A 57,418-nucleotide genomic window follows, 5' to 3' on the forward strand; every position below is an offset into this window, starting at 1 on the left:
TAAAATTATTAAATACGGGTTAGTTGGAATAATTAGTGACTATGAAGGCAAAATGGGTGGTTTTGGAGATAAATTAAATGACAAAGATATAGATTCAGTTTTAGCCTACATTAAAAGTTTTTGGCCTGATGATTATTACAAACATCAAATAAATTTAAGTAAATAAATTAAATGGCAACTGATACATTTCATTGGTCGTGTAAACACACGTGGCGAAAAAGTGCTAAGAATACGATGTGGTGTGTTATCGGCTGTGCAATTGGTGACTTTGGAACCATACTATTTTTTCAATTAAGTAAAATTCCTTTTCCAGTATTAGGTATTATGACTTTAGCAATCATAAATGGTTTATTAACCAGCATTATGCTTGAAACTTTTATTTTAATGAGACAAAATTTTAAATTAATTAATGCTTTAAAGACCGCCTGTGGAATGAGTTTCATCTCAATGGTTAGTATGGAAATTTCTATGAACGCTACAGATTATTTTTTAACCGGTGGAGCGATGCTAACTTGGTGGGTGGTACCTATTATGTTAACTGCGGGATTTTTAACACCATGGCCTTATAATTATTGGAGACTTAAAAAATTCAATCAAGCCTGTCATTAAATATTAAATGGTTACAACATCTGAAATCATATTAGCAATTATTATCGTTGCCTTATCTGTTGTTATGCCTATCTATTATTATTACCAAAGGAAGAAAAACCCCAAACAAGATAATAAAGCTCAAGATAACCCCGAGATAAAAAATTATATTGATAGAATTAATGAAATAACTAGAGTTAAACGTAAATGAAAAAACTTTTAGGAATCATAATTCTGAGTTTGCTCGTTAGCAATATAACTTTTGCAAATAAAAATAAGAGAACCTGGGATTATCCTTTTTTAGATTATAAAGAGTGGGAAGTAAAAGGTTCAGAAAATCATTACAAATTTCAATCAAACTTAAGAGAAGATAAAGACGTTTTAAAAGAATTTAAAAATAATAAAAAAACTGGGATAATTAGTTATTTGTTATTTGAGGACGATAAAATTGTTATCGATGTGTCTGATATTCCTAAAAAAGTTAGCAGCGGAGATACAATAATTAATGGTTTATTACCATCTCATTCAATGGGTAAAAGTTTAGTTTCTTACGTAACAGGGCACGCTATTTGTGAAGGTTATATTGATAACGTAAATGTAAAATTAGATGACTGGCCATTAATAAAAAGTACATTGTATGATAACTCGGTATTACTTGATCTTCTAAATATGAAAGGTGGTGACCAAAAATGGGTTGGTGAGAGAATGAAGAATGGTTCAGATAATAGAATTAAAGGTCCAAAGAAAGAAAATGTAAATGTTATTGGCTTAATGAAAGTTATGAACGTCTATTTAAGAGGTTCTGAAAAAAGCAAACTGATTTATAATTATAGTGCCTTGACCACTAATGTGATTATGAATTATGTGAAACATAAGACTGGCGCTGATTGGGACAAATTATTGCATAAAGTTTTTAATGAACACGTTGGAGTTAAAAATAGTGTTTATTTTTCAAAATCTAGAAAGTATTTAAAATATGATGATTTTGTTTCTGCAAGATACTCTTTTTATGCAGATAGATATGATTACCTAAGAATTGCTAAAACCATGATGGATGATTGGCATAACGATACTTGTGCTGGTAAATATTTAAAAACTATTTACGAAAATAGAGTTCAAAAAAAAGATAATACAAAAAAAGCAACTGATGTGGGTCTATATACAAAATCATATGGTGGTCAAATCCATTTTGATATTTTTGGAATTGATAAGACAAGAAAAATTTTAGGATTGAGTGGATTTGCAGGTCAGCAAATATTAATCGATCTAGATAATAAAAGAATAATAGTAGTCAGCTCACTGTATAGAAATTATAATTGGAAAAAAATTGTTCACTCAGTAATTAAAGGCTAAATGAAAAAAGTAATTTTATTATTAATAATTTTTTTAATCCCTAATTTAAGTTTAGCTTCAGAATTTAAGAAAATTAAAAAAGAAGCTGTTGTTACAAATTCAAAAATAATTTTTCCAATTAAATCAAATGAAGATACCTGTGTTGGTTCTCAATCATACCAGCCTAATTTTATACTTGATCCAATACCAACTCTAGACGCTCCAAAAGGTTATGGTTTAGATGATCGCTTTGATCGAGTGAGACAACAATTTGAAAAGTTTAGCATGCCATGTGGATTAGGTGATGTTAAATCATGTGAAAAAGTTAAAGAAATAATTTTGAATTGGGCAAAAGCAGATGCACCCAAAAGAAAAGGTTCTGATAATGGAGAAAGTAAATTTTGGAATGACACATTAACAATAAATCTTCATATTAATAACCCGATGATGTCAGGGTATTCATTTGCAAGGCAGGTGATTGATTTTTCTGCAGAGGAAGAAAAAATAATTAAAGAATGGTTTAGGAGATCTGTAAAAAGAGGAGCTCATTTAATGTATGGAAAAAAATATAAAGATAATACAGGAGCAAGAGGTGTTCCTAAAAGTGCCCACAACCATGCATTGACTTCTGCAATATCTCATATGCAACTTGGTATTATTTTAAATGATCATAAACTTTTTAGAAAAGCATTTAAAAATTACGAACATGCAATTAGATATCAGAGAAAAAATGGAAGTTTACCTATAGAAGTGAGAAGAGGTGGAAGAGCAATGTTTTATCAAGGAAGGGCGATGAATGCTCTTTCGGTAATAGCAATTATTGCTGAAAACCAAGGATATAATATTTGGAAATACGATCACAAAGGTAAGGGTAAAAATTTTCATAATGTGGTAAAATTTTTTTTAGATTTTTCTGAAAATAACGAAATTGTATTTAAGTATGCTAAAGAAATGAAAGCACCTGGACCTGCTAAAGATTATAAAAATCAAGATTTAAAAATGATAAATAGTTCTAACTGGGGTTGGTTTTATGCTTATGCAACAAGGTTTCCAAATCATGAAAATATAAAAAGAATTGAAGAGTGGGCTAATGAAGATAATTTAAACAAATATCAGAAGGGTTTTTTGTATCATTATAAAAATATTGGAAAAACTAAGTTTAATGATGCTTCATGGACTGTCGTTGAAGCTAATTGTCATTTTCTTAAATAAACTAAAATGAAAAAGATTTTAGAGATCATAATTCTGAGTTTGTTGTTGAGTGGTAATGTATATGCAAAAATTGATCCAAAAATAAAAAAAATAGTTTCAGTTATAACTAACAATTCAGATTTCAAAATTAAATCATTACCAACTAAAGATTTAAAAGTTCCTGGAATAGGGAAATTTAAAAGATCCGGAAGCAAAACTAAAGATGGAACATATGCCATTATTACAGATAGTAACTCTGCCTTTAAAGGGAATAATTTTTATCTTTTTACTCCTAGCTTTAGTCAATGCAAAAGAATGCAGGGACACAATGACTGCAAACATACTGACGGAACAACAAGAACTGAATTTACCGATACAAAAAAAACTACTTTCAAAAAGGGAGATGAGGTTTTTATTCACGTTGCTGTAAAACCAGTAAACAATATACTTTTTGGAAATAATAATAATATCAAAAAACCTACTAGAAATATCTTTATGCAATGTTTTGGTAAAGATGGTTGGAATATTTTTATGATGGGTTTTTATCCAATTTCAAAATTTAAAGATGTGCCATCATTATCAATAAATCTACAACAACCTGGATTATATAAAGAAAGCCCTGACTCTTGGGCATACGGTGGTGGAAAAAATGATAAATGGAAAAACTTTACTTTAAAAGAATATCAACCAAACCAAAACTATGGATCATCTGAATGGACATCTGTTTTATTGCATATTAAGCACGAGGATAATGACGATGGTTTTTTTAAAGTTTATATAGATGGAGAACTTAAAGCAGATCATAAAGGTCCAACATTTAATCCAAATTTAAGAAAAAGTGGAAGTTGTTATTTAAAATTTGGTCATGTTACAACTAGATCAAAACCTAGAATTGAAAAATATGGGAAAGATTCTGTGGAACTTATGTCTATTGCTCTTGATGCAATTGCATTTGGAAATTCAAAAGAAGAGGTAATGAGTTTAATAGAAAACGATAAATAGTGAAAAAACGTTTATCAGGGTGCAGTGAATGCGGAGATGATACAGCCATCTTAACACAAGTAAGCTCAGGACCAGAGGTGATCTTACTTTGCACAGATTGTTATAATCTGAAACATTCAAGCGAAACACAAAACCATATTGGTTATGAAGAAGAAAAAAGCTAAAAAATTAAAGACTAAAAAAACTGCACCTAATTTTTATGGTCTTGGTAAATTTAACTATTTGATCTTTAAATTTCTCTGTTCACGGTTTAAGCTTAAATAGCTAATACTTGAATTGCTCAGCTTAGATTAAATTATTAAGCCCTAAGCAATAAATTAAATGCTTAGAGCTAATAATTACAATGTTATGTCTTACTTCCTTAAAACCAATTGTTAGGAATAATGATGTAGTGAATTGCAAGTACAATTGCAACTGACACCGTCAATCCTATAGTCATTTTAAGAAAGTCTTTACCAATTAGTGGAAACACATATTTGAATTTATAATCACTATTCATTGATGCGATTGCTAATTCTCTTCCACACAATAGTCCAACAAACACCCAAGTTGTTGACATTGGTAAGTCATTAAGTTCTTTAAAATAATAAAGAACCGCAGCATAAATAATATTGATTATGGTTGCTGATCTTGCGTACCTTGTGCCAGTTTTCTCTAAGACAACCTTTTGAATAGTTCCACCATGAATGTAGAAGATATAAAAAAGTAGTGCTGTAAAGTAAGCTAGTACAATTAATAATAAGTTAACATCAATTTGTCTTGGAAGATAAACTGCAATGTTAGCTACATCATGAGATAACCAAACCCACCATAACCAAGCAGAAGTTACCCAAACAGAGTTACGCCAAAAGCCAATCCATTTGTCTTCAACTTCATCTAGTTTTTCATTAATAAATTTTGAAATAACGACCCAGCAAATATAAGCAGCCGTTGCAGCTAAACCATAGCCGACAACACTTTTCATAAGCATCTTCTCAAGCACCACCGTTGATGCAAAAGCTGATAAAACTAAGAAGGTTGTTGAAACCGGTATTCCTATTCTTGTTAATATTAGAAGTATTCCTGGTGCCACAGCGTGATACCATTGTATTTCTTGGAAAGGTATTCTTGTTAATCTACCGTAAGAGATATCTCCATTATTACTGTACCAACCCCAAGTAATAGCAAGTATCATTACAAATGATGCTGCACTAGCAAGAGTGTACCATTTAAACCATTTTTGTTTTGACGCGATAAAAGTTCCCAATGTTTGAATTGAGTCATTTGCAATAACACTGTACCCCGCTAAAGCAAAGCCTACTATCGTATATATTAAGGTCATTTCCATTTTTCTATTTTCCTATTTTATGTTTTTTTTATTGTTTTTCATTTCGAACGATTCTTAGTCTTAAGGTCGATTTAATAGGTTGGTAAAAATATATCTATAGTTAAGTTTATTAGTTTACTTTGGGGAGAGTTGATTCATCAATCTTTATATTATTCGAAGTTAAAATCTAGCTAGAGAATTTAATAATAAGTTTTAAGAGGAGTTGATTCATCGTGATGTATATTAATTAATGATTTTGTCTAGCTGAATAATGACTTAAATTTCATTTAATATAGGCTTATAATTAACACAACTATAACGCTTAATGAGTTATATGAATTTACTGATAAAAGTATTTAAAAGATTCTCTATTACAAAAATTCTTAACTAATCTTACTATTTCATTAAGTAATAATCGTCCTAGATATAGACACCCGATTTAGGACTTGTTAGGGTCTGATTATGAAAGGTTATAGATTTATTACAAGTGACGACACTTCAGAATTTTGCCATCGTGTAACGGAGGCCATATCCAATGGATGGAAATTGTATGGTGAACCCAAAATGACTTTTGATAAAAAAAGAGGGGTCATGCGTTGTGCTCAAGCAGTTATAAAAAATTCACCTCAGAAAAAGTATTCCAAAAAGATGAAGTTATCATCGATATAAATGGCAGATCAGATAATACCCTTTGTTTATATGCTAGGGATACTCTTATTAGTACTCCCAGCTTTTCTACAATCTAATTCTAAATTAAAGCAGTTTTTAACTAATCTTAGTATTTGGATTGTCATTATTCTCATAATTTTAACTATTATTTATTTTTTCAATTGACAGTTTGAGAGAAAGTTGATTATATTTAGTTGCGCTGATTTAAGTTAAATTGCAGAGCGCGTTATAAATCCTGCTAAAGCGACGCTTCAACCACCGCTTTAGACAGGTGGTTTTTTTTTATCTTTCATAAAATTAAGCCGGGCAGTTGAACCATATTGTGCGCCCTGCATTTGCTTAAGCACTAAAAAGGAGAAAAGAGGCCTATGAATATAACCTCTTATTATTTTGTGACCTTTTTTCTCCAAAACAAGAGGAAAAAAAATGAGCACAAATAAATTAAAAGAAAGATTAGATAAAGGACCTGTTATATGCGCAGAAGGTTTTTTATTTGAGATAGAAAGACGTGGCTACATGTCATCAGGGGAATTTGTTCCAATGGTGTCATTAGATCATCCTGAAGTTTTAGAGAACTTACATAGAGAATTTCAACACGCAGGATCTGATGTAGTTGAGGCCTTTACTTATAATGGACACAGAGAAAAAATGCGTGTTATTGGTAAAGAAGAACTTCTTGAACCACTAAATCGTTCAGCATTAAAAATTGCTAAAAAAGTAGCACTAGATACTCCTAAAGGATCAAAACCAAATTTGATGGCAGGTAATATTTCAAATTCAAATATCTGGAAACATAATGATCCACAATCTCAAAAAGAAGTTGAAGGAATGTTTACAGAAATGATTGGTTGGGCCGTTGAAGAAGGTGCTGATATGTTAATTGGTGAAACTTTTTATTATGCTGAAGAAGCTTTTAAAGCTTTAGAGATAATGAAAAAAACAGGTTTACCAACTGTATTAACTATATCTCCAATGGGTGAAAATAAAATGAGAGATGGAAAATCTGTTGTTGATACCTGTAAAGAGCTAGAGCAATTAGGGGCTGATGTTGTTGGTTTAAATTGTTTTAGAGGACCTGCTACCATGTTTCCTTTTTTAAAAGAAATTAGAAAAGCAGTTAAATGTCATGTTGGAGCTTTACCTATTCCTTATAGAACCAGTGAAGATTACCCAACATTTTTTAATCTACCAGATCGAAGCAATTGTCAGTGTCCATCACCTCATGGAAGAACGTTTCCAACAGCATTGGACCCACACTTTTGTAATAGATATGAAATAGGTAAATTTGCAAAAGATGCTTATGAGCTAGGTATTAATTACCTTGGAGTATGTTGTGGAGCAAACCCAATGTTGATTAGGGAAGTTGCTGAGTCAATTGGTTTAACTGTTCCAGCAAGTAAATATCGAGAGAACATGGAAAATCATTTTATGTATGGAAAAAATAAAAGAATTCCAAAACATATGACTGAATATGGAGACAAAGCGTAAATAAATTAAGAAGGGCATTTAACTAAATTGTGCGCCTGACATATGTCGAAGCACTAAAACAGGAGAAAAAAAATGAGTAACAATCTAAAAGAAACAATAAGTAATCTACAGAAGGATTTTACAGCCAACCCAAAAAATGCTGTGGTCCAATATGAAAGCAATTCAATTCTTAAAGAAGGACTTCAATCTGTAGTCACTCTTAGAGAGCATAAATTAGTTGTTGATGAACCCAAAAGTTTTGGTGGAAAAGATGAGGGACCCAGCCCAGTAGAGTTAATATTAGCAGCGTTAGCAACGTGTCAGGAGATAACCTATAAAGCATTTGCTACAGCAGCGGGTATTAATATTGAGAGTGTTAGTGTTAAATTAAAAGGTGAATTAGATCTTCAGGGTTTTTTAGCTTTAAATAAAAACACTAGACCTGGCTTTCAATCCATCTCTGGTACTGTTGATATTAAATCTTCATCACCTAAAGCAGAAATAGATAAATTGATTGATACGGTAAATACACATTGCCCGGTATTAGATATTTTATCAAAAGGAGTTCCTATTAAATTGTTTCAAAAGGTTTCTTCAAGTTCTAATAATAAAGAGCACATAGAGCAAAGAGCAAGTGCTGCTTAACTAATCTAATTTAAGCCCTATGAAAATAGGGCTTAAGTCTTTTAAGTTCATTTCAAATCCTAAAAAATTAGAAGTTTGACTAGAATTAAGTATTAATTGCGTGCTAGGGTCTTGTTAATGAAAAATATTTATCATTCTGATATTTATCAATTTAACACCCCAGTTAGTAGTTATTGGGAAGATCATTCAAGCGAAAATTTAAATCTAGATAAACTTAATAAAGATGTCAGCTCAGAAATTGTTGTAATAGGTGGAGGGTACACCGGTTTATCCTGTGCAATTAATTTAATAGAAAATCATAATTTAGAGGTCATTTTAGTTGAAGCTGGAAAAATAGGTTGGGGGGCTTCATCTCGTAATGCAGGTTTCTGTTCTCTACCGCCAAGTAAGATGTCTTTTAAAAAGATGCAATCTATTTACGGCAATGATGAAACTAAAAAGTTCTTTAAAAACTCTGTTGAAGGCTCAAATTATACAAAAGATATTATACAAGAATATAATATTGATTGTGATGTAACGGGGGATAGTAATTACGTTGTAGCCCATCATCCAAATAAGTTTAAAGATATTAAAGAACAAGCTACAGCTTACAGAGAAGAGTTTGGCATTGAAACTGAGATTTATTCAAAAGAAGACTTTGATAAAATTGGCCATGGTGGCACAGAGCAATTTGGAGCTTTTTCTTATAAACCTGGTTTTGCAATCAATCCTCTTAAATTTGTTAATGGCATTGCAAAATATGCTTTATCTAAACAATTAAAAATCTTCGAGCACACTAAAGTGGATAAAATTGATAAAGAGAATGGTGCTTATATTTTAAGGACGAAAGAAGGATCTATTCGATCAAAAAAAATAGTTGTTGCAACAAACGGGTTCTATCAAGAAGGCTTAATCCCAGAGATGAATTCAAGAATTTTACCAGTAATTTCAAATATTATTGTCACCCAACCCTTAACCGAGCAAGAAATTGACCAACATAATTTTAAAACATTTTCTCCAATAGCTAATACTAAAAATCTTTTATATTATTATCGAAAGTTACCTGACAACCGAATTTTATTTGGCACTAGAGGGGATTTAAGTGGCAGTGATCAATCTAATTTAAATATGTCTAAGAAAATGGAAAAATTTTTAAAAGATATTTTTCCTAAATGGAAAGATATTAATATTGATTATAATTGGCGGGGATTAATTGCTTTATCTCAAAAATTAACTCCCTCCATTGGTAAAATTGATAATGAAGAGATTTATTATGGATTTGGCTATAATGGGGTTGGAGTGAGTGCTGCTCCTTGGACTGGAAAACAATTATCTAAGTTAGTATTATCAAACAGTAAAGAGTTAGATATTTCAAAAATTTATAAAGGATTACCTAAGAAATTTATCTTTCCTCAATTAAGAACATTTTATTTTAGATTAGCGGTGTGGTTTTATGCAATTAAAGACAGATTTAATGTTTGAGAAAGAGTATGATCAAAATTAATTTATGAATGTATTTATAATTTTATCAGTATTGGTAATTGTTGTTGGGGTTATTTTACTAGTTGCATCACCTGCTGCGTTATTTACTTTGAATTGGAAAGAAAAGTCAGGAAAAGACAAATTTCTAATGTTCTTATTTTATGGTATTTTGGTTTATATAATAAATATTATTTTTTGGATTATTAAATAACAATATTACTCAATCCTGAGATCTCTTTAATGCTATTTTCACCATGTTATCTCCTTTGTTAATTGTTAAGTTTATTCACTAAAAATGACTCTAATTTCATCTTCTATAGTTCCTTCAACTGCAACTTTCTTTAATTGTTTTTGAAGATTTTGATATTTTTTATCAGTTGACATTTTTGCATCAGCTTCATTTTCTCCTTCAAACATTGTACCAATTAAAGTTTCTCGTATTGTTCTAGGATCACCACCTACTTGAAAAGAAAAATAGATTTGGTGTTTAGGAAAATATTTTTTTCTTAGCTTAGCTAAGCCTTGGCAAATCTCCATAGCTTTACCTAAACCATCATCCGTTACTCTCATTGTTCTGGTATATATTGCTTGCATTATATAAATCTCCCTTGTTAATTATTATTATTAGAAATTAATAAATTTTGATTAATTTTAAAATACTATATTTTGTCACTAGGTATGCAAAAATTTTATACAACTATTTCTTGTATAAATTTGCTGTGAGCTCGAAACCTATGATTATTTAATAAAAATATTACTAACGTCTGAGATCTCTTTATTCCTATCTAGTATTAGCTAATTCCATCACCTAGACACCTGATTTGAATATTGGTAGGGTTTGTTGGTGAGTGATATTTTTCCAAAAGGATCGGCATGGATGAACGGTGAATTCATTCAACTTTCTGAAGCTAAAATTCCTATTTTAGATTGGGGTTTTCTAAGATCTGATGCCACATATGATGTTGTCCATGTTTGGAAGGATAGATTTTTTCAATTAGATAAACATATTGATCGTTTTTTTAAATCAACAGAAAAACTGAGAATGCCATGCAGACTTAGTCGTGAAGAAATAAAAAAAATATTAGCAGGCTGTGTTAAAAAAGCTGATCTTGAAGACTCTTATGTTGAAATGATACAAACAAGAGGAATGTCTCCAAACTTTGTTAGAGATCCTCGTAAAGCGACACCACGTTTTATGGCTTTTGCAGTACCCTTTGGTTGGATACTTAAGCCAGAAGATTTTGAAAAAGGATTAGATGTATATTTAACCGATATAACAAGAATTCCTCCAAGTTCAGTTGATCCAACTATTAAAAATTATCATTGGATGGATTTAGTCACCGGTATGCTTGATGCTTATGAGAGAGGACATCATACTGCTTTACTAGTAGATGAGGATAATAATATCTCTGAAGGCCCAGGCTTTAATATTTTCTCCGTTGATGAAAATGGAATTAATACCCCAGACCATGGAGTACTAGAAGGAATTACAAGACAAACCGTTATTGATTTAGCTAAAGAACTAAATATCAAAGTTAATAAAAAATCTATAACGATTGAAATGTTAAAATCATCTAAAGAATTATTTGCAACTTCAACAGCAGGAGGGGTAATGCCAATAACAAAAGTAAGTGGGGAAAATATTAAACAAGGAATGGTAGGGGATATTACAAGAAAAATTCACAAACTCTATTGGGATAAGCACTCAGATCCTATGTGGAGCACATCTATAAATGACATATTGTAAAAAATGAACATTAAACAAACAGTTATCTTTGTCTTCATTCCATCAACTGGACACCTGATTTAAGGTTTGGTAGATTTAAATTATGTCTGGACTTGAAATACTATTAACCATTGAACTTACTTATTTAGCTTACACAATAATTATGGACTTATGATCAAATATATTCTGCCAGCTATAATCATCTTCTTAATCGTATTATTCTGGGAAAAGATTACTGAAATAGTCTTTAAAAAATTTAATATTAGATTGAATTATATTATTGTCAGTGCTGTGTTAATAACTGTCACTATAATAATTTTATTAATTAATTATGGATAAATTTAATTAATATAAAAAGCTTCTATCGATCGTTGTTCTAGGTTTGTTGTTGTGTTGGTATGTTTAAGAGAAAGCTTTTTTAGCAGTTTCCATTAGTTCATTCATTTTATTTTTGATTTCTTCATCAATATTTTCAAAACCAGCCTGCAATAGATCATTTTTAATCTTTCTAAAAACATCCTCATCTCCAGGCTCAACCATATCAGATTTTATAACTTCAAGAATATAGTCCTCTTTATCTTTATCAGTTTTTTTTAATTTATCTGCTACCCACTCACCTAAAAGTTTATTTCTTTTTGCATTAATTTTGAATATAGCTTCTTCATCGTGGGCAAACTTACCTTCAAATCCTTTTTTTCTATCATCGAATGAGCTCATATCTCTAACCCTTTTAACAAACGTATTATTAAATTTTTTAATTAATTATTTTTTTTCACCTAAATTAACAAGCGCTCCACCAATTAAACCTATCACGATCGGCGAAAATCTTGATGCTTCTCCTAGAAAACTAGTTAGATTATAACCGGCGTAAGAAGAACCAAAGTCAGCTACAGCAAAAATAATTAAAATGTATCCAAGTATTTGCATTCATTAATGTTATCAAATGAGTTAAGATAAGCTATCGAAATGATGGATCAGTTACTACCTGTAGTATATATGATAGGAGTTCTTTTATTGGTTCTTCCTGCTTTTCTACAATCTAATTCTAAATTAAAACAATTCTTAAATAATCTTACTATTTGGATTGTCATAATCCTTATAATTTTAACAATTGTTTATATATTTAAAAACAAATGATAAAATCTATTATATTGCTAATAAAATTTGGGTTTATTGGTTTTTTTAATGAATTAAGACTTTTATTTAAAAGCTTATCAGAAATGATGACAAGTGGATTTGATAATTTAAATTATCATATTTTCCAACCGATACGGCTATTAAGATTTCAAGATATAAGAGATTTTATTTTTTCTACAGAAGGAATTATAGTTATGATTATATCTTTTCTTGTAATTATTTTTTTAATTTCAAGAAAAAAGCAATAACATTTTATTGCAAATAAATTTTGTTGTTTAAAAAATAATCAAAGTATTTAGTAGAGATTAACAATCTTTGTATTAAACCTGAGAGTGAATTTATTTTATAAAAGCTAGATAAAATTAGTTATTAAAAGCTTTAATTTTATTAATTAGTTTGAGAAGGTTAATTTTTATAAATTAATAAATGTTTATATTATTTGGATCAAAAGACCGAGCAGTAGAAACTGATAGTGGACAGTTTCATTGTCCAAATTGCAATCTAAAAGAAGAATATGGAAAGAAGTATGTTCAAGACTGGTTCACATTATTTTTTATTCCAATTTTTCCAATAAGTGGAAAAAAAAACGACCATATAGAGTGTAAAAAATGTGAAAGTATTTATCATCTAGATGTAATAAATTATAAACCAGCTCTTAATGATGAGGAGATGGAGTCCGAATATCAAAAAGCTCTTAAAAATGTTTTATGCTTAATGATTTTAGCTGACAATAAAGTTGAGGATGAAGAATTAAATATAGTCTCGGATATTTATAATAAGCTCACAAACAATAAAAAATTTACAAAAAATCAAATAGAAAAAAACCTTGCTCTTGTTAAAAAAAGTACAAAAAATGTGCAAGAATATTTAAAAAAAATAAAACCTTATTTAAATGCAAGACACAGAGAATTAGTTGTTAAGGCAATGTATTATGTAGCTTCATCTGATGGTCATTTAGATGCTAAAGAAAGCAAATTGCTAATGAAAACAGCATCTGTATTAGATATGACAGCAGCACATGTTAAAGGTGTTTTGTCGGAACTTGATCAAGCAAAAATTAATTAAACATTATGAAGAAACTATTACTTTCCCTTTTTTTTTTAATATTAATTTTTTCTAATTCAAATGCCATCGAGATCGATTTAAATGATCCATATTATAAAATAGGATGGAAAAATCTTGAAAACCCCGAAAATACATCAATTATAATTCCAGATGCCAATGCTTCTATAGAAATTATTGAAACAGAGATTTATTTAGACTCAAAAGAAAATATTAAAAAACGTTTAGATTTAATTAATGAACAAGAAACTAATATTGAAGATGTTTATGAAAAATTAATTATATTTGATAGAGAAGAATATTATAAAGTTAACGTAGAATATAATGATGCAGGCTATATAACAGCGGATAGATTTAAGAATTTTACTTCATCTAACTTACTTGAAACGATGAATAAAAGGATGTCAGATTCAATATCGAAAGTAAGTTGGCTCATAGAACCAAGTTTTTCAGAAAATAATTTATCCACATTTGCCTATAAAGTAGAATGGTTAGATGGAGATATTACTTATGAATATAAAAGTTTAATTTTAGGTAGAGAAGGGTATATCGAATTAACAATATTTTTATATGGAGATGGAAATGAATCAGAAGATTTTTTTGATTATTATTCTGGTGTTATTGAAGGTATTGCTTCAGGAGTAAAATTTAACAAAGAATATAGTTATTCTGATTTTCAAAAAGATGATTATATTTCATCAAATACGTTAACAAATTTAATCGATAAAAGTTATGGAATGGGTATAGCAACTGACCCAACTAATCACATAGCCTACTGCTTGATTACAACATCAGATTTAAAAGTTTCAAAAATAACCGAAGCTGACTATCCAAGATTTGCAGGTAAAGTTATAAATTTTCTTGTATCTGAAATTAAACAAGAAATAATAGATATATCTGAAGATGGCGAGGTAAATGTTTTATCTGGAATGTACGGCCCTGAAGATAGACAAACTTTCAAAAAAACTGAGATTTATACAAATGCCTATAGTGCAGCTTATACAAATATTATTGAGTTAAATGGCGATAAAGAAGGGGATAAAGTTAAATACGAGTACAAAAATAAATTACAATTTGAAAATGGAAAACCTGTTCGTTTATATGCTTATATAGATCAAACTGGTTTTTCTATAAGCAAATGGACTTTGAAATTAAATTGTAGAGATTATGATTATACAGCTGAAGAAAAACTAGTGGCTAAAAAATTTATCCCTAATTCAAATTTACTAAAAGGTACAAAAAATGACTCTAAATATCCTCCTTATTTTCAAGAGTTAATTGAAAAGATTGAGAAACTAGAAAATACTGAAAATAAAAAAACAATAGAACGAACAATTGAGAGTATGAAGAAAAAAACTAATTAAAATATTCAAAAATGAACACTCTTTTAATAACAATTGTTCCATCAATTCTAATCTTATTATATTTTTTTTTATCAGATAGATTTAAAGAGCCCAAAGGCTCAATAGCTTTAGTTTTTTTTCTAGGTATTTTAATTTGTTTACCAGCAGGAATTATCAATAGTTTTATGCATGATAATTTTAATGATGGGTCTGATTTATCTGAAGCACTTTACTCAAGTTTTCTAGGACCTGCTTGGGGTGAGGAATTATTAAAATTTATTATTTTATATTTTGTTGTCTTAAGAAGAAACGAGTTTAACGAACCTATGGATGGAATTGTCTATGGTGTTACAGTATCCCTAGGTTTTGCAACATATGAAAATTATGATTATGTGTTTAGATTAGCAGAGCTTTGGGAAATAGATCCTTACCAAATGGCTATATGGAGATCTTATTCTGCCATCCCTCTTCATGGTTTAAATGGTTGTATAATGGGATTTTATTTTGGAATGTATTCATTCACTGCTAATAAGAAATACTTAATATTGTGCTTATTAATCCCCTATCTAATTCATGGATTGTACAATTTTATTAGCCACCCTTATCATTTAACAATTGTTGGAATGATTACAATTTATGCTGTAGCTCTACATTCACACTTCAAGAAACTACAAAGAGAAAAATCAAGCGAAGTAGAAATTAAAAAAATTTAGAATATTTTTTTTTTAATTAAAGACCTAAACAATAAAAGTAAAAAAAACAAAGTAAGTATTTGAGAAATGATTCCTGTTAGAATAAAATAATTTTTAATTGTATTATTTTTTTTTATTTTTAATAAAATATTATTTAAATCTTCTTCATTATTAATAATTTTTTCATCAATGTATTCTTCTAATAAATACATTTTTTCAGTTTCTTTATAGAAATTTTCTATTATCAAAAGTTTAAAATTTCTAAAACTAAGCCAATCTTTTATTTCATAATCTTTTGAAATACCGTTAGTGAAAAGTTTTTTATCAAAATCTTTGTAATCTTTATTCCAAAAAATATCTAAATTATTATTATATAATTTTTCAGGGTTGATAATTCTTTTTAAATTATCAATAAATTTTTCTTTTGAAAAATTATCTACTTGATCAAAAAATTCATTTTCTAGAACTATGGTGTAATCAAGACTAATAGACCCTATATCATACATTAAATTTCTAGTTGAATTTATAGCTCTAACTTTTATATTATTAATTGCCTTACCTCCTTCTCGTAACATTGATATATCTCTCTCTTCTTCTAGGTTGAATAAAGATAAACTTTTTAAAAAAAAATTTCTTTTTTTTAGTTCTGTTGAAATTAAGGAGTCTTTTTTAAATCCTATATTTGAAATAGTTGAAGAAAATCTTTCTAAAGAACTTATATTTGTGATCAATCCGTTATACTCTAAATCTAAAATTCGTGATTTATTTTGTTTGTTAATAACAACTTGATCTGAAACATAAGCTAAAATAGTGAAAATAGCAGATGCTAATAAAATTAAATACGAAGTTTTATTTAATTTACCTCTTCGCATATTTTCTTATTTCATTTTGGATTGATGCAACTTCAAAAAACTGAATAATCAAAAATATTAATAATTGAAATATAAATGCAATAATTATTATTTGATTTTCTCTTTTTGATAACTTTATAATTTCATCATTTAAAAAATCTATTATTCCCTGAACTGTTGATGCTTGATCAGTTGCTAAGACTTCAAAACTAAAAAATAAATCATCAAAAACATCCATTGCTTTAAAAAAATTTTTATAATCAAGATAAATCGGATTATTCGTATCAATAAACTCTTCTCCATAGTACATATCGTTAACCATGGTTGAGTAATTATAATTAAAGATTTCATCATATGATTTTGAATAATCTTTTTTAAAAATATAAGCATATTTTTTAAGTTCTTTAGCATCCTCTGTTATATTTTTAACAGTACTTGAATCTTTCCCGTAGTATTCTTCTGCACCCAGTATGAATTCATTTAAAAAATTTCCATCTAAAAAAAAATCAAAATACTTAGCATCATATGACTCAAGATTTAGATATAATTCAGATAAATAAATATCGTTTATACTTATTAATTTTTCCCCAAGTTTAGTTGAGGCATTATATTGGTATAAACTTATTAAATCTTTTTCATGTTTTTGCCATGTATATAAGACATTTCTAATTTGAGAGAACTCATCTAAAGTATCGTTATAATATTTTTTATCATTATGCTGCTTTATTAATTCAAATTCTATATTGGAAATTTTTTTTTCAGTGTAAAAAGTAATTAGAGCAGATGTAATTGCAAATAAAGATAAAAAAATTCCTACATTTATAAAAAATAATAATTTATTTGTATTTTTTTTATTAACAATGGATTTTAAAAAAAAAGAAATATTTATAATTTTCATTGTCTTTTCAAACTGATTTAGTTAAGTTAAATATATGACATTAAGTGAGTCAATATCAACTTGTTTTAAAAAATACTTTGTAATGGAAGGTAGGGCTAGTAAATCTGAGTTTTGGTGGTTTCAATTAATTTGGTCATCTTGCTTTATAATATCTCTTATTTTCGAATCTGAGACGGTTAGCTACTTTCTTTTTGGGATTATTATTATGATCTTTATTCCCTTATTTACAGTGGGTGTTAGAAGATTGCATGACACGGGAAGATCTGGTGTTCATTACTTCTGGAGTTTAGTTCCTTTTATAGGAAGTGTGATTGTATTAGCTCTTATGTTAGGAGATGGCACTAAAGGTAAAAACCAATATGGGAATAATCCTTTAACAAAAAAAATAAAAAAGAAAAAAAAGTAAGAATATTTTATTTTAGAATGATTGTTTGGTTTTTATGCAATTAAAGACAGATTTAATTTTTGAGAAATAGTGTAAATTATGGTTAAAAAAAAGAAATCACCAAAAACTCTAAGTTTGTATGGATTAAAATTTGATTATGAAGATTACGAACAAAGAATGATGCCTGAAGGTGCTTATCAAATTGATAAGATTAATAAAAAAATAGGTCTGGAGGGAAGCTTAAAGCCAACAATTAAAACAAAAACAAAGTATTGGAATTGTAATAAAATTTATCCAACTACAGAAGAAGATTTCATAGCCACGTATTTTAGTAAAAAAAAGCCCAAAGATTTAGAGGGTGTTTGGTCTCAAGGTAACCAATTTGGAACAATTTTGTATGGATTGGTTAAAGAGAATGAAAATTATCATGCTTATGTTATTCAAAATAAAATGAAGATGGTGCAGGCTTCAGGGTCTTTTTTTAAAGACATATTTAATCCACCAGAAGCTGATTATGGAATAATTGATGGCACTAAATTTGGAATTTTTACCTATAATAAAAAAAAACTAGGAAGTGTAAATGGTAACAAATTTTTAAAATTTAAAGGTGTAGGAGCTGTTATTAATACTATGTCAGGAGATAATTCTTACCCTGTTAATTTTGAAGTTGAATATGATGTGACTCAAGTAGGAGACAGAGAACTTAGAGGTGAGTCAAATGATCAAAAAATGATGGAAGAAAAATACGGTGTATCAAGAAGTTCCTATAAATATTGGCCTCCAGTCCCAAAATATGTAGATCCAAAACGATTAAGAAAAATTATGTATCCTGATCAAGATAAATCTGAAAGTCCCAAAAAAATGGAAAAAAATGATAACAAAACAGGATCTGTTGGTTCAGGTTTTTTTGTAAGTGCTAAAGGACATATAGTTACTAATTTTCATGTAATTAAAAATTCAAATAGCATTAAATTTATTTATAATGATGATGAAGTTGATGCAAAATTAATAGCATCAGATCAACAGTTAGATTTAGCTTTGCTAAAAGGCAAAATTGAAAATAAAAGCTATATTAAGTTTTCAAATAAATCTCCTCAGAAAGCTCAAAGTATTTTGGTCGCTGGATTTCCATTTGGTAAAGCAATTAGCGATGATTTAAAAATCACTGGAGGAATTATAAACTCTCTTAAAGGTGGTGGAAATGACAGTACAAGGTTTCAGTTAGATGCTACTATTAACCCTGGAAATAGTGGTGGACCGATAGTTGATAAAGTAAATGGAAGTTTGGTTGGTGTTGCTGTAACAAAGTTAAATAAGGATGTTATGAAAGCAGCCTTTGGAGCTGAAAGTGAAAATACGAACTATGGAATAAAAGCAAGTCAAGTAAGAGATTTCCTAGAAGCAAATAATCTTAAAGTAAATGTTAAAAAAGGTAAGTTTAAAGTTTCTGAACTGGAAAGTTCTACAGTTTTTATTCATTGTAAATAATAATTTTAATTACTATTGGATCATTAAAATAAGAAAGTTATAATTAAGCAATTAATGGAAAAAAAAATAGATAAAAAAAAATACAAAAAAGCATTAGATTTTACTTATAAAATACACTTTAAACAAAACCGTAAAGGAACAGGAATTCCTTACTTCACTCACTTAGTATCAGTTAGTAACAATATCATTGAAGGTGGTGGCACTACTGATGAAGCTATAGGAGGTTTATTACATGATGCTGTTGAAGATCAAGGTGGATTAAGAGTTTTAAAAGAAATTAAAAAGCGGTTTGGTAGTAAAGTTGCTAAAATAGTTGATGAATGTAGTGATACCGTAGTAGTTCCAAAACCACCCTGGCAAGAAAGAAAAAAGAAATACATCTCTGATATTAAGAAAAAAGGTCAATCTTCTATGTTTGTATCCCTTTGTGATAAATTACATAACGGTACCTGTATTGTTAATGATTATAAAAGAGTAGGTAAGAAGATATGGAGCAGGTTTACAGCATCTCCTAAGCAAGTGGCCTGGTATTATGAGAGTTTATGCAGAGAATTTTCAAAACATCTAAAAGGTCATAAAGTCCTTAAAGATAATTACTTAATGGTAGTTAAAGAAATTAAGAGAGCAGCATCAAAATGACAATACTTGAAGCATACATAGTTTTTGAGTTAGTTTATTTGACTTACAAACTTTTAATAGATTAGTGAAAAAAGAAGTTATTTATTTCAGCTGTTTTTCAATGATAGAGCCTGATAGTGTTGAATTGTTAGATGCAAATAAAGGTAAAGTTCGTAATCATACGGATGAAAATATAATTAATTTACCTGAATACAAAATTCTAACATTTTGGGATAAAATTGATGAAATTGGTGTTTGGAACTGGAGTAAAAAATATCCTGTGAAAGAACCTGAATTAGAACAAGTTACAGATGGTTATAATTGGGAACTAAAATTAAGAAATAGAAACGGAAAAGCAAAATATTGCACAGGCTATATGAGTTTTCCTAGAAAATTTAAGGATTTGATCAAAGAATTAAATAGTTTATTTGGATCTAGTATTAAATTTTAATTGGTGAAAATAATAAAAAAAAGTCTCTTCTAGTCATATCTTTATTGTTGAATGGGTTTTCTTCTTTTTCTATAACCTCAACCTCATCATCAATGCCTTCTAATAATGTTTTTCCAATTGCTTTTGAAATTAAGAAAAAAGCATACAGTGGTCCAATTAAACTTAACAAAGTAATTCTATGAATTGTCTTAGCTGCAATTTCTGGAATGAATCTTTTAAGTACTATTGCAAATTGATCATTATCTATTTGTTTTTTTTGTCTAGCGTACACGAAGGGCATAATATTAATTGCCAGTATTAGAGAGCCTGCTTCTAGACCACCTTTTGATAAAAATTCACCGTGTTGTACATCTAAAATTTTATCAAAGTTATTTTCATTAATTTCATTAATTTTATCCATAGTGTAGTTACCATCCATCACGAGAGGGTGATTAACTTTTTCAGCAACTCCCTTAGGTACAATAATTGGAGTGTCAGGATATTTTCTTAATGTTTCTTCTATATAATTAATATTCTCAGATGCCTTAAGTTGTATGCCATAACTTTTTCCAGATAAAGCATCTGTTATTTTAATATCTACCATTGGGTGATTAGCTGTTTCAAATATTTCAGAATTGTATTGATCGCCATCATTATTTTCATGAGCATTCTCTAATATTTCAAACAGCTTTCCTTTAACAGGTTTCTGTAGTCCATCTAATTGATCAGTTGAATAAGATTGCGCAAATTTAGAAATATCATCAAAGGTAGAATCAGATCCAAGCTGTTTAGTGTAAGACATTCTCCATGCATCTAAGTATTTAGATCCAAAGTAATCTTTAAAAGCTTCTTCCTTATTTTCTAATAGCTTTGCAAGGCAAAGTGCAAATAACAGGTCTCCTTTAATTAATTGTTCATGATTATTTTTAAAATTAATAACAGCCCAAACATTCTTAGATAATTTTTTAATTTTACCCCCAAGATCTCCGATAACATTCAATTGCGATTTAGCTAAATTATACGTGTGTCCAACAGCTTTGTAAGAAATAGATAATGATTTTATGATGGATAAATTCTTAATATGTTTAAATTTACTAATTTCCTCAAAAGATAAAAAGAAGAATATTCCAAGAAAATTTGTAGCAATAATCTCTGCAGGAACAAACATGCCTCCCGTAAATGAAAATGAGAAACTAAGGAAAATTTTCATTACCCAAAATACTGAAATCGTTACAATTCCTGTAGCAACTATTAGCTTAACAAAATTTTTTTTTTCAAACTTTATACCTACAGTTTTGGCAATTTCGTAAGCCATATAAGCTTCTAATGCCCTGCAGACAATGATTCCAATACCCATTTGCCCTGGAACAAATGCTATTGATCCATTAATTAAAGCTATTGATGTGATTATTTTGTAAACCTGCTCCTCTTTTCTTGTTTTAGATACAAACTTAGCAATTTTATCTAAATCAATATCATCTACGATTAATGTTTTTAAATGTGGAAAATATTCTTTAGAAAGTTCATAACTTTTAATCCATTCAGAAGGGCTAGTTAAATATTTAATTGATGATTGAAGGTAGTCTCTAACTTTTTTAAAAGTTTTGTTCATAATTACTTAATTATAATTATTACCTAACGCTTTAATAAGTTCTTTAATTTCATCTTTAGTGGTTTCTCTTCCAAAACTTATTCTAAATGATCCATCAATTCTATGATCAGGTAATTTCATTGCAGTTAATACATGGGATCTTTCAATTGTACCTGATGAACAAGCAGATCCACTTGATAAAGCAATATGAGGAATAAAATTAAATAATTGTTCAGCCACCTTACCTACAATTTGAATATTAAGATTATTAGGAACTCTTTTTTCAACACTCCCATTAATATTAAATTCAAATTTGGCGTTAACAAGCTCTGTTAACAAACATGATTTAAGTTTTTTAAAATGAAGAACAAAGTCATCTATATTATCAATGATTTCTTTACAAGCCTCACCAAGGCCAACGCATAAAGCAGGGGATAATGTTCCACTTCTTAAGTTCAGTTCTTGACCACCACCGCTAATTAAAGGTCTTAAAGTATTTTTAATACTGTTTGAGATAAATAAAGCACCAATTCCTTTTGGGCCATAAATTTTATGTGCCGATATTGATAAAGCGTGAATGTTCATTTCTTCTACATCAATTTTCTGCGTACCAATGGATTGTGCTACATCACTATGAAAAATAGAATTATACTTTTTACAAAGTTCCCCAATTTCTTTAATAGGATGTAATACTCCTATTTCATTGTTAGCATGCATAATTGAGACTAAGGATTTTTTTTGTTTTAGTAATTTTTCTAATTCATTAAGATCAATTAAACCATCTTCATCAACCTCTAAATAGTGAACGCTAAGACCTTCTTGTTCTAACTCATGACAGCTTTCAAGAACACATTTATGTTCTGTCTTAACAGTTATAACCTGACAATCTTTTTCAAAATAGTTTCGAGCTATACTTTTGATGGCTAGGTTATTACTTTCAGTAGCGCCTGAGGTAAAAATTACTTCAGTTTTATTTGCATTAATTAAATCTGCAATATTCTCTCTTGCTTCTTCAACGGCTTCATTAGCGTTACGACCGAATTCATGATTATTTGAATGAGGATTACCGAAGTTCTCTGAGAAAAAAGGTAACATTTTATCTAAGATCTTTTTAGATACAGGGGTTGTTGCTTGATAGTCTAAATAGATTTTATTACTCATTTTGCTTGCGATTCTGTTTTGTTTTTGTTCTAATACTAACTATAATCAAAAGAGGTTGTTAATAAACACGTTTTTGACGTTAAAATTCTAGTTATTCTGTATATATTACAAATTGGTGATTCAATCAATGAATTCTCCAATTTATATATGCTTAGAGGACCTTTAGGACACAACAAATATAAACCGAAATTTTCAGGGCATGACACGTTCCCTTTTCGTTATGCGTGGCTGACTAAGTTTGTCCACTATGTTGAAGACGGCAATATAAAAAAGATCAAAGAATTTGAACAAAACAAATTAACAACCATTGCAGATTTTGGTGTTGGTTTAAATATGGTTAAATCTATTAGACATTGGAGCATTGTCACAAAAGTATGTGATAAAGAATTTAAGTTAACAGACTTTGGTAAGATGATCTTTTCTAAAAAAGATTCATTTGATCCGTATTTAGAAAAATCAGAAACTTTATGGTTACTTCACTGGATGTTAGCGAGTGATCCGACATTAACTACTTGGTATTACATATTTAATTATCATCAATCTATTGTCATTAATAAAGATAAATTATTAAGTGATATTGTTTCAGTTGGAAAATTTTCTAAATGGCGTGGAATGAGTGCTAACACTATTAAAAGAGATATAGATTGCTTTATGAGAACTTATACGTTTTCAAATAAAAAAGGGGAAGTAACTGAGGATAGTATTGAGTGTCCTTTAGCTGAACTTGGTTTAATTTTTTCAACTTATTCTAAGGGAGAATATGAAGTTCAAAGGGGTCCAAAACTTACCTTAAGTGATAAAATATTTGAATATGCATTAAATGATTATTGGTCAAAACAAACTAATCAAATTATTACTTTTGAAAAATTAATGTATGACTATGGGTCTCCTGGAAAAGTTTTCCAACTTGATGAAAAGTCTATGGAAGAATATTTAGAAAAACTTGAAAATGAAGGTAAAAACTTTGTCTTTAATAGAGGAGCAGGTGGATTGAGACAAATCACTAAAATTAAAAAAATATCAGAAGTTCAATTATTAAAGAACTGTTATAAGAGGGTTGCTTAATGGATCAATTATCTTTTAGCAATATTAGTATTAACTCTAGTTTTCAACGTTCAGCAAGAATTGATAATAAAATTTCAAAAGAATTTTTAGAACATTTCATTTTTCATGACACTAGTAAGAAAGTTTTAAACCAAATAGCAAGTTCGTTAATTAATTCTAATCAATCTGGTTTTACTTTAACAGGACCTTATGGAACGGGTAAATCTTCACTTGCTTTATTTCTAAAAGCTTTAATTTCAAAAGATGTAGCTATTAAGAAGCAAGCTGAGAAGATCTCTGAATTTAATAGTAAACATTTATTCTCTAGAGTTTTTCTTAATAAGAAGAGTTGGTTTACGCTAAATGTAATTGGTTCAAAAAATGATCCAATTGAAAGTATTTCAGAGCAAATTGATCAATCAGTTAAAGAGCACTGGGTATCAAAAGGAATTCCTCCATCTCTTAAAACAAAGACTAAAAAAACTGTAGCAGGTGTTATTAAAAGCTTAAAAAATCTATCTATTGAGCTTCATAAGAAAGACCATGGTTTGATCTTAATGGTAGATGAAATGGGTAAGTTTTTAGATTTTGCATCAAGTGTAGGCTCTGATTTGAACCTATTTCAGGAGATTGCTGAGAATTTTTCTAACTTAAGACTTAATAAAGAAGCAGATCCTGTATTTATTGGTATTTTACACCAACCCTTTGAAGAGTATGCATCAAGTCTTGGTCGATCAGTACAAGAAGACTGGCAGAAAATTCAAGGTAGATTTGAAGATATTCCTTTTTCAATTAATTCAGAAGAAACAGCTCACTTAATTTCAAAAGCAATTAAACAGAAAAAAGAAGATAAGCAATTCACAGTCCTTGCTAACAATATTATTAAAACAATTAATAACAAACCAAACAAAAGCTATGCAGATATTTTAGCAAAGTGCAATCCAATCCATCCATTAGTAACTCTTTTGTTAAATCCAATTTCAAGACAACGATTTGGTCAAAATGAAAGAAGCATTTTTAGCTTTTTAAGCTCAGGTGAACCGAATGGCTTTTTATACTTTTTACAAAATTCAGATATTAAAAATGAACTATATACTCTCGATAAATTATTTGATTATTTACAAGTAAATTTAGAACCAAGTATTTTAGTATCAAATATTTCTCAAGCATGGTCAGAAGCATCAGATTCAATTAGAAGAGCAGAGTCGTTAGATGATAATGAGATAATAAGAATTACTAAAGTAATAGCTTTAATAGATTTATTTGGAAAAAACATTTCTTTATTTGCGTCAAAAACTATTCTTAGCAATTGTCTTGATATTAGTGATAGTAAATTAACAAAAATATTAAAAAACTTAGAAGATAAAAAAATAATTGTCTTTAGAAAGTTTAAAGATGCTTATGCATTATTTTCTGGTTCAGACATAAATCTTGAAGAAGTAACAGAACTTAATAAATCTAAAATCATGGATGATTATGATATTATTTTATCACAGCTTCCAAATTTACAACCCGTTGTTGCTAAAAAACACTTTCATGAAACAGGAACACAAAGAATATTTCAAAGATTTTGTTTAGTATTAACTAGTGTTAAAAAAGTAGTTGAAGAAATTGTAAGACTAGATATTTCAAATGTAAGTGCTGGTGCTTTTGTTTTTTTATGTAAAACTAAAGGGGATAGCCAAAAAGATTTTGACAATAAAGTATTAGCCTTATCCAAGATTAAGTTTCCAAAACCAGTTATTATTGGTAGCTCTATAACGTACTTAGAGTTCTTTAATCATGCATTAGAGATTGCAGCATTAAAGCGTGTTAAATCTACAGTTCTTGCAATTGAAGGTGATGCAATCGCTAAGAAAGAATTAAATGGAAGACTATCAGCTTTCCAAAATTTGTTATTCAACTCATTATATTTAAATTTTGAAAATGCTAATTGGGTATTTAATAATAAGAAAATAGAGATGAGTAATCTATCCTCTATAGCTTCAGTAGTTAGTGACAAAGTTTTTCATGCAACGCCAATTATTCAAAATGAACTTGTTGTTAGAGATAAATTGTCAGCAATGTCTATGGGTGGAGCAACAAACCTTATTCAAAAAATATTTAATTCAAGTCATCTTAAAAACCTTGGTATGGAAGGTCACCCATCAGAATTTGGAATTTATTTATCATTAATTAAAACTAATAATCTGCATGTTAAAAAAGGTGAGGAATACGAGTTTTCAATTAAAGGGTCAAAAAATGCTAGTTTAAAAACTCTATATGATGAATTTTTAAAATTAATTAAGAACTCTAAAGAACCTGTTAATCTAATCGATATCTATACTCATTTTAGCAAACAACCCTTTGGTGTTAAAATAGGTGTATTACCATTACTAACTACTATTTTCTTCAAAATATCAGAAGGAACATGTGCGCTTTATAATAAAGATGAACAAGGACGTGAGAGCTTAGTAACCGAGTTTGATCAAAAAATCGCAGAAAGACTTTACCATTTACCTGAAACTTTGAAGATTATGTTTGTTAAAATTGAGGGTGAAAAACAAAAAATCCTTGATGAATTTAAAACATACGTTGAAACTAAATTTTTAGACAAAAAACCAATTGAAAATGCAACCCCTTTGTATGTTTTAAAGCCAATTGTTGTTAATGCATATAAGCTTCCAGATTATGCTAGAAAAACTAGAAACTTTAAAGACAAGAGAGTTTTAGTATTAAGAGATGAGTTGTTATCAACACAAAATCCTTATGAGCTTTTATATAAAAAAATACCACAAATTTGTGGCACAGAAGACCCTAAAAAATTAATTAATGAATTTGATAAAATCTATTCTCAATTAAATAAAGTTTTTGACGAACTCCTTAAAAACTTTAAAACACGAATTCTTAAAGTGTTTAGATCTGATCCTAATATCTCAGATATAGACTTTGATACTATAAAGCTTTGGGCTAACAAAATTGGAGACTTAGATCCTTTTTCTGCAAAAATTAAAGGTCTTTCAGATGATAAATGGTTGGAGCAAATTATATCCTATGCTGCAAACAAGCCTGCTAACGAATGGAGTGACCAGGATTATGAAAACGCAATGTTAGCAATTGAAGAAATGGTTAGACACTTTATTGTTTCTTATAGACTTCATACATTACGTGAAAATCATTCTGATACTAAAATTATCGATATAGCAATCTTTGATGGAAAAAATCCTGAACGCTCATCAAAGTTTTATGAATTTAAAAATGACAAAAGCAACACGGTTGATAAAATTTCTCAAGATGTCTTAAAACTATTAGAAACTCAAAGTCTAAGCGAATCTCAGAAGGGTGAAGTTGTTTTAAAAGTATTAAGAAAGATTATGAATTTCTCTAACAAAAAAAATAAAGAATTAGCATGAAGAAAACTAAACATATTCTAGGTCTTTCAGGTGGAAAAGACAGTGCTGCTCTTGCAGTACATATGAATAACAAACATCCTGATATAGATGTTGAATATTTTTTTACTGATACAGGTTATGAACTTAAAGAAACTTATACGTTCTTAGATAAATTAAAAACACGTTTAGACAAACCTATTCATTATATTCATCCAACAAATAGTTTTGATTACTATATGAAAAAATATAATAACTTTCTACCAAGTCAAATGGCTAGATGGTGCACGATCGAGATGAAATTAAAATCAATGGAGAAATGGTTAAAGCCAGCTCTTGATGAAGGACAAGAAATTATAACGTATGTAGGTATTCGTTATGATGAACGGGGTCGTGTTGGATACAAACCTACCAACCCATTAATCAAAGCAAGATTTCCTTTCATTGAAGACACTATTGATAAAGAAGCTGTGATGGAAATTTTAGAGACAAGTGGGTTAGGGTTGCCTGATTATTATAAGTGGAGATCAAGATCAGGATGTACGTTTTGTTTTTTTCAAAAAAAATCAGAGTGGGTTGGTTTAAAAGAAAATCATCCTGAAGCATTTGAGCACGCAAAATCACTCGAGAAAACTTCTGACAAACATGACAGTCCTTTTACCTGGATTAAAGGATTACCTTTAAAGGAACTTGAGAAACCAGAAAATATTGCAAAAATTAAAGCACATCATGAAAAGCAATTAGAGAAATTAAAAATAAAAAAGAGAAAAAAACACGAATCGAACCCTTTCCTGAAGGGTGAAAACCTAAATATCGAAGAAAATCTAGCTCTAGACGATGTCTCCAGCAGCTGTTTAATCTGCCATAAATAACCAATTTACGTACTTTTTAACCATTATTTATCTAATTTTTAGATTATTTTTGTTTTATTTAAAATATTTAATTATTATTTGAATAATAGTTGACTTGATTTAAATAATAATATAGTTATTTAAATAATTTAAATATTATTTAAAACATATTTTAAATAAAAAAATTAAACAAATTGAGACAAAATAAAAATGATAAAAATATATAATAAAAACACAGGAACACGAAAAGAGCTTTTAGGTGATTATAGAGGTTATGTTGTGAGTTCTTTATCAAGTGCAAAGAAAGAGGATTATCCAAAGTTTGATGGATCAATTGGTTTTAGTATTTTTGAAAAAATATACTCACCTAAAACTTCAGGTGTTTACTTCGTGCACGATTTGCGTGGAATTCTTTACATAGGTAAAGCAAAAAATATTTATAGCAGATTTACTCAACATGCCTGGATTAGAAAGAATAAAGCTTTGTTTAAACTTTCACAAAATCCTTTTGGTAAATTAAAATTCAGTTGGGTAAATACTAAGAATGAGGAAGTTGCAGATAAATTTGAAAAAAAATGGATAAGAATATTTAAACCTATCTGCAACGATATATTTTATTTTAAACAATAACAAAAAGGAGAAAACATGTCAGTAGTAATACCAGCAATTAGTGGAAAAATGGGAAACACAAGTTATTTTCAGTGTATGATGAAAGTTGATGAGCTTGTTAGGTCTGTTAGAGCTGCAGCAGAAATCGACGATTGGGCAAATATGTCAATTGGAGACAAAATGCAAAGACAACCTAATATGAAAAGAATAAAAAATCAAATCGCTCCATATTTCAAACAACATAAAGATAGATTTTTTGGATCGATAATGGTCTTGGTTTATAAAGGGAAAGTATCATTTGAAAAATTAAGTGAGTTTAATGCAAAGGTACCTAATGCCTATCAAAGCCAAGGTGATAAAATGGGATTTTTAACAATAGATGGTGGAACTTTAATTGCATTGGATGGTCAACATAGACTGTTAGCACTAAAGGAAGTAATTGATAATCCAACAGAAGGTGATTATTCTGCAGATGTAAGAAACGATGAAGTTTCAGTAATATTTTTAAATCATGAAAGTAGTACTAAAACTAGAAGCATCTTTAATACAGTAAACAAGTATGCAAAACCAACTTCTGCAGGTGATAACATTATAACTAGTGAAGAAGATGGATATGCAATTTTAACCAGACGTTTAATAGAAGTAGACGATGGTGTATTAGCTGAGTCAGTTGTAAACTGGAAGAATAACACCTTAACAGATAAGTCAACGCACTTTACAACAATTAAAATTGTGTATGAAACGGTCAAATTAATGCTTAAGGGATCTAAAGTTCCTGAATATGATTTTGAGCCAACGACTCGACCAAGAGCAGAGGATCTTGATCATGCTTACAATTATGTTTCAGAAATTTGGAAATTAATGATGACTGAAGTTAAGCCTTATAATTTTGTGCTTGAAAACGGAATTGATTTTAGTGAAAAAGTTCAGGAGGCCAGAAGTCCTGAATCAAATAATTCACTTTTATTTAAACCAGCAGCACAAGAAGCTTTTGTAAAAGGAGTATTGGCCGCATGCCAACCACAGGCAGATGATGATGAGCCAGAGCTTACAATTCAAGAAGCTTTTAAAAGAAGTAATAAAATTAGATGGTCTATGAGTGACGACATTTGGCAAAATGTCATTATCAAATCTAGTGGAGCTATTGATGGTGGAGCAGAAGGAAAAAATAGAATGTCATTATTAATATCATGGATGTTATTAGGCAATAAAATGTCAGATGACAAAAAGTTAAAAGTCAGAAAAGCTTTTAACGAAGCTCATGGCATCGATATTGAGCAAAATCCTAATAAGGAAAAATCATTACCTGAGGCTATTAAATAATATTTATGAATAGGAAAAGAGTTGTATTTCGAGGGAAAGTTGATCTCTTAAAAGTTGGTACATTGACTCTTATTCCTGTTGTCTTTCAATGTACCAACACACAACAAATGAATTCCCTAGTAGCTTACGCTTTCTCTACTAGGGAATTAATAAGTTTAAAATATTAAGATTAAATAAAATGAAATATTTCTCTAATAGTTTGATAACATTAAATACAGAAAATATAAAAAATTTTATAAGTACTGCTGGAATGAATACGATAAATAATTTATTAATAAAAATTAGTGAATTAGAATTAACTACACGTACTTCAAATTCATTAGAAATTTTAGGTATAAAAACAATTGCGGATCTAGTTTCGTATACAGAAAACTCTTTACTTAGAACTCCAAATTTTGGTCAAAAATCCCTAAATGAGTTAAAAAATATTTTAGATACATTATCTACCCCTCCAAATGAAACTCTTTATTTAGGTATGGAAATTGACTTTACAGAAATTGAAAATCCTAAAATTAATCAAGAGTTAATTAAATTACATTTAAATAAAGCAGATGATTTTTTAAAAGATAACTTAAAAAAACTACTTCTTCCAATAGATCAAATTGATTTCACTGTTAGGACTGTAAATGTATTAAAAAATGAAAATATAATTTGTATAGGTGATTTGGTTAATATTTCAAAAAAGAATTTGATATCATCACCTAATTTTGGAAGAAAATCATACGATGAAATTGTTTCAGTATTAAAAACTATGTCGTTATCCTTAGAAATGAATATACCTCAATGGCCTGTTGAAAATTATGAAGAGCTAGTAAATAATTATAAACCTTCTTTAGATTTAAAATTTGATTTTGATAGTTTAAAAATATTTCTAAATGAAAAATTTGATAGTAAAGAAAAAATTATTTATGAAAATAGATTTTTAAAAGGTGATACTTTAGATAAACTTGGAAAAAAATTTAATTTAACAAGAGAAAGAATTCGTCAAATTGAATCACGTATGTTTAGAAAAACCTCTAAATATAAAGAAGTTTTCTCTAAATTTTTAAATAGTGAAAGAGAATACATTTTTAAGATCTTATCTAATAATGGAAATTTAATTTCTTATAAATCATTAAAAAACTTTAAAAATAGAAATCCATTATTTATTAAAGAAAAAGATGCTTTAATAAAATTTTGTATTATTGCTAGTTATGAAAATACCACTAACTTTTGCAACATTGAGTACCATGAAGCTATTAAGACTGAATTTAATAAGCATTCAAGATCTGGCAAAATTAACCAATTAAATGCTTGGAGAAAAGAACCAAAGGTTAAAAAAGATACAAAAATTAATAGTGGTATCTTTATATTAAAATAAAAGATTATGAATATTTTTAGCGATATTGGAATTTAAATGTACTTTACAGAAGTTTTAGAATTAGAAGATCAAACGAGCCAAAGCAATTTATCTGATACGATTATTCATAGATACATAGATGTTTCAACTCATCTAATTAATATGGAAGATGTAGTAGCTGCTAGAAAGCTTTTAAGATCAGTTGGCTTTACCAAAAAAAGTGTAGAAAAATTTATTAAGATGGCAAAAGACAATGCTGAACTTAACGTTTCAGAAGATTTTAAATTAATGCTGAAAGGCAAAATTTCTAAGAAATATTTAAACTAATGATTTATTTAAATAGAGATAGAAAAACTAAAGAGTTTAAACCTACTGATGGATTAAAATCAAGAGTTCCAAATCAAAAGTGGAGAATTTACGAACTAAATGAAAAGATCAAACCATTTAGACTAAGTAGAAGTAAATTTTCTGATTTTCTAAATTGTAAAAGATGTTTTTATCTTGAACAAGTAAAGGGACTAAAACCTTTAGATACCATTCCTTTTACTCTTAATAATGCTGTAGATACTTTGTGTAAAAAAGAATTTGATTTTCATAGAGATAACCAAACCCCCCACCCAATAATGGTAAAGAACAATATTAATGCAGTACCTTTTAAACATGAAGATGTTGAGAAATGGCAAGATGCTCTAAGTAGAGGAATTGATTATGTTCACCCAAAATTAAATCTTAAATTGGCTGGTGGTATCGATGATGTTTGGATCAATAAAGATACTAACAAACTAATTATGGCTGATTATAAAGCACAATCAAAAGCTTCGAATAAAAAAATTGAAGGATATTTAGAAGATGTTTATCACGAAGGATATAAACTTCAGCTAGATTTTTATAGATATTTATTTGAAAAGAATGGTTTTGAAGTTCAAACAACAGGATATTTTGTGGTTTATAATGCTACTTTAGAACGAGAAGCTTTTGAAAATAAGTTAGATTTTACAGCTGATCTTGTAGCTTACGAAACAGACACATCTCATATTGAAGATAAGGTAATTGAGATGAAAAAATTAATGGATGGAGGTAAAATTCCAGAAGTAACACCTCATTGTCAAAATTGTAATTACATCATTGCTGGTTCTCAATTTATTAATGGTTAGTAAAAATCTTTTTAAAAACATATTTCAGACTTAGTAGAGCCAAAGATTAATGATTTAAGTAGAATCATGCATTGGATTTCATTCCTTTTCGCCCGTTTACGTTTCTTTTCATTGTTCTCCTCTTTACGTAGACCTCTCGATAAGAGAAGGGGTGAAACCATTACTAACTTTAAACTACTCACCTTAAAAAAAACAACCAACATTAGGAGTTATGATATATGGAAATAAACGGTATTAATAAATACTGTCATGTAAGCGCTTACATTGCTTATGATAACTGCAGCCCAGTTTACAAACAAACCTTCAAGTTTGAACTCAGTCCAAGTACCCATAACAGCATCATTTGGGAGAAAATAATCAAAATACTCAAGAAAAACGGAATAAATGTGGAGCTTAAATCATGAAGCGGTTCTTAATTTTTGTATCAGCTCATTTATTTTTGTTTCTATTAGTAATTGCTTACCAGGCTCAAGCAGATGATGAAGAATGGAATATTAATAGGTATGAAAAGTTAGTTTATGCAAGAGTTTCAGGAGAAGTAACCCACGGAGACTCGCTTAATTTTTTTATACACGTTAATGATGATTGTGATCGTGTGTGGAACAATTTTACATTTTACACTTATGAAAAACCAGGTGATATCAAGCAATTAATAGGTAAACACATCCCAATAAGAATTAATAACCAAGAAGAAACTGCTGAAGTTGAGGCAGTAACACCATTTTTAATGGGTTATCGTGTTTTGTTTTCTATAGGTACTTTTGATCTACAAAAATACATCTACAAATTAAATGATTTTTATAAGGAAGAAAAAAGATTTGAAATTGAAATAATTGATGGTGTTGGTTTTAAAGCTGCTAAATACTTTGACATCCCAAATAATAATTGGAAATTAGATAAACTTGTTCCCTCTGTTTTAGAAGCTCGTAAACTTTGTAAAACAATTGATCAGGTGGGCAGTTAGATAATGTTAAGAATTATCTTACTTATCTTACTGTTATTACCCACAACCTCTAACGCTGATCAAGGTTTAAAAATCTCATGTCTTAATATGAAAGATGTAATCATTGGAAGAAAGCATGATCCTTTAAATTTTACAATGCAAGCTGTAGGGCTTGAATACTTTGATAAAGAAAAGGGTGAATTTGTCATGATTGAAGCTAATAAATTAGATATTGGTGAAAACCAGGTAACTGCAAGATTTGCAGATTATGAATTAGGGTTTCAAATGATTGTGTTTGATGGAGATACAAAACCTAGCATGACCATGTCAAAATACGACTTTAAAAATAATAGGTTCTTAGAGCATTATCAGTGCGATTTTAAAAGTGCAAATATTGAATAAAATTTATGGTAGATCAGTTCTTTCTATGGTGTGTATTAGTCCTTGAAGTAATAGGGGAGGTTACAGGTATGGGTTATGAACTTGCTAACATTGTTATCTTTGTAATTTTACAACCTGGACTAATACTTCTATTTTTTATTCTGTGGAGAAATCAAATAAATAAAAACAATAAATATAAAAAGTTTTATAATCAAAATAATGAAAGATTTAGATAAAAAGCTTAAAATTATTGAACAAGAGACAATTGATGAAAAAATTAGAAAAAAAGCTTTAAGAGCAAAAGCTGAAAACAAGGAATTTAAAATTCATTTAGAATTTATTAACATTTGGGAAAAAGAAGTTTTGTCTAACAAACAATTCATATCAGATCTTGATAAAATTCTTACAAGTTTTAAAAAAATAAGACCAAAAAACAATCGTTACTCATGGAAGTTTTATGCAGGCAATATTGACATTAAAGAAAAGGTCAAAGATGAGGTTGCTTTTTATTTAAATGATCAAAAAATCTCTTTAAATTTAAGTCTTTATGGGAGGCATTCTAAGATTGTGTTGATGGGTGAAAGCTATGAGCTAAAGGATATAGATAAAGCTAAAGATGACTATATACAGTTTGTATTAGATGTTTTTAAAGATGAAGGAGATAATAGTTTTTAATCATTATGTATTTAAAAAGTAAGCTATTTTTAGCTTCAATTATCTTTGTTTTAATTTCAAGTTTTTTAAGAGCTGAAAATGAATTTCCAATGGATGAGGGAATTACTTATGGCAAACTTGATAATGGTTTTACCTATTACATTAGAGAAAATGAAAAACCTGAAGATAAAGTTTATATAAAATTAGTTATTAAAGCTGGCTCCATAATGGAGAAAGAAAATCAATTAGGTCTTGCTCATTTATTAGAGCACATGGCCTTTAATGGTTCTAAAAATTATCCTAAAGATGCACTTGATAAGTTCATGTCCTCAATTGGTCTTGATATTGGTTCACATTATAATGCATCGACCGGACATTTAGAGACGGTTTATGAATATGAAATCCCAAGTGATAATCCTGAAAATATTGCAACCACCATTAAAATTTTAGCAGATATTAGTAATAATTTAACTTTAGAGGACGAAGCCTTTGAAAGAGAGAGAAAGATTGTTGAAGAAGAGTGGCGTAGCAATTTAGGTGCTACTAAAAGATACTTAGATAAATTTTTTCCTTATCTTTACAGAAACTCACTTCTATTAGAAAGACTACCCATCGGTGACATTGAAGTTATTAGAAACTTTAAATACGAAGATGCGAGAGACTATTACCAAAAATGGTATCAGCCTAATTTGATGGGATTATTTGTTATAGGGGATGTTGATGTTAATAAAATAAAGGAATTAATTAAGGAGAGTTTTTCAGAATTTAAAAATAATGAAGTAGAAATACCTAATTACGAAATACCTGACTTTCAAGAAAAGTATTTTTTTAGATACCAAGATAAAGAGACAAAAAGTGTTACTTTTAGTATTTGGGAAAAAACTAAATTTCAAAAATTAAATACATTTAGAAATTATAGAGATAAAAAAATCTATGATTTAATTGAAAATATTTACGATAGACGTATCGAAGAATTATTAGAAAAAAATGAAATAACCTTTTTAGAAAGTGGACTAGGGAGCTATCAAATTTCAGATTTAGATGAGTATAAAATAATTTCAGCTACATTAAATGAAGCAAGTGTTAAAGAAGGCATTATTGATTTTTTAACAATTAATAAGCAAATTGAAAAGTTTGGTTTTCTTAATTCAGAACTAGATTTAGCTAAAAAAAATTACTTAAGAAACATAGAACAAAACATTATTAATAGAGAAACCCGTAGTTCTAAAAGCTTTGCTAATGAATACCAGAGACATTTTTTAGATGATGAAATGATCAGTTCTTCTGAAGATGAATTAAAATTTACCAAAGAGATAATGCCTTCTATTACAGTTAAAGATTTAAATGATTATTTTAAAAACTATATAAAGGCTAAAAATCAAATTATTCAAATTAATGCACCAAGTTATATTAAAAACCTTCCTGATGAAGCTGAGATAAAAGAACTATATGCAGAAGTAGAAAATAAAGATATCGAGCCTTACGATTTTGTACTCAAAGAAGTTAAATTAATTAAGGAAGATCTAGTTGGCTCTAAGATTGTTAAGAGATCAAAGTACCCTAATACAGGTGTTATCAAATTAACCTTAGCTAATGGTCCTGAAGTTTATTTAAAGAAAACAGATTTTAAAAAAGATGAAATAAGAATTAGAGGTTACAGTTCAGGTGGATCTTCACAAGCAAGTGATGATATTTATCCCTCTGCAAAATATACCAGTGGTATCTTATCTATTGCAGACATTGGTGAATTAACCGTTAGTGAAAAACAAAATCTTTATCCTACAGACTTTGTAGATTTATTTACTTTTATAAATGGTCAAGAAGAAGGAGTTAAAGGGTATTCAACTAATGAATATTTAGAGACAATGTTTGAACTTTTATACTTAAACTTCACAGATTTAAGAATTAATCAAACTCATGTAGATATTTTTAAAGAAGATAAAATTAGCCAATATAATATTAAAAAAGAAGACCCTACTCATGCTTCTAATTTAGAATATAGGGCAAAGCTTTATCAAAATCATCCTAGAATGAAGTTTCCAACAGATAAGTTTTATAATCAAATAAACCTTAAAGATGTGCAAGATTTCTATATTGACCGATTTAAAGACGGTGGCAATTTCAATTTTGTAATTGTTGGAGATTTTGAATTTAATGAAATTGAAGTTTTAATCGAAAAATATATAGGCAGTCTTCCAAAGTTAGATAGAAAAGATGGTTATATTGATCGTGGTGTAAGAATAAATTTAGGTTCTGAAGAGATTAAGTATGAACAAGAGAATCCAAAAAAAGCTTATATAAATAGATTATATCATAAAAAATTTAATAACACGATCAAGGAAAAATATAAAACTAACTTGTTACATTCAATTGTTGACAAAATATTTTTTGACCAAATAAGGGAAAAAGATAATTTAGTTTATTCAATATCAGCTAATTATTATGACAGTGTATACAAACCAATTGAACTTATAAGTTATTATATGAGCTATGGGGCCGATCCCAAAAATGTTGAAGAAATTAATAAAAAAATAAATATTATTTTAGATGAGGTTAAAAAAGGTAACTTTGATCTTAAATTATTTGAAAATAAAAAATTAACTTTAATTAATGATTATAAGACTAGCTTAAAATCTAATTCGACTTGGTTAAATGCTATTCATTCTGCAGATAAAAATAACCTTTATTTAGAAAGATTAATGAACATAGAGACTATTATTAAAAGCATTAGTAAAAGAGAGATAGTTCAACTTGCGAACAAGCATTTTGATGGAATATATTTTAGTGATATCCAGTTAATTTCTGAGTAATTACTCAATGTCAAGAATTACTCATTTTCAGAAACAAAGATTATTACACCAAGTAAGTTAAAAACTAATCATTCTTACTTGGAGCAAAAAGTAGGTAGAGTTGAAATATTAAATTTATAATTGGTATTATGACAAGGATCGCTAATATCTTTTCTTTTTTAAGATCATTTAATCTTCTACAAGTATTCGCCATTTGTAAGTAAGCATAAAAAATTAATGTTAAGATTATGTGTAAATAGAAAAAGATAGGAGAGTGTAAATTAAAACTCGAAAAAATTGACCAAATAATTTGACGAAAAATTGCACTCAAAATAAACACTACTATTGATCCGCTTAAATAGTCCATCCTTCCTGCTTTTATTGAAAAAGATAAAAGATCAGAAAAACTACTAGAAATTTTTTCTACAAAAGTCATTTTATATTAACAACTGTACTAGTTATTTTTAAAAATGGAATGGGAATTCACGGAAGCAAGAGACATTGAAAGTACATTGAAGTGGACTATTTTTTGACCTCAAATTCGGAAGCAACCGACATTGAATAATTGATATTCAATGTCAAGATTTACTCAATATTAGAAGCAAAGAATATAATAAGTTCTGGTATTCAAAATAAATATTAGATAAGATTTTATTATGAAAAATCAAAAACCTTCATTTGCAAATATTATAATCATTGTAGCAATAATCGGCATTACAATATTAACTATGACAGGATATCTATCAATAATTGGATGGGTATTTCTTTCTCTTTATGCTGTATTTCCATATTTGGTATCTAAAATTGCAAAAAAGAAAAATAGGAATGTATTTGCTTGGACAATAATGTCAATTCTAACTAACCCTCTGATCGTATGGGTTATTATAAATATACTAAGTGATAATAATGTGGGCAAAAAGAAAAGAAGACGAAAATAATAATTTCTAAATTGCATTAGACTAGGACACTAGCGATGGATCAGATACTACCTGTAGTTTATATGATAGGAGTGCTTCTGTTAATTCTTCCTGCTTTTTTACAATCAAACTCTATAATAAAACAATTCTTATCAAATCTCACTATTTGGATTATCGTAGTGCTTATAATTTTAACAATAATTTACATATTTAAATAATGAATAAAATTGTAAGTGGTTTAATAGGGGGTCTTATTTTGTGGTCAGTTTTAAATTTTGTAGTGAAACCATTGGTTGAAGGAAAAAAGAATAATAACTCTATTGAAACTTTTGAAAAATTAAAAGAAAAAAACCAACCTAATGAGTGCAGACTTTTTATGATGTCTATTCAGGAATGTAACTTTTTTAAAGAAAGTGGAGAATTACCTGAAAGAGTTAAAAAAAAAATTGAGTCAATAACTAAAATAGAAAACAAATAGTAAGTATATGAAAAAAATATCTTTAATAATCTTTTTTTTATTAACTTTTCAAAATTTATCATATTCAGATACAATCTCAGAGTATGAAGAAGCAGGTCTAAAATTAGGAAAAAGTGTTACAGAAATAATGACTATAGATGAGGTAATAGAGAATATTGTACAAAAAGAAGATGAAAAATATGTGACAGTGGAATATGTTCCCGATACATCTATTTATCCAAATCTGGATTTTGACTATTATCTTATAACATTCGATATGAGAAATGAAGATTTGAAGATAGTAAGTTTTACTGCGATGGAATATTTCCCAAATAACTTTGAAGATTGTATGAAAAAACAAAAAATCTATGCAAATAAATTTGAGAGAATTTTTAGGATAAAAAAAGAAGTACACCCTATAAAGGATTTTTCAGATAAATACGGTCCAGGTAGTAAATGGAGTGCTATAATTTTTGAATATCCAGTTAAAGCGAATACCGCTTCTGTACTTTGTTATCATTATGGAGATTCCCCAGAAATAAATAATTTAAAAATTAATGTTCTTTCAAGAGAGTATGCTGACTCAATAACTGTTAATTAGAATTAATCAGGAATAAAAAAAACCCCCGAAACTTTCATTCCGAGGGTTTAAATTTTTCTAGGTAACTAGATAGTTTGGAATGGTTTTACATGTCCATTCCACCCATAATTTACATTGAATGTATTAAAGAAGAGTGTATGTTGATTAAAGGTAAGTTTTTATAATATATTAAGGATTAATATATATACTTTTTGTTAATAACTTTCTGAGAGTATATTTACTAATCCTTAATGTTAATTCTGACGAAGCCTTAATAACTTTTCTAGGTTATTAAGAATGTTAGAATAATTTTCATAAATATTTACCTATAAAATAAACTTAAAGAACAAAGGTTTATCTTGGTAATGAGAAAGTTAATTTTTAATAGATTTCATTTTTGTACCAAATAATCCTCTGTTTCAGAAAGAGGTAATATGAGTAAGAAAAAGATTACAAAACTACAATGCAGTGAAGAACATAATAAATTGATACAACTGTTCTATGAAAACAGCCCTGAAGAGAGACAAAAGCTATTAACTAACATTGATACCGTGTTGTGTTCTATGCTAGATTTAGAATATAATGATTTACCTTGGCTTAATCCCAATCAACACAATCACAAATGGGAAAAAATCATGACTAATCTTAGGTTGGTGGTAGGTAAAATAGAATTTGAAGCCGCACAAAAAGCAAGGTCGGTACATTAATGAAAAAAAAATTTGTTTTAAGTAAACGTGAGAAAGTACTTTGGTTAAAAGTAAATGCTATAAATCCAGACACAATGCATAAAGATGGTCCAACTAGTTGGGAATTAGCTGCTATAATTCATGAAGCTTCTAGAAAGGATTATCAATATAAATTTAGTGAAGAAATGATGTCTGATTTAATAGTTGGCTCATATAAAAACAATTTGAATATATCTCCAAATAAAAAACTTGATAAAAAAGAAGGCTTAGAAGACTTTATAATAGCATCACTAGAATTTTTAAAAGTTTATAAATCTTCAACAACACATGAAAATTTTATTAATTTAATTAGAAAACTCACTCACATTTATAAAGATGATGTTAAAAAATAAATAAAAAAAATGATAAATGGCCTATCCTAATCTAGAACGATCAAACTTGCTCCCTGATCATATGTTTTTTCAATTTGATTGTGGAGATTTATGGATAAGAAAAAATGTTAATTTTCAAGATGACCTTGATATATGTTTTAAAAAGGTTGTTTTGCCATCAATATTAGATTTAGCTAATAATGAAATTGCAAATTTTACATGGGCTATGAGATATACAGTCCCTTTTTTAAAGCAAATTAAAGGTCTTAAGAATAATCAAAATTATAAAATTATAGAAGAGACAGAAATTACAAATAAAGGAGAGATTAAAAATGATAATCATAATGAAAATTTCATAGACCCAATTAATTTTGATGGAAAAACACTTACTATGATTGATGATATTTTTTTATTTCCACCAGAATTAATAATTGGATTAATTATAAAATTTAAAGAAGTTGAAAATATATCTCTTTTGATGACTAAAATGAGAGGTGGTTTTTTAGAAATGTCTGATGATGAAGATGATTACATTAATAAAGCTCTTAAAAATCTAAATTGGTGGACTTGTAATATGAATATAGATGATAAAAATTTTATTGAAGATCTAAAAATAATTAAAAAAGGTATTAATTCATCAATCAAATTTGATTTTACTTGTTTTCCTGATGAAGAAATTAAAAAATTAGATGAATTGTTAAAAAATAAATGAAATATAGCACTTTAAAATCCTAGACTATTAAACGTAGGGAAACTTGGCTCTTCTAGGTTTTTTATAAAAAAAAGAGATAGGGAGTATTACTAGAAATAAAGACGGTACATGAAATTAACGGAGACTACCGTTAAGACAATAACTAGTAAATATAGGGATATATAATCTTTTGGGGTCATCATTTGTTATTTTCACATTCCTCTGTTGCAAATGCAGTTAGCTCCATGATCTCTTCAGGTGTTTTACTAAAGACTTCATCGATTTGTTTGTCATTGAATTTAGCGCTTAATTTATCAATTGTGCACTGACAGTATACTTTAGCATTTTCGTTACCTAAATATTGCTTAGAGTTAGTGTAACAACCAATGTATAATTCCTTCTCATATTCAGGGCTTAGAGCATGACTTTTAGAGGTAAATAGGAGGATAAAGATTAGTAAATATTTATATTTTTTGATCATATTCACCAACTTTGCCAGTTTTTTGTAAAAGGTCATCAATAAAATCAAAGATCTTTTTCTTTCTCTCATTCGATGTTGGGCTTTCAGTTACAATCACAAGGGATGGTTTATTAGATGAAGCTCTAATTAACCCCCATGAACCATCTTTAAAAGAAAATCTGATACCATTCACGGTTAAGACTTCACTTATCTCTTGATCATCAATTTTAGTTTGATTATCTTTTAATTCATTTACTTGTTTAACCAACTCTTCAACTACTTGATATTTTTCTTCATCTTTACAAAAAGGTGCCATGGTTGGTGTTTGAAAAGTATTAGGCAGTTCTTTTATAATCTCATTCATAGATTTGTTTTCATTATCTAATAAATGGCACACTTGAATTGCAGAATTTATTCCATCATCATAACCAAAACCTAAAGGTTGGTTAAAGAAAAAGTGCCCACTTTTCTCAAATCCAGCTAATGCTTTTTCGGTATTAACTTTTCTTTTAATGTGAGAATGCCCCGTCTTCCAATAAATGGTTTGACAGTTATTCTCACTTAAAACTTTATCAGTTGCATACAGTCCTGTTGATTTAACATCGACAATAAACTTAGAATTTTTATGAGTTTTAGATAAGTTTCTTGCAATCAATAATCCAATTTTATCTGAAAAGATTTCATCTCCAATGTTGTCTATCACACCAACTCTGTCACCATCACCATCAAAGCCAAAACCAATATCAGCATTATTATCTTTTACAGCTTTTGCGATTGCATGTAACATTTCTAAATCTTCTGGATTTGGATTATATTTTGGAAAAGTCCAATCAAGATCACAATCAAGCTCAATTACTTCACAACCAATTCCTCTTAAAATTTCAGGGGCAAATATTCCAGCCGTCCCATTACCACATGCAACAACTGCTTTAATTTTTTTTGTTATTTTATTTTTATTTATTAAATCATCTTTATAAATTTGTTGAAAACCTTCTATTTGTTTTTCAACTCCTTCGCCTTTTATGAAATTTTCATTTAAAGTTATTTCTTTTAATTCTTTCATCTCTTCAGGTGCATGGGTTAAACCTTTTTTGATACCCATTTTAACTCCAGTCCAACCATTTTCATTGTGACTAGCGGTTACCATTGCAACAGCATCAGCATCTAAATTAAATTGTGCAAAATAAACAGTAGGGGATAATGATAAACCGATGTCTTCAACATTACATCCTGTTGAAAGCAGACCTTTTTTAAGTGCTGATTTTATTTCTTCACTGTAAGATCTATAATCATGACCAACAATTACTCTTGGATTCGCTTTTTTTGTATGTTTTATAATTTGAGTACCTAAACCTTTGCCTAGATTCTCTATTCCGATTCTGTTTATGTCCTTCTCATACAACCACCTCGCGTCATACTCCCTGAAGCCATATGGATCTATTTTTAATTCTGTTGTCATTGCTTATGTTTCTACAATCAATTTAATTTTTTTATTGATATTTTTTTTATATGTTCTATAAACGTTCTGTTGAATAAAGATTTATATGGTGTATCAATGGTTTCAGCATACAACATGTAGTTGTTTTGTTAAAAAAACTTAAAAAACTTAAAAATTATGAACAAAATTCTATCACAGGCACTCAAGAAAGCTGTCTCCGAGTATAGCCCAGATAATAGCGAACTTTCAAAAAATAAAGGACCAGATTTATTTTCACTTAGCAATGACACTGAACTTTTTCAAAATGAAAAAGGTATCATTATTAAAATTGATAGATCAAGAGACAATAAATTAACAGACTTTGGTAGAGCAACTTTAAAAGATCGTTACTTGGGTCATAACGAATCTTACCAAGATTTATTTGCTCGTGTTGCAAGTTCATACGCCGATGACAATTTACATGCACAAAGAATTTATAACTACATTAGTAATTTATGGTTCATGCCAGCAACTCCAGTTTTATCAAACGGGGGAACTAAAAGAGGTTTACCCATTTCATGTTTTTTAAATGAAGCATCAGATAGTTTAAATGGAATACTTGATCTATGGAGTGAGAACGTTTGGTTAGCTGCTAAAGGTGGTGGGATCGGAAGTTACTGGGGTAATCTTAGATCTATTGGAGAAAAAATTGGTAAAGTTGGAAAGACATCAGGAATAATTCCTTTCATTAAAGTAATGGACTCGTTAACGATGGCAATTAGCCAAGGTTCATTAAGAAGAGGATCGGCTGCTTGTTATCTTCCAATTGAACATCCTGAAATTGAAGAATTTATTGAAATGAGAAGACCTACAGGTGGAGATCCTAATAGAAAAGCCTTAAACCTTCATCATGGTGTTTTAGTATCCGATGCATTTATGAGAGCGGTTGAAACAGATGGGCAGTGGGCACTAAAAAGTCCTGCTGATGGAACTGTACAACAAACGATCTCTGCAAGAAATTTATGGATTAGATTATTAACTGCAAGAATTGAAACGGGTGAACCTTATATTATCTATATCGATACAGTTAACAGACAAATTCCACAACACCATAAGTTAGCAAATCTAACTGTTAAAACTTCTAACCTTTGTAGTGAGATTACATTACCTACAGGAATAGATAAAAACGGCAGAGATAGAACTGCTGTATGTTGTTTATCATCTTTAAACTTAGAAAAGTATGATGAGTGGAAAGACGATAACGTTATGATCAATGATGTTATGAGATTTTTAGATAATGTATTAACTGATTTTATTGAAAGAGCTCCAGAGCAATTTGATGATGCAAAATATTCTGCTGAAAAAGAAAGAAGTGTTGGTCTAGGTGTTATGGGTTTCCATTCTTATTTGCAGAAACATAGTATTCCACTTGAGTCAGTTATGAGTAAAGCTTGGAATAAAAAGATATTCAAACATATTCAAGAACATGTTGATCAAGCCTCAAAAGATTTAGCTGATGAAAGAGGAGCTTGTCCAGATGCTGCAGATTATGGTTATAATGAAAGATTTTCTAACAAAACTGCGATTGCACCCACAGCTTCTATTTCTATTATCTGTGGTGGAGCATCCCCTGGAGTAGAGCCAGTTGCAGCAAATAGTTACACGCACAAAACTTTATCTGGATCATTTAATGTTAGAAATAGATACTTAGTAGAATTATTAGAAAAACATGGAAAAAATACTGATGATGTTTGGTCTGGTATTACAACAAACCAAGGATCTGTTTCTCATTTAGATTTTTTAACTGATTTAGAAAAAGATGTTTTCAAAACTGCTTTTGAGTTGGATCAAAAATGGATTATTGAGTTAAGTGGAGATAGAACGCCGTATATTTCTCAAGCTCAATCAATTAACTTATTCGTGCCAGCTGATATTCACAAAAGAGAATTACACAAAATTCATTTTGATGCTTGGAAAAAAGGTTTAAAGAGCCTTTATTACTGTAGATCAAAATCAATTCAACGTGCAGAAAATGTTAATGACACTAAAGCAACAGATGTTAACGCAAACGTTTACAAATCAAAACCACAAACAACTGAACAACCAGAATACGAGGAGTGCCTATCATGTCAGTAGAAAAAATGAATACTAAAATTATTCAACCACCAAAAGAGGAAATAGTTAAACCCCAAAAAATGGGACTACTAGTTGAAAACCCTGTTTACAAACCTTTTAGATATCCATGGTGTTATGATGCTTGGTTAACTCAACAAAGAATTCATTGGTTACCGGAGGAAGTGCCTCTTGGTGATGATGTTAGAGATTGGCAGAAAAATTTAACTCAATCTGAAAAAAATTTATTAACACAAATTTTTAGATTTTTTACTCAAGCCGATGTTGAAGTGCAAAATTGTTATTTAAGACATTATACAACTGTATTTAAACCTACAGAAGTTTTAATGATGATGACTGCTTTTGCTTCAATGGAAACAGTTCATATCGCTGCTTACTCTCATTTACTTGATACGATTGGAATGCCGGAGTCTGAATATTCTGCGTTCATGAAATATAAAGAGATGAAAGATAAATACGATTACATGCAAAATTTTGACATGAGTTCAAAAAAAGATATTGCATTAACGGTAGCTGTATTTAGTGCGTTCACTGAAGGCTTACAATTATTTGCAAGTTTTGCAATCTTACTTAACTTCCCAAGACATAATAAAATGAAAGGGATGGGCCAAATTGTTACTTGGTCTGTAAGAGATGAAACGTTGCACTGTAACTCTATGATTAGATTGTTTAAAGAGTTCATTCATGAGAACCCAGAAATCTGGACTCCTGAATTAAAAGCAGAACTTTATAAAGCATGTAGAACAATCATTGAGCATGAGGATGCTTTCATTGATTTAGCTTTTGAAATGGGTCCTATGCAAGGTCTTACAGCACAAGATGTAAAACTTTATATAAGATTTATTGCTAATAGAAGATTATCTCAGCTTGGATTAGAGCCAATTTACGATGTGGATAAAAATCCGCTTACTTGGTTAGATTCTATGTTGAATGCAGTTGAACACATGAACTTCTTCGAAGGTCGTTCTACTGAATATTCTAAAGCAGCAACTCAAGGAACTTGGACAGAAGCTTTTAGTTAAGTTCGATTTTACCAAATTAAGATTTAAAGGGATGGTATTTACTGTCCCTTTTTTTTATCTGTATAAAAATTAGATAGTCTTGAGATAAGTTTTTTAAAATTATCTTTGATTTAATTGAATAACTTTTCTGTGCTTACTACCTTTATAACTTGCAAGAGGTCTAATTAATTTATTAGCAGCATGTTGCTCCATAATATGCGCTGACCAACCCGTAATTCTTGAAATTACAAATATTGGGGTAAAGAAATCAGTATCAAATCCCATTAAATGGTAAGTTGGACCTGTTGGGTAATCAACATTTGGATAAATATTCTTTTCTTTAATCATTACCTTTTCAACAATGTCATAAATTTTTTCAAATGTTTTGTCTTTTTTAATAATAGCTACTCTTTTAAAATATTCTCTCATAGTTGGAACTCTTGAGTCTCCACTTTTGTAAACTCTATGACCAAATCCCATCACTACATCTTTGTTTTTAAGAGCCTTCGTAATCCATTTTAAAGCATTCTCAGGTTTTTTAATTTTCTTCATCATGTGCATTACTTCTTCATTCGCACCACCATGAAGAGGACCTTTTAAACTAGCGATCGCACCTGTGATTGCTCCATGAATATCAGATAAACTACTGGTAATAGTTCTTGCAGTAAATGTTGATACGTTAAAACTATGCTCAGCGTATAAAATTAGTGATACATCGAAAGCTTTAACAATTTCTTTTTCAGGAACTTTTCCAAAACACATATGGAAAAAATTTCCAGAAAAAGTAAGATTTTTCTTTGGAGCTATAATTTTTTTCCCTTTTCGAACTCTGTAAAAAGCTGCTAAGGCAGTAGGTGTTTTTGCAAGAATTCTAATCGCCTTTCTTAAATTTGCTTTTGGAGAGCTGTCTTTAGTTTCTTTGTCTTCAAGACCCATGACGCTAACAGCTGTTCTTGCAACATCCATTGGATGAGAATTTTTAGGAATTTTTTTTAAAATATTTAATAAATTTTTTGATAAAGTTATTTCTTTAGATAATTCTTTCTTAAATTCTTTTAATTGTTTTTTATTAGGCAATTCTTTATTTAAAATTAAGTAAGCAACCTCTTCAAAATCACATCTTGCACATAAATCTTGAGCTGCATAACCTCTATAAGTAAGAGAATTGATTTCTGGCATAACTTTTGAAATTTCTGTTTCATCAACAACTATCCCTAGTAAACCTTTTTTAATATCATCACTCATTATTCATGTCCTTCCGTACTAAAGTTATAAATTTTTTCATCTAACGAATTGTACTTTTCATATTCTACTAACTCGTAAAGTCTTTTTCTAGTTTGCATTTTATCAATAATGTTGTTCTGATGTCCATTCACAAAAATGTCTCTAAGACCATCTTCTACATTTTTCATAGCCAATCTTTGTGTGGTTACTGGATAAATCACAATATTATACCCAAAATTTTCTAATTCTTTGTAATTGAATAACTTAGATTTTCCAAATTCTGTCATATTCGCTAACAAGTAACAGGACAGTTCTTTTCTAACTTTTTCAAAATCTTTTTCATCCTGTAAAGCTTCTGGGAAAATAATTTCTGCTCCAGCATCAATATATGCCTTACATCTATCAATCATCTTATCTATTCCCTCAACTCCTTTAGCATCAGATCTTGCTATAATTTTAAAATTTTCATCTTGTTTTGCAGCAACACATTCTTTAATTTTCTTAACCATTGCTTCAGTTGAAATTAATTCTTTGTTATCTAAGTGACCACATCTTTTTCGTTCTACTTGATCTTCTAAGTGAACTGCTGACACCCCAAATTCTTCAAAAGTTTTAATAGTTTCTTCACAAGACTTAAAACCAGTATCAATATCAACGATGGTAGGTAAACTTGTAACTCTAGATATTAAATAAGATCTAGTACTCACATCTTGCAGCGTAGTTAAACCTATATCTGGAAATCCTAAATCATTAGCCATAACTCCACCTGATACGTAAACAGCGTCATACCCAATTTCTTCAATTAGTTTTGCTGTTAGTGGGTTATAAGCACCTGGCACTCTTAAAATTTTATTTGATTTTAATTTACTGACAAAGTCAGCTCTTTTTTGACTGGGCTCTTTTTCTACAAAATGCACTAAAAAATTCCTTGTTTTGTATTTTTCTTTATCTGACTTCTTTTAACCTGGATGTTTAATTTATTTAACTCTCCAGCTTTCAGGTTTTTAAGATTTTGAACAACTTTCAAGAAACGAGCACTCTCTTTCTTATCTAGAATACCATCTGTTAACGTTAAAAACTTATTTATATAATTTTGTCTTTTAAATGGACGTGCTCCATATGGATGAGCATCTGCTCTATCTAATTGTTCTGTAATTTTTTTACCATTATTTAAAGTAACTACAACTCTTGCACCAAATGATTTATTTTTTGGATTAGGATCGTGATATTTTTTAGTCCATTTTTTATCTTCAAACGTCGTAATTGATTTCCAAATTTTTATAGTGCTTTTTCTATTAGCTCTTTGTTTGGTATATGATTTAACATGGTGCCAATCAGCATCCTCAAGTGCTACTGCAAAAATGTACATAATAGAGTGATCAAGTGTTTCTCTACTTGCATTTGGATCCATTTTTTGTGGATCATTTGCACCAGTTCCAATTACGTAATGAGTGTGATGACTTGTGTGAATATCAATTTTTTTAATTTGATTTAAATTAGGAATTTTCTTATTAAGTTTTTTAGCAATATCTATTAGTGCTTGAGACTGATACTCAGCTGAATATTCTTTTGTATAGGTCTCAAGTATCGCTTTCTTAGATTCTTTTTTCTTAGGAAGAGGAACATTGTATAAAGCTTTCTTCCCATCTAATATTCTAGCTATAACACTGTCTTCTCCTTCATAAATAGGACTTGGAGCACCTTCACCACGCATTGCTCTATCAACTGCTTCAATTGCAAGTTTACCAGCATGAGCAGGGGCGTAAGCTTTCCAACTAGAGATTTCACCTTTTCTAGATTGTCTTGTTGAAACTGTTGTATGTAGAGCTTGTTGAACTGCTTGATAAATTGTTTCAGTGTTGAGTTTTAACATTGCACCCAAACCTGCAGCAACACTTGGTCCTAAGTGTGCTATGTGATCTATTTTATGTTTATGCAAACAAATTCCTTTAACTAAATTAACTTGAACTTCATAACCAGTGATAATTCCTCTTAACAAATCTAGTCCACTTTTTTTAGTTTGTTGAGCAACACTTAAGATGGGTGGAATGTTATCTCCAGGGTGACTGTAATCTTCTGCTAAAAAAGTATCATGAAAATCAAGCTCTCTAACAGCTGTTCCATTTGACCAAGCAGCCCATTCACAATCAAATTTTAATTTTGAATCAATACCAAATAAATTCGCACCATTTTTTCTAGGATGTTTTAAGGCCATTTCCCTTGAAGAGATAACCGCTTTTCTATTTAAAGAAGCAATGGCAACTGAAGCATTATCAATTATTCTATTAATAACCATCTCAATGGCTGCCTTATCTAACTTTGCATTATCAGAGGCAATTTCAGCAATTTTCCATGCTAATTGATTTTTTTTAGGTAAATTAATTTTTGATGGGTAAACTTTAACTTTATGTGAAATCATTAGGCCTCCTTAATTGTGCAAACCTATTAATAGTAAGAAAAAAAATTAAATCAATCTTTTAAGTAAGCTGAAACTATTTTTTCAACACCAATAAAGTCTTTTATTAAATGATTATGGTAAATTTCATTAGAATTTTTTTCTGTATAACCATTTTCTAATAAAATAACAGGAACAGAGGCAGCCTTTGCTGCATTTGCATCAGTTTCACTATCACCAAACATTAGAGATTTTTTTACATCACCCCCGATGATTTCAATAATACTTGTTATATGTCTTGGATCGGGTTTGCAATAATCAAAAGTATCTGAACCAGCAACGTACTCAAAGTAATCATAAATTCCAATTTTTTTTAAAAGATCTATTGCTAAGTGTTCTTGTTTATTAGTACAAACTGCCATTGAAATTTCTTTTTCTCTACACCATTTTAGAAATTCTTTTACCCCGTTAATAAGTGTGCTTTCTTTAATGATATTTTTTCCATAAAAATTAACAAAATCTTTAACCATTTCAGCTTTAATTTTTTGATCATCAATTTTACCAAACTCTTTTTTTGCTTGTCCCCATATAGATCTACCAATCATCGCACCAGCGCCTTGACCTACTAAATTTCTAATGTCAGCAGTAGATTTGGTAGGGTAACCATATTTTCTCATTACATGATTATGAGCATTCATTAAATCAGGAGCGGTATCGACTAATGTTCCATCTAGGTCAAATAATATTGAGTATTTTTGAGTCATTAATAAAGTATTTTTAAGAAATAAATTGTGAATTAAGCTATCTATACACTTAATATAAAAATATTTCCAGATGAAACAAATAAATTCTAATACTGAACAAGAAAAACTTCGTAAATTTTTTATAAAGTCTGGAGTAAAGATGATTGGTCCTGAAACTATTTTTTTTTCAAAAGATACAAAGGTTGGAAAAAACGTTACTATTAATCCATATGTTGTCATCGGGCCAAAAGTTAAAATTGGAAATAATGTAACTATCAATTCATTTTCACATTTAGAAGATTGTAAAATAAAAAATAAAGTTGAAGTTGGACCTTATGCACGATTAAGACCAGGAACTATTCTTGAAGAAGGATCAAAAATTGGAAATTTTGTAGAAGTTAAGAAAAGTACAGTTGGAAAAAAATCAAAAATAAATCATTTATCGTACGTTGGCGATAGTGAATTGGGTAAAGGTGTTAATCTTGGAGCTGGTACAATTACCTGTAATTATGATGGTGTTAAAAAAAGTAAAACAAAAATTAGAGATAATGTATTTATAGGATCTAACTCATCATTAGTTGCACCAATTACTCTTGAAAAAAATAGTATTGTTGGGGCAGGATCAGTTATTACAAAGAAAGTTAAAAAAAATTCATTAGCTTTAACTAGAAGCGCTCAAACAGAAGTTAAAAACTACAAAAGAAGAACAAAATAAAATGTGTGGAATAATAGGTATAGCTAGTAATAAACCGGTTTCATCTACAATTATTAATTCTCTTAGAAAATTAGAATATAGAGGATACGACTCTGCAGGAATTGCCACATTATCAAATGGAATTGTAAGTGAAGCAAAATCAGAAGGTAGAGTTGATATTTTAGAAAAAAATCTTGCTGTTAAGAATATGTCAGGCGCTATTGGAATTGGACATGTTAGATGGGCAACGCACGGTATTCCAAATACTATTAATGCACATCCACATTCTTCAGAGAGTGTATCAGTTGTGCATAATGGGATTATTGAAAATTCTACACTTTTAAAAAAGCATTTAATAAACAAGGGTCATGTATTTAAATCTCAAACAGATACTGAGGTAATTGTTCATTTAATAACAGAGTATTTAAAAGAATTAGATTTAAAAGAGGCAATTATTGAAACTCTTAAGCAATTACATGGAAGTTTTGCTTTAGGTATAATTTTTAAAGATCAACCAGATCTTATAGTAGGTGCTAGAAGAGGGTCTCCACTTGCAGTTGGTTATGGTCCTAACGAAAATTATCTAGGCTCAGACTCTTATGCTTTAAAATCGATGACTAACAAAATTTCATATTTAAATGATGGAGATTTTTGTATTATAAAAAAAGACCAGGTTGAGTTTTTTGATGAAGAAGGCTTAAAAGTTAATAAGAAAGTTTTAGAATTATCTTCAAAAGAACAGGATTATGACAAAGGTGATTTTAAACATTTTATGGCAAAAGAGATTGAAGAACAGCCAACAACATTAAAGAACTGTATAAAAGAGTATGTTGATACAATTAACAACGACATCAACATCTATAATTTTCCATGGGATATTAAAGAAATTTCTTCAGTTACTTTAATTGGTTGTGGTACAGCTTACCATTCTTGCTTAATGGCAAAGTATTGGTTTGAAGAAAATACTACACTTGATGTAACAATTGATATTGCATCTGAGTTTAGATACCGAAAAAATAGATTTAAAGATGATAATTTATATATTTTTGTTTCTCAGTCTGGTGAAACAGCAGATACTTATGCGGCTCTAGATTTATGTAATAAAAATAATATGAAAACTTGCAGTGTAGTTAATGTTATAGAAAGCTCTATTGCAAGAGATTCTAACTTTGTTTTACCCATTCATTGTGGGCAAGAAATTGGTGTTGCATCCACAAAAGCTTTTATGGGTCAAATGCTGGTTCTTTATATCTTAGTATTAAAATTAGGAATTTTAAGAAAAGACTTGGATAAAGATTTATATTTAAACAAAATTAAAGACTTAAAGTTATTACCTAAGTTAGTCGAGCAAACTTTACTAACAGAAAGTAAAATCCAGACAGTCTCAAGCTCATTTACTGATGCAAAAGGTTCGATGTTTTTAGGTAGAGGCTTTTCTTACCCAATTGCATTAGAAGGAGCCTTAAAATTAAAGGAATTAGCTTACGTTCATGCCGAAGGATATCCAGCAGGTGAGATGAAACATGGGCCATTAGCTTTAATTGAAGATGGAATGCCAGTTGTTGTCTTAGCTCCAAGAGATAATTATTATAAAAAAACAATTTCTAATATGCAGGAAGTAATAGCAAGAGGGGCTAAAGTTTTATTGATTACTAACAAGAGCAAAGACGAAGTTTTTTCAGAAAATATTTGGGAAACAGTATTAGTTGAAAGTGCCAATGATGACTTGTTGCCTTTTTTATTAACTGTTCCATTGCAAAAATTAGCTTATTATTCAGCTCTTAAAAAAGGGTATGACATTGATAAACCTAGAAATTTAGCAAAATCAGTCACAGTTGAATAATAATTAAACTCTGCTACAACACCCCTAGGTTGAATATGAAAAATTGGAAAATAAATAGCTGGAGAAATTATCCTGTAAAACACATTCCTGAATATCCTGATCAAAAAGAATTGGATGGTGTTTTAAGTAAAATTAAAGATTTCCCACCATTAGTTTTTGCTGGTGAGACGAGACATTTAAAAGAACAATTAGCTGATGTTGTCGATGGAAAAGCTTTTTTATTACAAGGTGGAGATTGTGCAGAAAGTTTTGCAGAATTTCATCCTGATAACATTAGAGATACATTTAAACTGATACTGCAAATGTCGTTAGTGCTTACTTATTCGGCATCATTACCAGTTATTAAACTTGGAAGAATTGCTGGACAGTTTTCAAAACCAAGAAGTTCTCCTGTTGAAAATATTGATGGTGTTGAACTGCCTAGTTACCTAGGTGATAATATTAATGGAATGGAATTTAATGAAAAATCAAGAGTTCCTGATCCAAAAAGACTTTTTAAAGCTTACTCTCAATCTGCATCAACGCTTAACCTTATAAGAGCTTTCTCCCACGGAGGTTTTGCTGATCTTAAAAAAGTACATACTTGGAACTTAGGGTTTATTAAAAACACACCTGCTGCTAAAAAATTTAAAGATTTAGAAGATAGAATTGCAGATGCCTTAGCATTTATGGATGCTTGTGGAATTAATTCTGACTTTAATAGAAGATTAAAAACAGTAAATTTTTGGATTTCACATGAGGCTTTATTACTTCCTTTTGAACAAGCAATGACAAGAGTAGATTCAACAACAGGTGAATATCATGATACCTCAGCTCACTTTGTTTGGATAGGAGATAGAACAAGACAACTAGATGGTGGACATGTTGAGTTTTGTAGAGGAATTGAAAATCCAATTGGAATTAAATGTGGACCAACATTAAAAGCTGAAGACTTGATAAACCTTTGTAATAAAATTAATCCAAATAATGAAAAAGGTAAAATAACTTTAATTTCTAGATTTGGCCATGAAAATGTTTCTAAATTTTTACCAAAATTAATTAGAGCAATTAAAAAAGAAGGTTTAAATGTAATATGGTCATGCGACCCTTGTCATGGAAATACAATTAAAGCTACAACTGGATTTAAAACAAGACCCTTTAATAGTGTTGTCAAAGAAGTAAAAAATGTTTTTGAATGCCACCAAAGTGAAGGAAGTTATGCAGGTGGATTACACATTGAAATGACCGGTCAAAATGTTACGGAATGCACAGGTGGTGCTCAGAAAATATCTGACCAAGATTTATCTAGCCGTTACCATACTCATTGCGATCCAAGACTTAATGCTAACCAAGCGTTAGAGTTAGCTTTTTTAATTTCTGATGAGATTAAAAAAAATGCTGCTTATTCTAAAAAAAATATTAAAGCGGCATCTTAAACCATTGTATTGAATAAAATTTCGTTTAAATTTTAGGAAATGAAACCATTAGAAAAAGCACAATTTATAAGTAATTGGATTAAAGATTATGTGAACAAGATGCCAATTAAGGCTCAATCTTTAATCATTGGAATTTCTGGGGGAATAGATTCTTCTGTATCAAGTACATTGAGCGCAATGACAGGTATTAAAACAATTGTATTATCAATGCCCATTAAACAAAAATCATCACAACATGACTTAAGCTTAAAACATCAAGAATGGCTTGTTAAAAACTTTGATAATGTTGAAGCGCACACAATAAATTTAGATAAATTATTTGAAACGTTTGAGAGTACGTTATCTAATTTTGATAGTGAACTTGGTATGGCAAATTCTAGAGCAAGAATTAGAATGACTACTCTTTATCAAGTAGCAGCTACAAACAAAGGTATTGTAGTTGGTACTGGAAATAAAGTTGAGGATTTTGGAGTAGGGTTTTATACAAAATATGGAGATGGTGGAGTTGATATATCTCCTATTGCGGATTGCAATAAATCAGAAGTATGGGAAATAGGTAAATCTATTAATATTCTTCAAGAGATAATTGATGCTGCTCCAACAGATGGATTATGGGATGATGGCAGAACTGATGAAGGTCAGTTAGGTCTTAAATACGAGGAATTAGAAGAAGCTATGAACAATGTTAATTCAATAAATCGTCAAAAATACGAAAAAATAAGAAAGATGAACTTGCATAAAATGGAACCAATCCCAGTTTGCAAGATTCCCAACTAATCTTATAGATTCACAAATCTATAATTAAAGTATAATTCTAAGATAATGAACAAGGATATTTTTTTAACAAACAATCTAAATAATAAAAAAGAAAAATTTGTTCCAATAAATAAAGAAAATATTGGAATGTATGTATGTGGTCCAACCGTTTATGACAATCCACACATTGGTAATGCTAGACCTCTTGTTATTTTTGATATTTTGTTCAAAGTTTTAAAATCAAAATATGGTCATGATAAAATAAATTATATAAGAAACATTACAGACGTTGATGATAAGATAATTAAATCAGCAAAAGAAAAAAATCTTTCAATATCTGAATTGACAAATAATGTTATTAAAGATTTTAATGATGATTGTAATTACTTAAATTTAGATAATCCATCAGAACAACCAAAAGCTACAGATCATATTGATCTCATGATTAAAATGATATCAACTTTAATAGAAAAAGATTTTGCCTATGAGGCAAACAACCATGTCTATTTTGAAGTTAGCAAATTTGATGATTATGGAAAGCTATCGAATAAAAAATTAGAAGATTTAATTGCAGGATCTAGAGTAGAAGTTTCAGATAATAAAAAAAAATCAGAAGACTTTGTTTTATGGAAACCCTCTAAGGATGATGAGCCTTCTTGGGATTCTCCTTGGGGAAAAGGAAGACCTGGTTGGCATTTAGAATGTTCTGCAATGTCAAAGAAATACCTAGGAAACGTATTTGATATTCATGGTGGAGGAATTGATTTAATTTTTCCACATCATGAAAATGAAATTGCACAATCAAGATGTGCCAATGATAGTAAAGTTTTTGCAAATTATTGGATCCATAACGCATTTATTACTATGTCCAATGAAAAAATGGCTAAATCAACTGGCAACATACTTAAGATTAAAGATTTTAAAGATAATGTTGACGGACAAGTTTTAAAACTTGCTCTTATGAGTGCTCACTACAAACAACCATTAGACTGGAACGAAAAGCTCTTAGAAGATTGCAAAAATACTATTGATAAATGGTATGAAGTTTATTTACCCCCAAAAGACAAAATAGTTTTAGATGAAGATATTTTGTCTCCATTATACGATGATTTGAATACACCTGGCTACATTGCAAAGTTACATCAACTTTATGATAAGGCCTTAAAAGGAGGAAATGAAGAGAAAAGTTTATTTGTATTAGCTTGTAATTTTATTGGTATTTTAAATAAAACAAAAGAAGAGTGGATTGAATTTAAAAAGAAAAAATCATCTATTAGTGAAGATGACATTTTAGAAATGATTTCACTTAGAAACAAAGCAAGAGAAGATAAGAATTATAAAGAAGCTGATATCATTAGAAATAAGCTTTTAGATAAAGGGGTTTTAATAGAAGACAAAGATGGTAAAACAATTTGGAAACTAAAATGAGCAAAGAACAACTTTTTATATTTGATACAACACTAAGAGATGGTGCACAAACACAAGGTGTAGACTTTTCTGTAGATGATAAATTAAAAATTGCCTCAGCTTTAGATAATTTAGGTGTTGATTATATTGAGGGTGGGTGGCCAGGTGCAAACCCTACAGATACCGAATTTTTTCAGAAAAAACATTCATTTAATAATGCTAAGCTAACATCTTTTGGTATGACTAAAAGAACTGGTCGCAGTGCCGATAATGATCCTGGACTATCAGCGCTTTTAAACTCAAACACACTGGCAGTTTGTATTGTAGGAAAATCTTGGGATTTTCATGTTGATATAGCACTTGGTATTTCTAATGAAGAAAACTTAGAAAACATTAAAGAGACAGCTAAACATTTCGTTAAAGAGAATAAAGAATTCATGTTTGATGCAGAGCATTTCTTTGATGGATACAAGGCTAATCCAAGTTATGCTTTATCATGTCTTAAAGCAGCATTTGATGAGGGAGCAAGGTGGATTGTTTTATGTGACACTAACGGTGGAACCTTACCTCATGAAATTACAAAAATAGTTACAGAAGTTTCTAAAACTATACCTGGAAAAAATTTAGGGATACATGCACACAATGATACTGGTAATGCAGTTGCGAATTCTTTAGCTGCAGTTTGGGCTGGAGTTAGACAGGTGCAAGGAACCATCAATGGTTTAGGTGA

At 29.3% G+C, this 57,418-nt stretch carries 62 protein-coding genes and 2 riboswitches (2 of these 64 cut by a window edge); of the genes, 47 read left to right on the plus strand and 15 right to left on the minus strand.

The features are described 5' to 3' along the window. The 6 genes in view from AC5SMR_RS02125 to AC5SMR_RS02150 are tightly spaced (at most 7 nt apart) and all read left to right on the plus strand, a layout consistent with a single transcriptional unit that may run on beyond the window. Positions 1 to 166: the 3' portion of a c-type cytochrome gene (locus AC5SMR_RS02125; RefSeq protein WP_020169524.1), read on the plus strand. It extends 263 nt beyond the left edge of the window; only the last 166 of its 429 coding nucleotides appear in the window; its start codon lies off the left edge, out of view; its stop codon occupies positions 164 to 166. Positions 167 to 171: 5 nt separating this feature from the next. Beyond that, positions 172 to 609 (plus strand): DUF4396 domain-containing protein, encoded by a 438-nt coding sequence (locus AC5SMR_RS02130; protein WP_018414244.1) that lies wholly within the window; start codon positions 172 to 174, stop codon positions 607 to 609. A 7-nt stretch (positions 610 to 616) separates the two neighbouring features. Then, entirely contained in the window at positions 617 to 799 is a 183-nt protein-coding gene (locus AC5SMR_RS02135; protein ID WP_494577197.1) for a hypothetical protein, read from the plus strand. Continuing rightward, positions 796 to 1,941 carry a hypothetical protein gene (locus AC5SMR_RS02140; protein ID WP_494577198.1) on the plus strand — a complete coding sequence of 382 codons (1,146 nt, stop codon included), beginning with the start codon at positions 796 to 798 and terminating at the stop codon, positions 1,939 to 1,941. Before AC5SMR_RS02135 ends, AC5SMR_RS02140 begins: the two co-directional genes overlap by 4 nt. Continuing rightward, entirely contained in the window at positions 1,942 to 3,132 is a 1,191-nt protein-coding gene (locus AC5SMR_RS02145; protein ID WP_494577199.1) for an alginate lyase family protein, read from the plus strand. Between the two features lie 6 nt (positions 3,133 to 3,138). After that, entirely contained in the window at positions 3,139 to 4,113 is a 975-nt protein-coding gene (locus AC5SMR_RS02150) for a heparin lyase I family protein (RefSeq protein ID WP_494577200.1), read from the plus strand. 361 nt (positions 4,114 to 4,474) lie between these two features. Here AC5SMR_RS02150 and AC5SMR_RS02155 read toward each other — a convergent pair whose 3' ends face one another. Continuing rightward, on the minus strand, positions 4,475 to 5,434 hold the full coding sequence (locus AC5SMR_RS02155) for a hypothetical protein (protein ID WP_494577201.1): 960 nt from the start codon (positions 5,432 to 5,434) through the stop codon (positions 4,475 to 4,477). Between the two features lie 447 nt (positions 5,435 to 5,881). Between AC5SMR_RS02155 and AC5SMR_RS02160 the strand changes: the two genes are divergently transcribed. From AC5SMR_RS02160 to AC5SMR_RS02180, 5 genes are all read left to right on the plus strand, one after another. Further along, positions 5,882 to 6,088, plus strand: coding sequence for a DUF1737 domain-containing protein (locus AC5SMR_RS02160; protein WP_006996714.1), 207 nt, complete (start codon positions 5,882 to 5,884; stop codon positions 6,086 to 6,088). 295 nt (positions 6,089 to 6,383) lie between these two features. Then, a riboswitch (SAM riboswitch) is annotated at positions 6,384 to 6,448 on the plus strand. Positions 6,449 to 6,514: 66 nt separating this feature from the next. Next, positions 6,515 to 7,576 (plus strand): homocysteine S-methyltransferase family protein, encoded by a 1,062-nt coding sequence (locus tag AC5SMR_RS02165; RefSeq protein ID WP_006996716.1) that lies wholly within the window; start codon positions 6,515 to 6,517, stop codon positions 7,574 to 7,576. 3 nt (positions 7,577 to 7,579) lie between these two features. Beyond that, a riboswitch (SAM riboswitch) is annotated at positions 7,580 to 7,644 on the plus strand. 4 nt (positions 7,645 to 7,648) lie between these two features. Continuing rightward, a complete protein-coding gene (locus tag AC5SMR_RS02170; protein WP_006996717.1) occupies positions 7,649 to 8,200 on the plus strand; it encodes an OsmC family protein in 552 nt (183 codons plus the stop codon). 117 nt (positions 8,201 to 8,317) lie between these two features. After that, positions 8,318 to 9,661, plus strand: a complete 1,344-nt coding sequence (locus AC5SMR_RS02175) for an NAD(P)/FAD-dependent oxidoreductase (protein WP_494577202.1) — start codon at positions 8,318 to 8,320, stop codon at positions 9,659 to 9,661. A 25-nt stretch (positions 9,662 to 9,686) separates the two neighbouring features. Then, positions 9,687 to 9,872 carry a hypothetical protein gene (locus tag AC5SMR_RS02180; protein ID WP_006996719.1) on the plus strand — a complete coding sequence of 62 codons (186 nt, stop codon included), beginning with the start codon at positions 9,687 to 9,689 and terminating at the stop codon, positions 9,870 to 9,872. Between the two features lie 71 nt (positions 9,873 to 9,943). On the opposite strand, the gene AC5SMR_RS02185 is transcribed toward AC5SMR_RS02180, so the two are convergent. Further along, positions 9,944 to 10,255 carry a hypothetical protein gene (locus tag AC5SMR_RS02185; protein ID WP_494577203.1) on the minus strand — a complete coding sequence of 104 codons (312 nt, stop codon included), beginning with the start codon at positions 10,253 to 10,255 and terminating at the stop codon, positions 9,944 to 9,946. 247 nt (positions 10,256 to 10,502) lie between these two features. Between AC5SMR_RS02185 and AC5SMR_RS02190 the strand changes: the two genes are divergently transcribed. Further along, positions 10,503 to 11,408, plus strand: a complete 906-nt coding sequence (locus AC5SMR_RS02190) for an aminotransferase class IV (protein ID WP_494577204.1) — start codon at positions 10,503 to 10,505, stop codon at positions 11,406 to 11,408. Between the two features lie 381 nt (positions 11,409 to 11,789). Here AC5SMR_RS02190 and AC5SMR_RS02195 read toward each other — a convergent pair whose 3' ends face one another. Both AC5SMR_RS02195 and AC5SMR_RS02200 read right to left on the minus strand, forming a co-directional pair. Beyond that, the gene (locus tag AC5SMR_RS02195) at positions 11,790 to 12,104 is read right to left on the minus strand and encodes a DUF1476 domain-containing protein (RefSeq protein ID WP_494577205.1); all 315 of its coding nucleotides are present in this window, start codon (positions 12,102 to 12,104) and stop codon (positions 11,790 to 11,792) included. A gap of 45 nt (positions 12,105 to 12,149) precedes the next feature. Beyond that, positions 12,150 to 12,314 (minus strand): hypothetical protein, encoded by a 165-nt coding sequence (locus AC5SMR_RS02200; protein ID WP_494577206.1) that lies wholly within the window; start codon positions 12,312 to 12,314, stop codon positions 12,150 to 12,152. Positions 12,315 to 12,520: 206 nt separating this feature from the next. Between AC5SMR_RS02200 and AC5SMR_RS02205 the strand changes: the two genes are divergently transcribed. The 4 genes from AC5SMR_RS02205 to AC5SMR_RS02220 all read left to right on the plus strand — a co-directional run bounded on the left by AC5SMR_RS02205 (position 12,521) and on the right by AC5SMR_RS02220 (position 15,642). Further along, on the plus strand, positions 12,521 to 12,772 hold the full coding sequence (locus AC5SMR_RS02205) for a hypothetical protein (RefSeq protein ID WP_006996726.1): 252 nt from the start codon (positions 12,521 to 12,523) through the stop codon (positions 12,770 to 12,772). 178 nt (positions 12,773 to 12,950) lie between these two features. Beyond that, positions 12,951 to 13,589: a tellurite resistance TerB family protein gene (locus AC5SMR_RS02210; RefSeq protein WP_006996727.1), complete on the plus strand. Its 639-nt coding sequence runs from the start codon at positions 12,951 to 12,953 to the stop codon at positions 13,587 to 13,589. Positions 13,590 to 13,594: 5 nt separating this feature from the next. Continuing rightward, a complete protein-coding gene (locus AC5SMR_RS02215) occupies positions 13,595 to 14,950 on the plus strand; it encodes a DUF2167 domain-containing protein (protein WP_494577207.1) in 1,356 nt (451 codons plus the stop codon). Between the two features lie 11 nt (positions 14,951 to 14,961). Then, complete coding sequence (locus AC5SMR_RS02220; protein ID WP_494577208.1) at positions 14,962 to 15,642, plus strand: PrsW family intramembrane metalloprotease; 681 nt, start codon at positions 14,962 to 14,964, stop codon at positions 15,640 to 15,642. On the opposite strand, the gene AC5SMR_RS02225 is transcribed toward AC5SMR_RS02220, so the two are convergent. After that, positions 15,639 to 16,493, minus strand: a complete 855-nt coding sequence (locus tag AC5SMR_RS02225) for a hypothetical protein (RefSeq protein WP_494577209.1) — start codon at positions 16,491 to 16,493, stop codon at positions 15,639 to 15,641. The two genes, AC5SMR_RS02220 and AC5SMR_RS02225, sit on opposite strands and share 4 nt — an antisense overlap. After that, positions 16,480 to 17,370 (minus strand): hypothetical protein, encoded by an 891-nt coding sequence (locus AC5SMR_RS02230; RefSeq protein WP_494577210.1) that lies wholly within the window; start codon positions 17,368 to 17,370, stop codon positions 16,480 to 16,482. Before AC5SMR_RS02230 ends, AC5SMR_RS02225 begins: the two co-directional genes overlap by 14 nt. A gap of 34 nt (positions 17,371 to 17,404) precedes the next feature. Between AC5SMR_RS02230 and AC5SMR_RS02235 the strand changes: the two genes are divergently transcribed. From AC5SMR_RS02235 to AC5SMR_RS02250, 4 genes are all read left to right on the plus strand, one after another. Continuing rightward, positions 17,405 to 17,776, plus strand: a complete 372-nt coding sequence (locus tag AC5SMR_RS02235) for a DUF805 domain-containing protein (RefSeq protein WP_494577211.1) — start codon at positions 17,405 to 17,407, stop codon at positions 17,774 to 17,776. Positions 17,777 to 17,854: 78 nt separating this feature from the next. Then, a complete protein-coding gene (locus tag AC5SMR_RS02240; protein ID WP_494577212.1) occupies positions 17,855 to 19,243 on the plus strand; it encodes a S1C family serine protease in 1,389 nt (462 codons plus the stop codon). Positions 19,244 to 19,297: 54 nt separating this feature from the next. After that, on the plus strand, positions 19,298 to 19,882 hold the full coding sequence (locus tag AC5SMR_RS02245) for an HD domain-containing protein (RefSeq protein ID WP_494577213.1): 585 nt from the start codon (positions 19,298 to 19,300) through the stop codon (positions 19,880 to 19,882). A gap of 64 nt (positions 19,883 to 19,946) precedes the next feature. Beyond that, complete coding sequence (locus AC5SMR_RS02250) at positions 19,947 to 20,312, plus strand: hypothetical protein (protein ID WP_494577214.1); 366 nt, start codon at positions 19,947 to 19,949, stop codon at positions 20,310 to 20,312. Here AC5SMR_RS02250 and AC5SMR_RS02255 read toward each other — a convergent pair. Both AC5SMR_RS02255 and AC5SMR_RS02260 read right to left on the minus strand, forming a co-directional pair. Further along, entirely contained in the window at positions 20,302 to 21,903 is a 1,602-nt protein-coding gene (locus AC5SMR_RS02255) for a hypothetical protein (protein WP_494577215.1), read from the minus strand. The two genes, AC5SMR_RS02250 and AC5SMR_RS02255, sit on opposite strands and share 11 nt — an antisense overlap. Before the next feature lie 6 nt (positions 21,904 to 21,909). Continuing rightward, the gene (locus AC5SMR_RS02260) at positions 21,910 to 23,043 is read right to left on the minus strand and encodes a cysteine desulfurase family protein (RefSeq protein WP_494577216.1); all 1,134 of its coding nucleotides are present in this window, start codon (positions 23,041 to 23,043) and stop codon (positions 21,910 to 21,912) included. 147 nt (positions 23,044 to 23,190) lie between these two features. Here AC5SMR_RS02260 and AC5SMR_RS02265 point away from each other — a divergent pair, with 147 nt between their 5' ends. From AC5SMR_RS02265 to AC5SMR_RS02325, 13 genes are all read left to right on the plus strand, one after another. Continuing rightward, positions 23,191 to 24,108, plus strand: coding sequence for a DUF4007 family protein (locus AC5SMR_RS02265; RefSeq protein ID WP_494577217.1), 918 nt, complete (start codon positions 23,191 to 23,193; stop codon positions 24,106 to 24,108). Further along, a complete protein-coding gene (locus AC5SMR_RS02270) occupies positions 24,108 to 27,479 on the plus strand; it encodes a DUF6079 family protein (protein WP_494577218.1) in 3,372 nt (1,123 codons plus the stop codon). The genes AC5SMR_RS02265 and AC5SMR_RS02270 overlap by 1 nt, the downstream gene beginning before the upstream one ends. After that, positions 27,476 to 28,327 (plus strand): phosphoadenosine phosphosulfate reductase family protein, encoded by an 852-nt coding sequence (locus AC5SMR_RS02275; protein WP_494577219.1) that lies wholly within the window; start codon positions 27,476 to 27,478, stop codon positions 28,325 to 28,327. Before AC5SMR_RS02270 ends, AC5SMR_RS02275 begins: the two co-directional genes overlap by 4 nt. Positions 28,328 to 28,516: 189 nt before the next feature. Beyond that, positions 28,517 to 28,936 (plus strand): GIY-YIG nuclease family protein, encoded by a 420-nt coding sequence (locus AC5SMR_RS02280; RefSeq protein ID WP_494577220.1) that lies wholly within the window; start codon positions 28,517 to 28,519, stop codon positions 28,934 to 28,936. 15 nt (positions 28,937 to 28,951) lie between these two features. Next, positions 28,952 to 30,238, plus strand: coding sequence for a DGQHR domain-containing protein (locus tag AC5SMR_RS02285; protein ID WP_494577221.1), 1,287 nt, complete (start codon positions 28,952 to 28,954; stop codon positions 30,236 to 30,238). A 178-nt stretch (positions 30,239 to 30,416) separates the two neighbouring features. After that, on the plus strand, positions 30,417 to 31,598 hold the full coding sequence (locus tag AC5SMR_RS02290; RefSeq protein WP_494577222.1) for a DNA-directed RNA polymerase subunit alpha C-terminal domain-containing protein: 1,182 nt from the start codon (positions 30,417 to 30,419) through the stop codon (positions 31,596 to 31,598). A 36-nt stretch (positions 31,599 to 31,634) separates the two neighbouring features. Next, positions 31,635 to 31,904, plus strand: coding sequence for a hypothetical protein (locus AC5SMR_RS02295; RefSeq protein WP_494577223.1), 270 nt, complete (start codon positions 31,635 to 31,637; stop codon positions 31,902 to 31,904). After that, positions 31,904 to 32,731, plus strand: a complete 828-nt coding sequence (locus tag AC5SMR_RS02300; RefSeq protein WP_494577224.1) for a PD-(D/E)XK nuclease family protein — start codon at positions 31,904 to 31,906, stop codon at positions 32,729 to 32,731. The genes AC5SMR_RS02295 and AC5SMR_RS02300 overlap by 1 nt, the downstream gene beginning before the upstream one ends. A gap of 400 nt (positions 32,732 to 33,131) precedes the next feature. After that, on the plus strand, positions 33,132 to 33,695 hold the full coding sequence (locus tag AC5SMR_RS02305) for a hypothetical protein (RefSeq protein WP_494577225.1): 564 nt from the start codon (positions 33,132 to 33,134) through the stop codon (positions 33,693 to 33,695). 3 nt (positions 33,696 to 33,698) lie between these two features. Further along, positions 33,699 to 34,076, plus strand: coding sequence for a hypothetical protein (locus AC5SMR_RS02310; protein WP_494577226.1), 378 nt, complete (start codon positions 33,699 to 33,701; stop codon positions 34,074 to 34,076). 5 nt (positions 34,077 to 34,081) lie between these two features. After that, positions 34,082 to 34,291 (plus strand): hypothetical protein, encoded by a 210-nt coding sequence (locus tag AC5SMR_RS02315; RefSeq protein ID WP_494577227.1) that lies wholly within the window; start codon positions 34,082 to 34,084, stop codon positions 34,289 to 34,291. Further along, positions 34,275 to 34,730: a hypothetical protein gene (locus AC5SMR_RS02320; RefSeq protein WP_018414208.1), complete on the plus strand. Its 456-nt coding sequence runs from the start codon at positions 34,275 to 34,277 to the stop codon at positions 34,728 to 34,730. The genes AC5SMR_RS02315 and AC5SMR_RS02320 overlap by 17 nt, the downstream gene beginning before the upstream one ends. Before the next feature lie 5 nt (positions 34,731 to 34,735). Beyond that, a complete protein-coding gene (locus AC5SMR_RS02325) occupies positions 34,736 to 37,519 on the plus strand; it encodes a M16 family metallopeptidase (protein ID WP_494577228.1) in 2,784 nt (927 codons plus the stop codon). Positions 37,520 to 37,583: 64 nt separating this feature from the next. Here AC5SMR_RS02325 and AC5SMR_RS02330 read toward each other — a convergent pair whose 3' ends face one another. Next, on the minus strand, positions 37,584 to 37,934 hold the full coding sequence (locus AC5SMR_RS02330) for a DUF805 domain-containing protein (protein ID WP_494577229.1): 351 nt from the start codon (positions 37,932 to 37,934) through the stop codon (positions 37,584 to 37,586). A 220-nt stretch (positions 37,935 to 38,154) separates the two neighbouring features. Here AC5SMR_RS02330 and AC5SMR_RS02335 point away from each other — a divergent pair, with 220 nt between their 5' ends. The 6 genes from AC5SMR_RS02335 (at position 38,155) to AC5SMR_RS02360 (ending at position 41,221) form a co-directional block, all read left to right on the plus strand. After that, on the plus strand, positions 38,155 to 38,436 hold the full coding sequence (locus AC5SMR_RS02335) for a hypothetical protein (RefSeq protein WP_494577230.1): 282 nt from the start codon (positions 38,155 to 38,157) through the stop codon (positions 38,434 to 38,436). A gap of 196 nt (positions 38,437 to 38,632) precedes the next feature. Beyond that, entirely contained in the window at positions 38,633 to 38,893 is a 261-nt protein-coding gene (locus AC5SMR_RS02340) for a hypothetical protein (protein WP_494577231.1), read from the plus strand. Between the two features lie 7 nt (positions 38,894 to 38,900). Continuing rightward, complete coding sequence (locus AC5SMR_RS02345; protein WP_494577232.1) at positions 38,901 to 39,473, plus strand: hypothetical protein; 573 nt, start codon at positions 38,901 to 38,903, stop codon at positions 39,471 to 39,473. Between the two features lie 413 nt (positions 39,474 to 39,886). Next, positions 39,887 to 40,159 (plus strand): hypothetical protein, encoded by a 273-nt coding sequence (locus AC5SMR_RS02350; RefSeq protein ID WP_494577233.1) that lies wholly within the window; start codon positions 39,887 to 39,889, stop codon positions 40,157 to 40,159. Beyond that, complete coding sequence (locus AC5SMR_RS02355) at positions 40,159 to 40,530, plus strand: hypothetical protein (protein ID WP_494577234.1); 372 nt, start codon at positions 40,159 to 40,161, stop codon at positions 40,528 to 40,530. Before AC5SMR_RS02350 ends, AC5SMR_RS02355 begins: the two co-directional genes overlap by 1 nt. Positions 40,531 to 40,591: 61 nt before the next feature. After that, complete coding sequence (locus AC5SMR_RS02360; protein WP_494577235.1) at positions 40,592 to 41,221, plus strand: hypothetical protein; 630 nt, start codon at positions 40,592 to 40,594, stop codon at positions 41,219 to 41,221. 178 nt (positions 41,222 to 41,399) lie between these two features. Here the strand turns inward: AC5SMR_RS02360 and AC5SMR_RS02365 are convergent, their stop codons facing one another. Beyond that, entirely contained in the window at positions 41,400 to 41,681 is a 282-nt protein-coding gene (locus AC5SMR_RS02365; RefSeq protein WP_494577236.1) for a hypothetical protein, read from the minus strand. Then, complete coding sequence (locus tag AC5SMR_RS02370) at positions 41,665 to 43,119, minus strand: phosphomannomutase/phosphoglucomutase (protein ID WP_494577237.1); 1,455 nt, start codon at positions 43,117 to 43,119, stop codon at positions 41,665 to 41,667. The genes AC5SMR_RS02365 and AC5SMR_RS02370 overlap by 17 nt, the downstream gene beginning before the upstream one ends. A gap of 156 nt (positions 43,120 to 43,275) precedes the next feature. Here AC5SMR_RS02370 and AC5SMR_RS02375 point away from each other — a divergent pair, with 156 nt between their 5' ends. Beyond that, positions 43,276 to 45,213, plus strand: coding sequence for a ribonucleoside-diphosphate reductase subunit alpha (locus AC5SMR_RS02375; RefSeq protein WP_271626259.1), 1,938 nt, complete (start codon positions 43,276 to 43,278; stop codon positions 45,211 to 45,213). Positions 45,214 to 45,218: 5 nt separating this feature from the next. Beyond that, positions 45,219 to 46,232: a ribonucleotide-diphosphate reductase subunit beta gene (locus tag AC5SMR_RS02380; protein WP_011282174.1), complete on the plus strand. Its 1,014-nt coding sequence runs from the start codon at positions 45,219 to 45,221 to the stop codon at positions 46,230 to 46,232. 99 nt (positions 46,233 to 46,331) lie between these two features. Here AC5SMR_RS02380 and AC5SMR_RS02385 read toward each other — a convergent pair whose 3' ends face one another. Genes AC5SMR_RS02385 through AC5SMR_RS02400 form a run of 4 tightly spaced genes read right to left on the minus strand, consistent with a single transcriptional unit; the run spans position 46,332 to position 50,594 of the window. Beyond that, positions 46,332 to 47,456, minus strand: a complete 1,125-nt coding sequence (locus AC5SMR_RS02385) for a bifunctional 2-methylcitrate synthase/citrate synthase (RefSeq protein WP_494577238.1) — start codon at positions 47,454 to 47,456, stop codon at positions 46,332 to 46,334. Then, positions 47,456 to 48,352: a methylisocitrate lyase gene (gene prpB / locus AC5SMR_RS02390; protein ID WP_006996772.1), complete on the minus strand. Its 897-nt coding sequence runs from the start codon at positions 48,350 to 48,352 to the stop codon at positions 47,456 to 47,458. The genes AC5SMR_RS02385 and prpB overlap by 1 nt, the downstream gene beginning before the upstream one ends. Further along, complete coding sequence (locus AC5SMR_RS02395; RefSeq protein WP_494577239.1) at positions 48,352 to 49,854, minus strand: MmgE/PrpD family protein; 1,503 nt, start codon at positions 49,852 to 49,854, stop codon at positions 48,352 to 48,354. Before AC5SMR_RS02395 ends, prpB begins: the two co-directional genes overlap by 1 nt. 50 nt (positions 49,855 to 49,904) lie before the next feature. Then, positions 49,905 to 50,594, minus strand: coding sequence for an HAD-IA family hydrolase (locus AC5SMR_RS02400; protein WP_494577240.1), 690 nt, complete (start codon positions 50,592 to 50,594; stop codon positions 49,905 to 49,907). Positions 50,595 to 50,664: 70 nt separating this feature from the next. Between AC5SMR_RS02400 and AC5SMR_RS02405 the strand changes: the two genes are divergently transcribed. The 6 genes in view from AC5SMR_RS02405 to cimA are tightly spaced (at most 45 nt apart) and all read left to right on the plus strand, a layout consistent with a single transcriptional unit that may run on beyond the window. Then, positions 50,665 to 51,288, plus strand: a complete 624-nt coding sequence (locus AC5SMR_RS02405; RefSeq protein ID WP_494577241.1) for a DapH/DapD/GlmU-related protein — start codon at positions 50,665 to 50,667, stop codon at positions 51,286 to 51,288. 1 nt (position 51,289) lies between these two features. Then, a complete protein-coding gene (gene glmS, locus AC5SMR_RS02410) occupies positions 51,290 to 53,110 on the plus strand; it encodes a glutamine--fructose-6-phosphate transaminase (isomerizing) (RefSeq protein WP_494577242.1) in 1,821 nt (606 codons plus the stop codon). 35 nt (positions 53,111 to 53,145) lie between these two features. Beyond that, on the plus strand, positions 53,146 to 54,525 hold the full coding sequence (locus AC5SMR_RS02415; protein ID WP_494577243.1) for a class II 3-deoxy-7-phosphoheptulonate synthase: 1,380 nt from the start codon (positions 53,146 to 53,148) through the stop codon (positions 54,523 to 54,525). A 39-nt stretch (positions 54,526 to 54,564) separates the two neighbouring features. Continuing rightward, positions 54,565 to 55,302 (plus strand): NAD(+) synthase, encoded by a 738-nt coding sequence (gene nadE / locus AC5SMR_RS02420; protein WP_494577244.1) that lies wholly within the window; start codon positions 54,565 to 54,567, stop codon positions 55,300 to 55,302. A gap of 45 nt (positions 55,303 to 55,347) precedes the next feature. Next, a complete protein-coding gene (cysS, locus tag AC5SMR_RS02425) occupies positions 55,348 to 56,709 on the plus strand; it encodes a cysteine--tRNA ligase (protein WP_494577245.1) in 1,362 nt (453 codons plus the stop codon). Beyond that, positions 56,706 to 57,418 carry the beginning of a citramalate synthase gene (gene cimA / locus AC5SMR_RS02430; RefSeq protein WP_494577246.1) on the plus strand. It continues 889 nt past the right edge of the window, so 713 of the gene's 1,602 nt are visible here — the first part of the coding sequence; the start codon lies at positions 56,706 to 56,708; the stop codon falls past the right edge of the window. The genes cysS and cimA overlap by 4 nt, the downstream gene beginning before the upstream one ends.

It is taken from the genome of Candidatus Pelagibacter sp. PS_28, assembly GCF_059417885.1.

Excerpts from the sequence above, each read along its gene's own strand:
- AC5SMR_RS02275 (WP_494577219.1), top strand. The coding sequence starts at position 27,476 with ATGAAGAAAACTAAACATATTCTAGGTCTTTCAGGTGGAAAAGACAGT.
- AC5SMR_RS02310 (WP_494577226.1), top strand. The coding sequence starts at position 33,699 with ATGTTAAGAATTATCTTACTTATCTTACTGTTATTACCCACAACCTCT.
- AC5SMR_RS02395 (WP_494577239.1), bottom strand. The coding sequence starts at position 49,854 with ATGATTTCACATAAAGTTAAAGTTTACCCATCAAAAATTAATTTACCT.
- AC5SMR_RS02195 (WP_494577205.1), bottom strand. The coding sequence starts at position 12,104 with ATGAGCTCATTCGATGATAGAAAAAAAGGATTTGAAGGTAAGTTTGCC.
- AC5SMR_RS02240 (WP_494577212.1), top strand. The coding sequence starts at position 17,855 with ATGGTTAAAAAAAAGAAATCACCAAAAACTCTAAGTTTGTATGGATTA.
- AC5SMR_RS02165 (WP_006996716.1), top strand. The coding sequence starts at position 6,515 with ATGAGCACAAATAAATTAAAAGAAAGATTAGATAAAGGACCTGTTATA.
- AC5SMR_RS02320 (WP_018414208.1), top strand. The coding sequence starts at position 34,275 with ATGAAAGATTTAGATAAAAAGCTTAAAATTATTGAACAAGAGACAATT.
- AC5SMR_RS02290 (WP_494577222.1), top strand. The coding sequence starts at position 30,417 with ATGAAATATTTCTCTAATAGTTTGATAACATTAAATACAGAAAATATA.
- glmS (WP_494577242.1), top strand. The coding sequence starts at position 51,290 with ATGTGTGGAATAATAGGTATAGCTAGTAATAAACCGGTTTCATCTACA.
- AC5SMR_RS02270 (WP_494577218.1), top strand. The coding sequence starts at position 24,108 with ATGGATCAATTATCTTTTAGCAATATTAGTATTAACTCTAGTTTTCAA.
- AC5SMR_RS02330 (WP_494577229.1), bottom strand. The coding sequence starts at position 37,934 with ATGACTTTTGTAGAAAAAATTTCTAGTAGTTTTTCTGATCTTTTATCT.
- AC5SMR_RS02305 (WP_494577225.1), top strand. The coding sequence starts at position 33,132 with ATGAAGCGGTTCTTAATTTTTGTATCAGCTCATTTATTTTTGTTTCTA.
- AC5SMR_RS02245 (WP_494577213.1), top strand. The coding sequence starts at position 19,298 with ATGGAAAAAAAAATAGATAAAAAAAAATACAAAAAAGCATTAGATTTT.
- AC5SMR_RS02235 (WP_494577211.1), top strand. The coding sequence starts at position 17,405 with ATGACATTAAGTGAGTCAATATCAACTTGTTTTAAAAAATACTTTGTA.
- AC5SMR_RS02315 (WP_494577227.1), top strand. The coding sequence starts at position 34,082 with ATGGTAGATCAGTTCTTTCTATGGTGTGTATTAGTCCTTGAAGTAATA.
- cysS (WP_494577245.1), top strand. The coding sequence starts at position 55,348 with ATGAACAAGGATATTTTTTTAACAAACAATCTAAATAATAAAAAAGAA.
- AC5SMR_RS02385 (WP_494577238.1), bottom strand. The coding sequence starts at position 47,456 with ATGAGTGATGATATTAAAAAAGGTTTACTAGGGATAGTTGTTGATGAA.
- AC5SMR_RS02205 (WP_006996726.1), top strand. The coding sequence starts at position 12,521 with ATGATAAAATCTATTATATTGCTAATAAAATTTGGGTTTATTGGTTTT.
- AC5SMR_RS02160 (WP_006996714.1), top strand. The coding sequence starts at position 5,882 with ATGAAAGGTTATAGATTTATTACAAGTGACGACACTTCAGAATTTTGC.
- AC5SMR_RS02230 (WP_494577210.1), bottom strand. The coding sequence starts at position 17,370 with ATGAAAATTATAAATATTTCTTTTTTTTTAAAATCCATTGTTAATAAA.
- AC5SMR_RS02340 (WP_494577231.1), top strand. The coding sequence starts at position 38,633 with ATGAATAAAATTGTAAGTGGTTTAATAGGGGGTCTTATTTTGTGGTCA.
- AC5SMR_RS02365 (WP_494577236.1), bottom strand. The coding sequence starts at position 41,681 with ATGATCAAAAAATATAAATATTTACTAATCTTTATCCTCCTATTTACC.
- AC5SMR_RS02355 (WP_494577234.1), top strand. The coding sequence starts at position 40,159 with ATGAAAAAAAAATTTGTTTTAAGTAAACGTGAGAAAGTACTTTGGTTA.
- AC5SMR_RS02150 (WP_494577200.1), top strand. The coding sequence starts at position 3,139 with ATGAAAAAGATTTTAGAGATCATAATTCTGAGTTTGTTGTTGAGTGGT.
- AC5SMR_RS02405 (WP_494577241.1), top strand. The coding sequence starts at position 50,665 with ATGAAACAAATAAATTCTAATACTGAACAAGAAAAACTTCGTAAATTT.
- AC5SMR_RS02300 (WP_494577224.1), top strand. The coding sequence starts at position 31,904 with ATGATTTATTTAAATAGAGATAGAAAAACTAAAGAGTTTAAACCTACT.
- AC5SMR_RS02130 (WP_018414244.1), top strand. The coding sequence starts at position 172 with ATGGCAACTGATACATTTCATTGGTCGTGTAAACACACGTGGCGAAAA.
- AC5SMR_RS02180 (WP_006996719.1), top strand. The coding sequence starts at position 9,687 with ATGAATGTATTTATAATTTTATCAGTATTGGTAATTGTTGTTGGGGTT.
- AC5SMR_RS02295 (WP_494577223.1), top strand. The coding sequence starts at position 31,635 with ATGTACTTTACAGAAGTTTTAGAATTAGAAGATCAAACGAGCCAAAGC.
- nadE (WP_494577244.1), top strand. The coding sequence starts at position 54,565 with ATGAAACCATTAGAAAAAGCACAATTTATAAGTAATTGGATTAAAGAT.
- AC5SMR_RS02255 (WP_494577215.1), bottom strand. The coding sequence starts at position 21,903 with ATGAACAAAACTTTTAAAAAAGTTAGAGACTACCTTCAATCATCAATT.
- AC5SMR_RS02220 (WP_494577208.1), top strand. The coding sequence starts at position 14,962 with ATGAACACTCTTTTAATAACAATTGTTCCATCAATTCTAATCTTATTA.
- AC5SMR_RS02155 (WP_494577201.1), bottom strand. The coding sequence starts at position 5,434 with ATGACCTTAATATATACGATAGTAGGCTTTGCTTTAGCGGGGTACAGT.
- AC5SMR_RS02350 (WP_494577233.1), top strand. The coding sequence starts at position 39,887 with ATGAGTAAGAAAAAGATTACAAAACTACAATGCAGTGAAGAACATAAT.
- AC5SMR_RS02360 (WP_494577235.1), top strand. The coding sequence starts at position 40,592 with ATGTTTTTTCAATTTGATTGTGGAGATTTATGGATAAGAAAAAATGTT.
- AC5SMR_RS02285 (WP_494577221.1), top strand. The coding sequence starts at position 28,952 with ATGTCAGTAGTAATACCAGCAATTAGTGGAAAAATGGGAAACACAAGT.
- AC5SMR_RS02170 (WP_006996717.1), top strand. The coding sequence starts at position 7,649 with ATGAGTAACAATCTAAAAGAAACAATAAGTAATCTACAGAAGGATTTT.
- AC5SMR_RS02215 (WP_494577207.1), top strand. The coding sequence starts at position 13,595 with ATGAAGAAACTATTACTTTCCCTTTTTTTTTTAATATTAATTTTTTCT.
- AC5SMR_RS02225 (WP_494577209.1), bottom strand. The coding sequence starts at position 16,493 with ATGCGAAGAGGTAAATTAAATAAAACTTCGTATTTAATTTTATTAGCA.
- AC5SMR_RS02375 (WP_271626259.1), top strand. The coding sequence starts at position 43,276 with ATGAACAAAATTCTATCACAGGCACTCAAGAAAGCTGTCTCCGAGTAT.
- AC5SMR_RS02280 (WP_494577220.1), top strand. The coding sequence starts at position 28,517 with ATGATAAAAATATATAATAAAAACACAGGAACACGAAAAGAGCTTTTA.
- AC5SMR_RS02175 (WP_494577202.1), top strand. The coding sequence starts at position 8,318 with ATGAAAAATATTTATCATTCTGATATTTATCAATTTAACACCCCAGTT.
- AC5SMR_RS02135 (WP_494577197.1), top strand. The coding sequence starts at position 617 with ATGGTTACAACATCTGAAATCATATTAGCAATTATTATCGTTGCCTTA.
- AC5SMR_RS02210 (WP_006996727.1), top strand. The coding sequence starts at position 12,951 with ATGTTTATATTATTTGGATCAAAAGACCGAGCAGTAGAAACTGATAGT.
- AC5SMR_RS02370 (WP_494577237.1), bottom strand. The coding sequence starts at position 43,119 with ATGACAACAGAATTAAAAATAGATCCATATGGCTTCAGGGAGTATGAC.
- AC5SMR_RS02145 (WP_494577199.1), top strand. The coding sequence starts at position 1,942 with ATGAAAAAAGTAATTTTATTATTAATAATTTTTTTAATCCCTAATTTA.
- AC5SMR_RS02265 (WP_494577217.1), top strand. The coding sequence starts at position 23,191 with ATGCTTAGAGGACCTTTAGGACACAACAAATATAAACCGAAATTTTCA.
- AC5SMR_RS02415 (WP_494577243.1), top strand. The coding sequence starts at position 53,146 with ATGAAAAATTGGAAAATAAATAGCTGGAGAAATTATCCTGTAAAACAC.
- AC5SMR_RS02185 (WP_494577203.1), bottom strand. The coding sequence starts at position 10,255 with ATGCAAGCAATATATACCAGAACAATGAGAGTAACGGATGATGGTTTA.
- AC5SMR_RS02335 (WP_494577230.1), top strand. The coding sequence starts at position 38,155 with ATGAAAAATCAAAAACCTTCATTTGCAAATATTATAATCATTGTAGCA.
- AC5SMR_RS02200 (WP_494577206.1), bottom strand. The coding sequence starts at position 12,314 with ATGCAAATACTTGGATACATTTTAATTATTTTTGCTGTAGCTGACTTT.
- AC5SMR_RS02380 (WP_011282174.1), top strand. The coding sequence starts at position 45,219 with ATGAATACTAAAATTATTCAACCACCAAAAGAGGAAATAGTTAAACCC.
- AC5SMR_RS02140 (WP_494577198.1), top strand. The coding sequence starts at position 796 with ATGAAAAAACTTTTAGGAATCATAATTCTGAGTTTGCTCGTTAGCAAT.
- AC5SMR_RS02345 (WP_494577232.1), top strand. The coding sequence starts at position 38,901 with ATGAAAAAAATATCTTTAATAATCTTTTTTTTATTAACTTTTCAAAAT.
- AC5SMR_RS02325 (WP_494577228.1), top strand. The coding sequence starts at position 34,736 with ATGTATTTAAAAAGTAAGCTATTTTTAGCTTCAATTATCTTTGTTTTA.
- AC5SMR_RS02400 (WP_494577240.1), bottom strand. The coding sequence starts at position 50,594 with ATGACTCAAAAATACTCAATATTATTTGACCTAGATGGAACATTAGTC.
- AC5SMR_RS02260 (WP_494577216.1), bottom strand. The coding sequence starts at position 23,043 with ATGAGTAATAAAATCTATTTAGACTATCAAGCAACAACCCCTGTATCT.